Here is a 53,191-nt window from a genome sequence, read left to right as displayed (position 1 = left end):
ACCCTGCCCCAACGAGAAGAAAGCTAAGGCGATGGAAATCATAGCGAAGGAGGCTTTGAAGAGCTTCGACTATGAGAAGCTGATTGATATTGATGGAATAAGGATTGAGAACTCCGACTGGTGGATTCTGTTCAGGCCGAGCGGAACCGAGCCGATAATGCGCATAACCCTCGAGGCCCACACGGAGGATAAGGCAAAGGAGCTGATGGAGAAGGCTGAAAAGCTGGTAAAAGAGGCTGTGAGGAGGGCTTAACCCATTATGGCTCTCCTGAGCCTTTCCGTACTTCCCTCGATGTCGTCCTTGTCGAACTCCATGAACTCAGCCTCCGGGAAGCGCTCCATGAGCTCCTCGAAGAGCAGTCCTGGCCCTGTCTTAACTTCAAATCCGAATTTCTCAACGACTTTCCTACTCTCATCAAGTCTCTTCCCCTTGTCCATGTAGAAGAACGCCGGAATCAGGCCGTAGTCGAAGGAATCGGGGTCGTTCGAGGTCGTGTGGAAGACACCGCAGGTTGGGGAGCCCTTAACGCCGACGAAGACCACCCGCTCCGGCTTTTCTTCAGTTAGAACCCTCCCTATGAAGTCCGCTACGACCTGAACTCTCTCGCGCATGCCGAGTCTCTCAAAGCTCTCCCTTCCCATCGGGGGCCTTGGCCAGCCGATTAGCTCGAACTCGGGGCATGGATAAGCCAGAACATGCCACTCGTCGCCGAGCTCTCCAACCAGCTTCCTTAGCTCTCTTGCCGTCATGTATTCCTTCTCCTTCGGCCCGCGGTAGACGTAGAACGGGCTTAACAGGCAGGGGGCGATGATTAGGAGGTTCACGGTAATCACCCGATAACTTTTATCAGAGGAACCTTCTCGAAATCCGAGTCAAAGGTTAGAATGCGCTCAATCTCGTGTTCCACGCAGGTTGCAACGATGGGGGCATCGTTGGGAAGCAGTTGATACTTCCCCTCAATCTCAGAGCGACTCATAGTACGCCTCCTTAAGGCGCTTGTAGTTGATTTTTTCGACCTTTCTGATGAGCATGGAGTCGATTATCTCGTCAATGTCGGGAGTTATTACTATCCTCACCCTCGTGTGTTCCGGCAGGTTTAGCTTCTTCAGAGGCCTCAGCACATCGTTCTCGTAAACCGCCTCAACAACCTCCATGTTCCCACTAACTTCCTTTACCCCTAACTCCCTTTAAGCCTTGCTCAGCTCCTCAATAATCCGCTCCACCTTCTCCCTCAGCTCCTCAAGGGTTCCCTCGTTGACTATGACATAGTCAGCCAATTCCTTCAGCTCGCTCGTGTGATAAAGCCTCTCCTCGGCGTCGTCCATCGCCCTAAAGTCTTCGAATGTCTTGATTCCCTTGTCCTTGCTGGCCTTCCTCCTCATCAGGCGTTCGAACCTTATCTCGGGTTTGGCTTCGACGTAGATGACCTTTCCACCGAGCCTTTTTATCGCCTCGATTTCCTCCCGCGAGCGGACGCCGTCTATGACGACCTTTTCGCAGTTCCTCTTCTTGTCAACGGCGAGGCGAATCAATATGTCCCCGCCGTATTTGTCCTTCAGGTACTTCCCGAACTCTATGAGTTTCTCGCGCGTCGGCTCGGCCTTCTCGGGCAGTTCCGGAATCCAGGAGTAGTCGGAAACGTTGTGAGTAAGGAGGTCTATAAGAGGGTCACTGCACGAGACCCTGCAGAAGCCCTTCTCCTCGAAAAACCTGGCAACGGTAGTTTTCCCAGCGGCAATCTTTCCAACGACTCCGATTATCATCTCCTCCGCCTCCAGTAGCGCCATACAACCTTGGCCCCATCTGTGGACTCCATGAGGCCGTCGTAGGTGAGTTTCGCGACGAACTCAAGGAGGGCTTCCTCATCGACCATCGTGGGGAATTCGAAGCCAAAAAGATATTTCAGCTCGAAGAAGCCGATGTGGAGAAGCCTGAAAGGATTGAGGAGGTAAACCTCCTCCCTCTCGTTTAGCGAGAATGGAAAATCCGCTAAGACAAGCTTTGCGCCCCTTTCCCCCGCGATTCTCACGAGCTTGTCCTCGTCCGGGAAGAACAGCTCCCTAAGGTTCCCTTCAACGGCCTCATACTCGAGCCTTGGAAAAGTATATCTCAGTCCGACTGCCTCGTAGGGGAGCTTGAGAGCCCTGGCAAAGCCGAGGAGTGGTTTGGCGGAGAAGCTCAGGAAGACGAGCGTTTTCAGGTTTCCTCTAACTTCAGGCCATTCCCTCGGTGGAAACCTCCGCTCTGCCTCGATTATCGGCATTAGGAACCCAAGCTCCGTCCCCTTTACGAGTTTTTCCACCTCATTGAGCTTTCTCCTCTTAATTTCAAGGTCGAGGTTTGAGTAAACCGTAACCTGCTTGACTCCGAGCCTCTCCCGGAGCTTTCCGATGACGAGGCTGTTGCCGATGATAACGCTCTTGTCAGTCCTGTCGTGGGCTATTATGAAGAGCTTGTCCCCCCTTGGGTCGTAGCGAACCTCGTCTATCCTGAAGGGGCTCTCTGGAAGGCCGTGCTCAAGCCTTATCTCCCGAACTAATTTTGATACGTCCTCGACCGTTGGGGGAATCATCGAAATAGAAAAGACGAGGAGGTTAAAAAGCTAAAGGTTCCCGATTATCTCTTCCCCTTCAATCGTTCTCTCGCAGTAGTGGCAGCGGAGCTTGAGCGGCTCCCTGCTCTCGACCTTGAAGCGCGGCCTCACGTACTCGTGGTTGCTGACGCAGTTTGGATTTGGGCAGGTGAGGATTCCCACTATCTCGTCTGGAATCGAGACCTTGAACTTCTCCACTATCTTGTAGTCCCTGACGATGTTAACGGTGGCGTCAGGCGCGATGAGGGCAATCTTGTTGACCTCTTCCTCGCTCAAATACCTTCCCTCAACTTTTACGATGTCCTTCCTTCCGAGCTTCTTGCTGGGGACGTTCGAGGCTATCAGCAGCGTTCCCCCGTTCGGCTTGGTTAATCCAAGGATTTCGATGACCTTGAGCCACTTTCCGGCCGGAATGTGGTCTATGACTGTCCCTTCGGGGATTACCTCAACCTTCAGCTCGGGCATTTCAGAGCACCCCCGTAACAGCCCTTTGCTCCGCAAAGCGCTGGCGGAAAATATTTGGGGTCTTACCAACACTCCAAACTCTCCATGCATCCCCTCCAGAGTTTTGAAGGGGATGCGCCCTCAAACTTGTCTTCATTCAGAGCACCCCCAGCGTTAGACCCAGAAGAGCCATCCTCACCGGCACGCCGGAGAAGACCTGCCTGAAGTAGAGCGCGTGCTCGCTCTTGTCAACCTCTGGGTGAATCTCGTCCACCCTCGGGAGCGGGTGCATGACCTTTAGCGTTTCCTTGGCGTTCTTCAAAAGCTTGCAGTTCACCTGGTAGCTGCCCTTGACCTTCAGGTACTCCTCCTCGTCAGGGAAGCGCTCGCGCTGGATTCTCGTTACGTAGAGCACATCAAGCTCTGGAATCGCGCCCTCGAGGTCGGTCGTCTCGTGGATCTTAACGCCCCTCTCGCGGAGCTCCTCGACGATGTGCTTAGGCATCCGCAGGAGCTCTGGTGAAATCAAATAGAGCTCGACGTCGTAGAAGGCTAAGGCCTCCGCGAGGCTGTGAACTGTTCTCCCGTACTTGAGGTCGCCGAGCAGGCCGATGGTGAGGCCGTCAATCTTCCCAAAGGCGCGCTTTATCGTGTAGAGGTCGAGGAGGGTTTGAGTTGGGTGCTGGTTGCTCCCGTCGCCCGCGTTGATGACAGGAACCTCCGCCACCTCCGCCGCTAGCCGAGCGGCTCCCTCCATCGGGTGCCTAATCACAATCACGTCGCTGTACTGCTCAACGGTTCTTATCGTGTCGGCCAAGCTTTCGCCCTTCCTGACGCTCGTGCTCGATGCCGAAGAGAAGCCTATAACAGAGCCGCCGAGCCTGTGCATCGCGCTCTCAAAGCTAAGCCTCGTCCTAGTCGATGGCTCGAAAAAGAGCGTGGCTAAAATTTTCCCCCGCGCGTATTCGAGCGAGCCCTTCTCCCTGAGTTCTTCCTCAAGCCGTTCGGCGACCTTCAAAACGAACTCGATGTCGCTCTTTGAGAAGTCCCTAATGCTTATAACGTCCCTTCCGTTCCAGTCCATAGGTGCCCTTCTCGTGTAAAATTCGATGGGTTTTTAAGTCTTTTTTGACATAATTTTGTTCAGTAAAAACCGCAATACCTTTAGGCTATAAGTCGATTATGCTCTGGCTGGTGATGGTTATGAGGACTCCCGCCGTTTATCTGGCAGAAGAGGTCATGCCTTATCTGCGGGCGAAGGTTGCTGAAGTCCTCTATCGAGGGGGCTTCAGACAGGCTGAGATTGCGGATTACTTAGGAGTTACCCAGGCAATGGTGAGCAAGTATCTCGCCGGCAGGTACAAAAGGCCCCCTGGGGAGCTGGCGAGAAAGCTCGATGAACTGGCGGAGGAAATCGGAAGGTTCATCCTCTACGGCGGGACGAGAGAAGAAGCTGTGGTCTTGGTTTCAAAGCGTCTCGTGGAACTCTTCAGGAGCGGTTTTCTCTGTAAGTTCTACTCCAAGTACGCGGGGATTAGCGAGGAGGCCTGCAACTCCATATACTCCGACAGGACTGGCACAGAAGTCCTTGAGGAACTTGCCGTCGCCCTGAAGAGGCTGGTGGAAATGGATGGTTTTAAGGAGCTCATCCCTGAGGTCAGGAGCAACTTTGCCTATGCCCTGCCTTCTCCCAAAGGTCCGGAGGAGGTGGCAGCGGTTCCGGGGAGGATAACGATAGCCAAGGGGAAGCCCTACGCACTGCCTCCTGAGTTCGGGGCCAGCAGGTTCACCGCAGGTATTCTCGTTGAGGTTGGCAGGCTTCGTCCGGAAGTACGGAGCGTTCTCAACGTTCGCTACAGTGATAGGATCAGGGAGGCCCTCCGGAGGCTTAACTTCAGGGTCGCACGGGTAAAAACAGAGGGAATGCCGGAGGATGAGGCAATTAAGGAGATAGCCAGACCATTTGCCGATGCTCTCTACGATGTCGTTGTTGATGAAGGCGGTCACGGTGTTGAGCCCCTCGTTTACATCTTCGGCAGGGATCCCTTCGATGTGCTGAAAAAGGTTGAACTTCTGATTAACGAGCTGGGGGTGAGAAGGTGATTTACACCCGGGAGCTCCGGTTTTCTACGAGGGGAGAGATCGACCTCGTGGACATAACGGCCGAGGTTGAAAGGGTCGTCGAGGAGAGCGGAATCGAGAACGGCATTGCTCTCGTTTTCGTGCCCGGGGCTACGGGCGCTATAGTCACGATAGAGCACGAGTCGGGTCTCTTGGAGGACTTCAAGCGCACTCTACGGGAGCTGATACCAAAAGGCGCCGGCTACCTCCACGACAGGATAGATGACAACGCCCACAGCCACCTGCGTGCGACGCTCCTCGGCGCGAGTGAGTGCTTCCCAATCGTTGACGGCAGGCTCGTTCGTGGAACCTGGCAGCAGATTTTCTTCGTCGAACTCGACGTCAGGCCGAGGCAAAGAAGGGTAATAGTGCAGGTTATGGGGGAGTGAGAACTTCGAGTTCTCACCTAATTTATATACCTTGAAAAGTGTGAGTTCTCAAAACTCATAACGCCCGATGCGAAGGCGTTAAATAGGTTTGGAACGCAAAAGGGGAACGGTGGGAGAATGGGAAAGAGGATAGTTGTTGAGCTTCCTGAAATAGTAAAACTGCCCGAGGACGAGATAGAAGAGAGGGTCAAGGTTGAGTTGGCCATAAGGCTATATGAGAGGGGAATACTCTCTTTTGGCCAAGCGAGAAAGCTGGCTGGGCTGAGCAAGTGGGAGTTTCTCGAGATTCTTGCGCGGGAAGGCAAAGGGATTCCTTACGACGAGGAGGAGCTTAAGAACGACCTCAAAGTCCTGGAGGAGCTATCATAAGAGTTGCCATAAACTCATCGCCACTCATATTTCTCGCCAAGCTTGGACTGCTCCACATTCTCGATGAACTCTTTGACGAGGTCTACATTACCAATGCAGTCTACTACGAAACCGTTGTGGAAGGAGTCGCGCATGAGGAGGCTGTGGATATAGCGAAGGCGAACTTTTTGAAAAAGGTCTCACCCACGAATCAGCGACTCGTTAGGTTCCTGCTTGAGCTGGTTGATTACGGAGAGGCCGAGACAATATCGTTTGCCATTGAAAAGGACGTTGATTTGGTCGTTCTCGATGATAAGGAACCGAGGAAGGTCGCGAGGAGCTTTGAACTGAGAGTAACCGGGACACTTGGAATTCTGCTTTTTGCCAAAAGGAAGGGTCTGATTAGTGAAATTGGACCCTATGTAGAAGAACTGAGGAAGCACGGGTTCAGAATCTCCGATGAAATCGTGCGAAAAATATTGAAAAGCGCTGGAGAGCTTAAATCTTGATTGATATCTCTGCCTTGTTGCTCTTCTTGAGCTGGATGGTGAAGATGCGCTTCTCAGGAATAATTCCAAAGAGACGCCCTCAGTTCCAGTATTGAACCTCCAAAAACGCCGTAAAAGGGGGTAATAACCCGCCCGAGTTCATTGACTCCGCCCTCGGCGGTGCTCCCCGGGCGATTTGGGTTAGGCGTTTCAACATAAAAGGCTTCCGGTCAGATCTCAATCGGATTATCTAGGCCTTCAAACCTTTCCTCCGGAGCCTCCTCGTATTTGCCGCTGGCCTTGACAACGAGATAATATATTATCGCCCCGATTATGTTAAGGAAGAGGGCCACAAGGATCCATATCAACTTTTCCGTATCCGGCATGCGCTTCTGTTTTGTCACGATATCGTATATCACCCAAATCACTGCTATCAGGCTGAGTATGCCCAACAACCAAACTATCCCGACAAATGCGAGTACCATTGCCATAGGATCACCTGTACAAGATTACGAAAGAAGAGAATAAAAGGGTTTCCCGTTCCGGGAATCACTTCTTAAGCTTCTCGCAGTTCTTGACCCAGTTCTCGAGGATGTCCTTGAGCTTGGGCTGGCCGATTTCCTCGAGCTCGTAGCGGACGCGAACGGCTGGCTTGTTGAGGTTCATGAACCTGCGCAGGTCAACTGGGGTGCCCATGATGACGACGTCGGCATCGGCCCTGTTGATGGTCTCCTCGAGCTCCTTAATCTGCTTCTTGCCGTAGCCCATAGCAGGGAGGATGACGTCGAGGTGCGGGTACTTCTTGTAGGTCTCGACGATGGAGCCGACGGCGTAGGGCCTCGGGTCGATGATTTCCTTCGCTCCAAACTTCTTCGCTGCAACGTACCCGGCTCCGTACTTCATGCCGCCGTGGGTGAGGGTCGGACCGTCCTCGACGACGAGAACGCGCTTGCCCTTGATGAGCTCGGGGTTGTCCACGAATATAGGTGAAGCGGCCTCGATGACGGTGGCGTTCGGGTTGACCTTCTCGATGCTCTCGCGGACCTTCTGGATGTCGTCTCTGTTAGCGGTGTCGATCTTGTTGATGATTATGACGTCAGCGGCTCTAAAGTTGGTCTCACCGGGGTGGTACTTGAGCTCGTGGCCGGGCCTGTGCGGGTCGGTGACAACTATCCAGAGGTCGGGCTCGTAGAACGGGAAGTCGTTGTTTCCTCCGTCCCAGAGGATTATGTCGGCTTCCTTCTCGGCCTCGCGGAGAATCTTCTCGTAGTCAACGCCCGCGTAAACCACCATACCGCGCTCGATGTAGGGCTCGTACTCTTCCCTCTCCTCGATGGTGCACTCGTACTTGTCGAGGTCCTCGAATGTGGCGAAGCGCTGGACGACCTGCTTCCTCAAATCACCGTAGGGCATCGGGTGCCTTATGGCAACGACCTTGTACCCCATCTCCTGGAGGAGCTGGGCGACCTTTCTTGAGGTCTGGCTCTTTCCACAGCCGGTTCTGACGGCGGTGACCGCAACGACAGGCTTGCTGGACTTGAGCATGGTGCTCTTGGGTCCAAGGAGCCAGAAGTCGGCACCAGCGCTGTGGGCCCTGCTGGCGAGGTGCATGACGTGCTCGTGGGAGACGTCGGAGTAGGCGAAGACGACTATATCAATGTCGTGCTCCTTGATTATCTTCTCCATGTCATCCTCGCTCCATATCGGGATTCCGTTCGGGTAGAGCTCGCCGGCGAGCTCGGGCGGGTAAAGCCTGCCCTCGATGTCCGGAATCTGAGTGGCGGTGAAGGCAACGACCTCGTATTCAGGGTTGTCCCTGAAGAACACGTTGAAGTTGTGGAAGTCCCTTCCGGCCGCTCCGAGAATCAGGACCCTCTTCTTTTTCTTCTCGGCCATTTTTGTTCACCCCTAAAACTTTGTCCGCTGACGTATCGAGCTTTACACTTATAACGGTTTTCGTTTAATAATACAAGCTCTAAGCGGGATTTATTCGATAAAGCTATTATTGAACTGAAAAACATCCAAACACGGCTGAATATTCCCCGTTTGAATTTACCTGTGGGGTTGATAACTGGCCCGATTATTCTCTAACGTCCATTATCTCCGCCCGCTGGTACTCGACGATTCTCTCGGGCCTTATCCTGATGAGTTTGTTAACGGCCCCTCCCCCGCCGATGACGTGCTCGTTCTCCAGAACCCTTGGGTCAATTATTGTCCTGAGCGGCACGCCGACGGGAGAAACGCCACTGACCTCGTAGCCTGTAAGTTCTTTGACCTCTTTTGGCTTTGCAAACCTGCACTTTCCGAATTTCTTTTCCAGCTTCGGAAGGCTGACCGTCAAGTTCAATCGGAAGCCAACGCCCGAGGAGGTAGAGGAAATAGAGCGCCTCGCCAATGAGAAAGTCCAGGAGAACGCTCCAGTTGAGGTTTACGAGCTTCCGCGCGAAGAAGCGGAGAAGCACTTCGGAGAGGACATGTACGACCTGTTTCCCGTTCCGGAGGAGGTTAAAACCCTCAAGGTGGTCGTCATCGAGGGCTGGAACGTCAACGCGTGCAATAAGGAGCACACGAGGACGACGGGCGGAATTGGGGGATAAAAATCGGAAAGGTTCGCTTCAGGAGGAGCAGGGGGCTTTTGGAGACTAGTTTTGGAGTCGTTTAGCTTTTTCTCACCCACAGCGCCCCTGCCATGCCGAAGTATGTCGGACAGGCATAGGCACTCGCCTTTAACTCGAACTCCGCTTTTCTCATCGCCCCGAGCATTATTAACATCTGCCAGTAGCTGTCCACGAGGGCCTTCCTAACGAGGTCCTCGGGGATGCTGAGAAGCTCCTCAAGGCGGTCTTCGTTGATGAGCTTCATTATCAGCCTGTCGTACTCCTCACTCTCCTTCACCTTCCCGTAGGGGCCGTTTTCGCTATGACCGTGCCCGTGATCCGCGCTGATTATCAGCGCAACCCTCTTCTCCTCCAGCTCAAGGACTTCGCTGAGGATTTCGCCGAAGCGGACGAGCGTTTTCCTGCTAACTCCCCTCGACGGCGTCATCAGGACGAGCGGTTTCCTTTCGAGGAACTGGAGCGGGATCAGCTCACCCCAGCTCAGCGGCCAGCGAGAGTACTCACCGCGGAGTGATGCAAAGTTCAGGTCAACGACGGGCATTCCCGCATTTTTCTCGGCCTCGTAAATTTCCTCGGCCAGCTCTCTGTCGGTCTTCCACTCCCCTGGCAGTTCCTTTCCCTCGAAGCCGAGCCACGAGACGAGGTTTTCAGCAAGGACGACGCCGAGGTGGTCGCTCATTCTGACGTTGTGCGGGCTTATCAGGACGTAGGAGTCTGCATCTTTGAACTCCTCACCGATTCTCCTCAGGACTTCCGCGAGCCTCTCGGTTTCCTCGTCTGGGGGCTCAAGAACCGGGTTCCCGTGGGGCATCATGCCTATTCCGACGAGCATGGTACCACAGAAAAGGGTGAGAAAAGCGAAATAAAAATTCTCTCATTCCTTGTCGGATGCCGTGAGGGGCTGGGGCATTGAATCGTCGGCCGGCCCCCATTTCAGGTAGATCTCGTAGTAGTTTCTTCCGTTTCCGTCCTTGTAAGCGTAGTAGAGCCGTGTGTGATGTCCCCAGTTGTTTATGGTTACGTGGTAGTGAGGTCTGTAACCAGTGGCACTTTCACGGTATGTGTCCACGTTTCCTGTAAAGCACACCTGAACGCCGGCTCCACCGCAGACCTGCGTTGAGATAGTGGTCGTGAAGTAAACCCCTCCGTTGTCAGAGGATCCATCGAACAGTATGTCAAAAGAGTTTATGTTTTCGCTTCTGTCCCGGTACCTAACGGGCATTCCTGCGGGTATTTCCCCGCTGTAGTGACCTATGGAAGTTACGTGGAAGTTCTCTATTCTTATTGGGACTAAAGTCCAGATGTCCCTGCACCAGAGCCACGTGCAGATCTCAGTTTCGGTTACTCTATAAGCAACGTTTGAAGTCACAAGGCGAACTTCTCCGTCTGAGGCGGAGATTGCGCAAGATATTTCTTTATCTTTCACTAGAGTTGACCCTGAATCCTGCCACATTGTTGGGTCAGGTTTGTCTACCCAATCTTGGGAAAAGCTCTCGTATGCTATCGCGTCGTCCCTGCCGACAACCCAGCTGACGGTGGTTCCGGGTAGGCTCCTTATGATGGCCGTTTTTATGCCATTGATAGTGATTTCCCCATGGTCTTCAGTTCGTATGCTCTCAACGTGGATGCCGCCTCTTCTGGCCTTCCCCTTGTGGAGTGGTACCTTTAAGTTTAGGGTTGTCATGGGTTTGTTCGGCTCGAAGGTTATGGTCTTCACGCCCCAGTAGTTCTCGTTTGCGACTATTATGAGCAGGGTAACCGGCATGAATCTGACTTTTTCAACACTTTCTACTCTGCCGTTCTCGACTTTGGTTTCCAGATACGTGCCCATGGGCTTCCTTTCTATCTTGACGGTAGGTGTGTAGAGGTCTCCGGAATAGAGCTGGCGCGGTTTCTGGGAGGTCATGTCAATTACAACTATCTTGGCTCCGCTCAGCTTTTCGGGGGTCTGGATGTTAATCTTCGCGAGTCCGACTGGCTTTCCCTGAAGCCAGTCAAGATATGCAGAGTAAAGGGTACCCGCGTTGTCGGGTTGGACTCCGTACACGGCCGGGATCACTAGGATCACTGCTGCCAGTAGTAGTGCTGTTGCCGCTATCTTTGTTCTACTCTTCTTCATGTGGAGTCACCTCGTGATTCATGATAGTCTAGTGCTTTTAACATATATAAGTATTTTGTGGCTTGATGTATACACTTGCCTGAGTAAAACTGGGATTCAAAGAGACTAAAAACACTCGGTCAGACGTTCAAGCGAACACTCCTTTATGTCTCTCTTAGGTACGTCGCCAAGAACCTTCAGCCCAGAACCCGTGAGAACCGAGACGACCTTAGCCCCCTCTGGAAGGTTCAGCTTTTCCAGAGCCGCTATCCCCGTTGCGCTCGCTGGCTGGACGAAGAGGCCTTCGCGGGCGAGCCTTTCCTGAGCTTTTCTGATTTCATCGTCCGAAACTGAAACGCAACCCCAGCCAAACTCCCTCAGGAGTTTCAGAAGCGCGTTGCCGCTCGGCGGGTAGGGGTTCGCTATTGCCTTCGCTATCGTTCTCGGGTTCTCGAAGCGCTCCACCTTTTCCCTCCCCTCGCGGAAGGCCATGCATATCGGAGAACAGCCCTCGGCCTGGACGGCTATCAGCTTTGGGAGGCCTTCAATGAGACCGCTCTTGTAAAGCTCGATGAAGCCCTTTGCCACTCCCCTGAAAAGACCGCCCGAGCTGGTCGGAATCAGAATGTAGTCCGGGCTTATCTCCTCGGCTATCTCAAATGCGATACTCTTGTAGCCCTCTATTCTGAGGGGGTTGTCCGAGTTCATGAAATAGACCCCGAGCCTTTCTCCCAGCTTGAGGCTCTCGAAGTAGAGCCTCCCGTAGTCGCCGTGAACCCTTATCACTTCTCCGCCGTAGACCGAGACGGCCTTTAATTTCTCGTCGCCCGCGCTCTCGGAGACGAGAATTTTAGCTTTAAGTCCGAAGCGGGTGGCGTAGGCAGAGACGCTCGCCGCCATGTTTCCAGTCGAGACCGTCCCAACGGTTTTGTAGCCGGCTTTGAGGGCATAGCTCATCGCCAGAAAAGTTCCCCTGTCCTTGAAGCTCCACGTCGGGTTCACAGTCTCGTTCTTGAGGTAGAGCTTTATTCCAAACTCGTCGCCGAGCCTTGACTTAACCAGCGGAGTGTCGCCCTCGCCAAGGGAAAAGTCAAGCGCGGGCTCGAGCGGCCAGAAGTCCCAGAACCGCTCCCAGACGCTCTTCCCTATGTAGGGTTCTCCCTCGAAGAGCTCGAACTCGACGGGCTCACCGCATCCACATCTTTGAAGCGGTTTGTCATATGTCTTTCCACAGATTGAGCACTTCAACTTCCCCTTCACTTTCATCGGTTTTCCCCTCCGAGAGGGTCTTTTTGGCCAGGAGTGTAACCCTCTGTTCGCTGGTTTTAACTGTAAATGTGGCGTAGTCGTCGTTTTTTGCAATTCTCTCAAGGAAGTTCCCAAAGGTTGTCGCGTGCTCGGGGGTGTCGAAGAGAACCTCCCACACCAGGAACCGCTCGGTTCCGTTGGTGCCGTTGACGTCCCCCATGATCAGCCAGTCTCCGTACCAGCCCTTGGCCATCTCCATTCCTTTCTCCCTGGTGGCGTTGTGTCCCCAGTAGATCAGGAACACGTAGTAGGCCCCCATCCTGTCGGAGTACCTTATTGTTGCGTTCTTTGGTACCAGCCTTTCTACATCGGCCCTGACGTCGATGGGCGTCCAGTTCTGGAGGTAGAAGCTGGGAAACATCACGACTTTGGTCGTATTCGGCAGATGGCTGTACATCTCGTTAACGAGCCTCCATCCCCCTGTGCGATAGAGGTATGCGACGAACCTGTCACCAAAGACGTAAGGGAAGATGCCCAGTGCCGTTACAGGATCCCTGGTGTAGAGGTCCGTTATCTTGTGGATCGGGATCCCCGTTTCGTTGCAGTAGATGTCCGCGACGAGGTCGGCATCGCCCTCTATCGCCGCCTGTATCGCCTTTGTGGTGTCGAGGGTCGGCCCGCCGTAGGGGGCATTGAACCACTGCTTCTGGAGAACGTGAACGGACTCATGAGCAATGACTCTCCTGGCCGTGTCCGGATCGGAGAGAAAGTTCTCCGCTATGATGTAGATCGTGTTACCGATCGTGACGGCTATCCATCCCACGCTCTGCTCGACCTTCTCGTGGACGTAGGGGTAGTTGGGGGGCAGGAGGAGGCTCATCTTATAGACGTCTTCCTCAAGCCTCATTCGCTTTATGTCTGGCCTTCCAGGCCTGAATCTTTCTCTGGCCTCTTCCCGTGTGAGAACCACTATCTCCGGATGTTCTTTGAAAGTCAATCCCCTGATCTCTTCGACCTTCTTCAGGATGGAGTTCACCTGGGAGAGGACATCGTTGCTCGTGTTCGTGCTGGCCGCGGCTAGGCTCACGAGGATTATCAAGACGAGCACCAGTGAGGTGAGGGTTTTCTTGAGGTCTTTCTTCTCCATTCTAACCTCCAGACCTTATTTCCAGGGGAAACCTTAAACGCTTTTCTTGGGAAACGTTTAAGTTCTCAGTCTCCAACTCACCTACCGGTGAGACGTGATGAGAATCATATGGTACGGTCACTCCTGCTTTTGGATCGAGACGAGGGGAGTTAAGATACTGATAGACCCGTACCCGGACGTGGACGATGATCTGATAGGGGATGTGGACTACATTCTGATAACGCACGAGCACACGGACCACTACGGGAAGGTCGAGCTTCTCTCCCGCCTCCGGGGTGCAACTGTGATCGGCCCCAAGCCCGTTTACCTGATGGCAATCGCCGACGGGGTCACGAGGGTTCGGGAGATCTCTGAGGGTGAAACCATAGAGCTTGGTGAGGGTGTAAAGGTCACTGCCTTCTTTATGGAGCATCCCTCGAGCCAGTACCCGCTCGGCTATCTCATCGAGGGGGATAAACGGCTCTTCCACACAGGTGACACTTACTCCTTCCCCTCACTCCAGAGGCTTCGCGGTAAGGTGGACGTCCTTCTCGTGCCCATAAGCGGTCGTTCAACGGCGAACGAGCGTGAAGCGGCTCAGATAGTTGAGGACATACGGCCGAGGATAGTCATTCCAATGCACTACGGTACCTATGGAAACGGCGATCCCGAGAAGCTCATAAACGAGCTCAGAAAGAACAGGATATTCGCCTTCGTCAAGGTGCTCAAACCCGGAGAAGAGTTCAACCTATGAGGGAAGAGCATGTTGAGTACAGGGGTAAAATCGCTCGACGAACTGCTCGGTGGCGGTTTTGGGGAGGGCGTCCTAACCCAGATTTACGGCCCCTATGCCACCGGAAAGACGACCCTCGCCGTTCAGACGGGTCTCCTGAGCGGGAAGAAGGTTGCGTACGTCGATACGGAGGGTGGCTTTTCCCCAGAGAGATTGTCCCAGATGGCTTCTGCAAGGGGCCTTGATCCTGAGGAGGCCCTTTCTCGTTTTCTCCTCTTCACCCCTGGCGACATCAGGGAGCAGAGGCGCGTCATTGGCTCGCTTAAGAGGCTTATTACCCCGGAGTTCAGCCTCGTGGTCGTCGATTCGATAACCGCCCACTACCGGGCTGAGGAGGACTGGCGCTCCCTTACCTCTGAGCTCGGCAAACAGCTTCAGGTTCTCCTTTGGATAGCAAGGAAGCACCGAATTCCCGTTCTCGTGATCAACCAGGTGCACTTCGATGCACGGGCTGAACGGACAAGGCCCGTAGCGGAGCAGACCCTTGGCTACCGCTGCAAAGACATCCTCCGCCTCGACAAGCTCCCAACACCTGGAAAGAGGGTGGCCATTCTCGAAAGGCATCGTTTTAGACCGGAGGGCGGCATGGTCTACTTCAAGATTACTGAGAAGGGCATTGAGGACGTTAGCGATTAAAATTTAAGGAGAAGAAACTCAAAACTTCGGCTCTATTTTCTCAAGCTCCTTCACAAGCTCGATCGTCGCTTGATAATTCCTACTACCCTGTAAACGTGCTCAAGCTCTTCGAGACTCAGCTTTCTTCCCTTCCTGCCATTGGGGGGCACTCAGGAATTTTTCCAAAAACTTTTTAGCTTTACAAACCTACTAATTATGGTGAGACTATGGGACTGACAAAGGTAACTAGAAATTACCAGATTACTATACCAAGCGAGGTTAGGAAAAAGCTCGGGATTAATGTTGGAGACGTGCTCATAGTTGAGGTGGAGAATGGAAAAATAGTCCTCAAAAAGAGCGATCTTGAGCTCCCAATGCTCCCGGGAGGAAAGGGGCTGACCGTTAAAGAAATCGAGAAGAAAATTCTCAAAGGACTTGGTGAGGAAGAATGACTGTCATAGACACCAACGTCTTCGTCTATGCCGTCCTGAGGGATTCTGAGTTTAACGAAGAGGCAAGGAAACTGCTCGCATCCTTGGAACGGTGGGTTGTGCCGAGCATAGTTCTGTATGAGCTCTACTGGTTTTTCAGGGGGGAAGGCTATAGAGTGGAGGAAATAAACGCCGTGATATCCTCAATCCTGGAGAGCCCAAGGACGAAGGTAGTGGGCGACAGCGGGAAGTACACAAAACGCGCGCTCGAACTGGCCAAAAATCCTAAACGCTTTAACGACATGGTAATACTCGCAACCGCCCAAGAGTTCGGTAGGCTCGTCACGTATGACAAAAAGTTAAGAAGGGATGCAGAGAGGCTCGGGATAGACTTGCTTCCCTAAATCCTCTCGTAGACTTCCTGCGTGATCCTCAGTACGGCCTTGTATAGCTTCTCGCTGATAATCCCGTCCTCGTAGTGCTCCCTGAGCTTGTCTTTATCTATTATCTCCTTCTCCCCGTCCGGCCACTTCACGATGTCGATCTCGAGGTCTATGTAGCGGGCCCTGTCTGGGTAGATCTCCACCGGTGTGTTGATGTTGTAGTACTCCCCCTTCAGGTTGCCGTTCCTGTCGTAGTAGCGGTGAACGAACCACCACTTGCCGGCCTCGATCTCAGTTATGGCGTAGTCGCCGAACTCTATGGGCAGGTCGAGGCCGTCGTAGAACTTGCCGGGTTTGAGGTTTCTCCTCAGGGTTATCCTGAGCGGGTTGAACGTTACCTCAACTATCTCTCCCGGTCCGAGTTTGTACCTCTGGCCGTCCGGCTTGTTGTGTTCGAGGAAGAAGAGCCACCCCTTCTTTGGCCCCTTTGAGTCGAGCAAAGCCTCCCAGAAGCCCTGATTGACCTTAATTCTCTGGCCGGGCACCTTCGCGAGGATCCCTTCGGCTATCTCAACGGCAAAGCTGAACTCCACGTCGTAGGCCTTGAGCATGTGGTGTCCCTCGACCGTTGGAACAACCCTGTTTCTTATTTCGTCAAGCTTTTTCTTCGCCCCTCCTCCGAACTCGACCTCGTATATGTTCCTTCCTTCAACGATCTGCTCCGGGGCGGATTTTTTCTCGGCTTCCTTGAGCCTGTCAGCGATCTTGGAGAGGCGTATTATCTCGTCCCTGAGGGTGTTCCAGTCCTTGTAAGCGGCGGCAGTCCTCCAGAGGATTCCCCACTCACCCATGTCTATGCTCAGGCCGAGTATTCTGAGCCTTTCTCTTTCAGAGCTGTCCCGTATCTTCCGGGAGATCTTGACGTGCCTCTGAACGCCGACGGGTTTCGGTATTAGCACAGCGTAATCACCGGGGATCGTCAGCATCGTGCTCAGGTGAGGAAGGAGGTTGTGCTTCTTGACCTGGACAAGGACCTCGTCGCCCTCGTGAAGGTTTTTTCCCTCCTCCACCGGAATCGTGCCTATCGCGTTCCCTATATCGACGTAGACGTAGCGTTCGTCCCTCTTTATAACAAGCCCTTTGTAAATGCCGTAGAGCTGATACGGAAGCTTCCGGAAGAGGACGTCTATAAACTCCTCCTCAAAAACTTCCTTAACTTTCTCAACCTCGGTACCGACGAGAATCACCCCGTGATGATCCCTCTTGTCGTAGATGTCCACGTCGAACTCGTCGTAGGTCTTCTCGATCCCGAGCCTTTCGGCTATCTTCTGGCTGGGCTGGCTGATCCTAAACCCCCTGTCGAGGAAGAGTTTCGTCAGGGCCGTGCTGTATATTCCCCTAACCCGAACTGAAACTCCTGTGTCTGTAGACACTTTCACCCCCCCGTTCCTTCCTTTCCACTACTCCAATGAGCGTGAGCCCCTCAAGGATCTCGCCGGCGTTCCTGACGCCGCTGAGCTTTTCAACGTTTCTCGCCTCAACCCACAGCAGTCCCATCCTGTGCCATCTGATTAGAGCCTCCTCGACCCGGTACACGTCCCCGGGATGGAGGTAGAGTCTCCTCATGAACACCAGGGACGTCTCGAGGGCTTTCTCTATTTCGTCAATTTTTTTCAGTCTCTCAACTATACCAGTGGGGACCTTTTTCTGATTTTCGCTTCCCCCGACCCGCTCGAGAAACTCTATGCTCTCGATCTCCTTTCCAATTGCCTGAAGTGCCTTCCTCATGGTGTAGTCGTATATGCGGTGGAAGTGTACGAGCCTGTCGAGTGAGGCCTTAAGTCTGGTTCTTTCGGAATAGTGGTCTGGCTTTGAGAGAATGCCGAGGAGTTCCTCAAGGCGGAACTTCATCTGGTGTTCGCTTTTCTGGACTTCCTTCAGGATGCCCTCAACATCTCCACTTACCGGTGCAATTTCACGGTACAGCTCGCTGATGAGATCCATCTTTTCCACTGACAGTGAGTAGAGAGATTTAACGGTGCGATAGAGCCCTTCAAGGCCTTCCTCTTCATAAAGGAGGGGGAACTTGGATTCGAACTCCCTGTGAAGGCCCTCTATCCTTGCCAGAATTTCCCGAACCCTTTCGGTCTTCATGTTTTCACCCCGGGCTCTCATTTTGTTCCTGCAACTACTTTACCTTTTCTCCTGTTAAGCACTTCAATTTAACCAAAAGGTTTTTTTAAGCTGAAGAGTTCATCATCTTGGTGGTTGAATGCCCCTCTACGACCGCTTCGGAAGGCCTGTAACGAACCTCAGGATTTCGCTCACGCAGGAGTGTAACTTCCGATGCTTTTTCTGCCACCGCGAGGGCCAGCGGTTTTTAGCCAAAAACGAGATGACGCCCGAGGAGATAGAGAGAATCGTTAGAATAGCCTCTCGTCTTGGAATAAGAAAGGTCAAGCTTACTGGCGGTGAGCCGACGGTCAGGGAGGACATCCTTGAAATCGTCCGCAGAATAAAGCCCTACGTGATCGACCTGAGCATGACGACCAACGGGAGTCGCTTAAAGGAGCTGGCAAAGCCCCTTGCGAAGGCCGGTCTCAATAGGGTCAACGTCTCGCTCCACAGCCTTAAACCGGAGGTTTACAAAAAAATTACCGGCGTTGACGCGCTCAACGACGTCCTTGAGGGCATCGAGGAGGCGGTAAAGTATCTTTCGCCAGTCAAGCTCAACATGACGGTCATGAAGGGCCTCAACGAGGGAGAGATATGGGACATGATAGACTTCTCCGCCAAAACGGGAACGATACTCCAGCTGATAGAGCTCGAAGCGCCGAGGGAGATGACTGAGACGGCCTTCTTCAGGAAGTACTTCTATCCGCTCAAGCCCGTCGAGCGGGAGCTCGAAAGGAAAGCCGTTGAAATCCGTGAGAGAACGATGCACAGGCGGAGGAAGTACTTTATCCCGACCGACTACGGCGTGGCCGAGGTCGAGGTCGTGAGGGCAATGCACAACACGGTCTTCTGCGCCAACTGCACGAGGCTGAGGGTCACCTCCGACGGGAAGTTCAAGACCTGCCTGCTGAGGAACGATGATTTGATAGACTTCCTGAGCGCGATGAGAAACGGTGCAAGCGACGCGGAGCTCGTCGATATCCTCAAAAGGGCCATTTTCATGCGCGAGCCCTACTGGAAGTGAGTTTTTAAAACCATCCTCTCAACTTTCTCCGGTGAGAATTTGCCTGCGCTTAAGGTTCCAAGGCGAGAAGCTGAACCAGTTAAAAGAAAGCTGAAGAAGCTCGGCCTCTACGACGGGAAGAGACGACCGAAGAGGGAGGATGACTTCGTTCTCCTACCAGTCATCGAGGACGAGAGGAGTTACACCCTCGGCTACGAGGTCTTGCCCGTTGAGCTTCCATTTCGGCCAGAGAGACAGATATACAAAAATCTGGAGAGCGTTTTGGCGGAGAGACTGAGCGAGGATGAGCTGAAGTACCTCAGGCGCTACGACGTTATAGGCGACATCGCCGTTATTCAAATCCCGCCCGAGCTGGAGCACCGCGTTGAGGACATCGTTTTCGCGTTGAGGAAGGTTCACCCGTTCCTCAAGGTGATAGCGAGGAAGGGCTTTCACGAGGGGGCCTTCCGAATCAGGGACTACTCAATAATCTGGGGTGAAAAGAGGCTCGAAACTGTCCACAGGGAGAACGGCGTCGAGATTAAGGTTGACCTAAGCAAAGCCTTCTTCAACCCGCGAATGAAGGGAGAACGCTATCGGCTGGCCCAGCTGGTGAAAGACGGCGAGAGAATTTTAATTCCCTTCGCCGGAGTTCTGCCCTACGCGCTCGTGATAGCAAGGTATAGAAAGGTCAAGATAACTGCCGTCGAGCTGAACAGGGAAGCCTACGAACTCGGCCTTGAAAACATAGAGCGCAACAGGAGGAGGCTGAAGGGCGAGATAGAGTTCATTCACGGCGACGCCTTCAAGGTTCTGCCCGAGCTCCCGAGCTACGACCGAGTTATAAGCCCAACGCCGAGGGGCGTTGACGCGCTAAGCTTGACTCTCTCAAAGGCCGAGCGCTGGCTTCACTACTACGACTTCGTTCACGAGAACGAGATTGAAGCATTCAGGCAGAGAATACTTGAGGAATGCCAAAAGCTTGGAAGGGAGTGCTCCGTGAGGGTGAAGAAGGTGAGCGACTTCAAGCCGCATGTGTTTAAGGTCTGTGCCGACATTGAACTCAGGTGAATGCTTTTAACCTCTGCCCGGTTATTTAAAGTGATGGAGAACGAAAAACTTAAACGCATCATGAGTCGCCTGCAGAGCCACTCTAACGAGCTGAGGCAGTTAGGTGTTAAACGGCTCTGGCTCTTCGGTTCTTACGTGAGGGGTGATGCGAGAGAGGACAGCGACCTCGACGTCCTCGTGGAGTTTGAAGAGGGCAAGAAGACCTTCGACAACTACATGGAGCTGAAGTTCCTTCTCGAAGACCTGCTCGGAGTGGAAGTTGACCTGATAACGGTCGAGGCGCTGAAGCCGAGGGTCCGGAAGTACGTATGGCGCGAGGCGGTGAGCGTTGAGGGACTATAGAATCTACATTGAGGACATTTTAGAAGCCATAGAGAAAATCGAGGAGTACACTGATGGGATGACGCTTGAGGAGTTCAGGATAAACAAGATGGTCGTAGATGCCGTCGTGAGAAACCTCGAGATAATCGGAGAAGCGTGCAGGGCAATCCCTCCTGAAATCCGGGAGAAACACCCAGAGGTAGAGTGGCGCAAGATAATTGGACTGAGAAACATACTAATCCACCAGTACTTCGGAATTGACGTCGAGCTAATCTGGGACCTTATCCAAAACAAGCTCCCGGAACTTAAAGAGAAAATGGAAAGACTATATGAAAGTTTACAAATTCCATAACCATATCAAAAACCTCCACAGCGGGACGCACTTCACAGTTTTCTCCCCAAACCTCTCCTCGCAGGAACGCCAGCCAGTAACTATTACGCCCTCCTTCAGGCCGAAGACGTCCATAGCCTCCAAGAGGCCTTCAACTTCCCGCTCCCAGCTCTCGTCGATGTCCCAGGTCACTTGAACGGCACGCGTTACCCTGAGGCCCTCCTTAACGATGAAATCAACCTCTCCCTTTCCGCGGTAATAGTAGACCTCACGGAAGCGCTGGCGGAGATGCCTCGCGACGGCGTTTTCGGCGAGCCTTCCAATGTTTCCTGTAAAGTGTATCCCCACGATGTTCGCTATTCCAGTGTCAATCGCGTACATCTTCTTCGGGTAGTGCATTGCGTCCTTAACTTTCGGCGAGAGGATTGGAACGCGGAAGCTCAGATAAGCTTCATCCATCGCGTCAAGAACACCATCAACGAAGTTCGGAGAGACTTTCCTACTCAGTATTCCAGCCAGCTCGTTCCTCAGCCTTGAAACGCTCACCAGTGAGGAAAACCTGCTCAGTGCCAGCTCGGCGACTATTTTAACAGCCCTCGCATCACGGAAGCCGTGCCTATAGACAATGTCCCTCAGGACTATGCCCTCAAAAAGCTCCCTCAGGAGTTCGAGCTTGAGGGCATCATCCTCCGTGAGAACAACCTGAGGAAAGCCGCCGAACTCGAGGTACTCTCTCATGAGGGCCTCGACCTTTCTCCGTTTACCCAGTAAGCGTTTGAAGTCAGCGGAAAATCCCCTGAATATCAAGAACTCCCTAAAACTAAGCGGGTAAACCTCCACCGGAAGAACCCTGCCTGTCAGGAGCGTTGAGAGCTCGGAGCGAAGGAGTGAGGAGGTAGAGCCCGTAACTATGACCCTCGCCTCGCTGAGGTCGAGAACCTTTCTGACCCACTTCTCCCAGCCCGGAACGTTCTGAACCTCGTCGAGAACCACGATGGGGCCATCGCCGTCGTAAACGTACGTCCTGTAGGCAGAAAACACCTCCTCGAGGAACTCGGGCGAGAGGTAGGGGGAAAAGCGCGGGTCTTCGAGGTTCACGTAGAGCGTCCCCTCTGGAGGAAGGCCATCATCTATGGCTTTCTTCAGGAAAAGCCCCGCGAGAGTAGTTTTCCCAGAACGTCGGGTCCCCACAAGCGCAACAACACCTGCGGAGAGTTTCCTCTCAATTTCTGAGAGGTATTCGTCCCTCGGTATGGCGTTCCATTTTCTACCGCCCCAGAGGTTGTAGGGCGCTAAAACCTCAACTATCTCCTCCCTTGTGAGCACTTCTTCCCACCAAAGGAGTATAGAATACTTGAGATTTTATATCTTTCGGAATATAAAAATTGCAAAGATTTGTATTGCAAAGAATACAAAAGGCGAAACTCACTTCTTCAAGAAATCAAACAGCGTCGCCTGCTTGCCCTTCTTCTTTTCGGGCTTCTTCTCCTTCTTCCCCACGGGCTCTATCTCCCTCTCGGCCTCCTCAAGCTCTTCCTCGCTGAGTTCCTCCCCTTCCTCAGGTTCTCCTTGAGGGACTTCCTCAGTCTCCCCGGTTTCTTCGGCCCCTTCCGACTCCATCTCCTCTTCTTCCTTCTCCTTCGCTTTCCTGAGGCCCTCGCGAACGCTCGTCTCCAACCTGCCCCGCTCCTTAAGCTTCTTCTCGATGTTCATGGCTTTGCCCCAGATTGTTTTTGCCTTTTCGGAGTCTCCAGCGAGGAATTCAACCTCCTTCTCGCTGAGGTCGAGGAAGACCGTGAAATGAGCGGCCAAATCTGGGTTGCTCTCGAAGATGACGCGGAGGTAATGGAGGGTCTCCAGGGCCTCGAGCCTGGCCATGTGCATCTCCTTCATGACCTTCTTGACTATCGAGTCCCTGAGCGTTCTCTCAGTCTTGCTCTCGGTGAGGAGCTTTATCGTCTTCGGCGGGTAAATCCTCACGAAGCCCTTCTTCTTGACTCCTGCAACCGCCACTCCAGCTGTCATCATGTCGGTGGCGTACTTCCAGAGCGAGTAGTTGCCCGTCCTCTTCGCCCTGCCGAGGTATATGTCGGCCCTGCTGAGGGCCTCGTAAGCCCTCGCTATGTCCTCGGGCTTGTAGTAGACATAGGGCACGTTCTCGTCAATCCAGAGGAGGAGCTCGTCGGGGAACATGTCCACGCCGAGGACAGCTATTTTCGCCCTCTTGGCGTTGTCGGTCGCGAAGACCTGGGCCAGAGCCTGGAAGACGCTCTTCTCGACGTCGCGGTAGGCCAAAACTTCCTTTGCGTCCTCGACACCACCCGTAACCACCGTCTGGAGGTCGTTTATCGCCGCCCTTAAATCGCCGTTCGCGCGCTTGGCTATCTCATAGAGTATTTCCTTCGGAACGGTCTTTCCTTCACGCTTGAGAATCCTCACGAGGGCCTTTATGATGTCCCTCTGCGTTAGCCGCTTGTACTCGACTATCTGGGCCCTGTTGCGAATCTCCTTGGGAACCTCCCAGTAGTGGTTGGCGCTCATTATGATGGGATTCCTGGCTCGGTCTATGAGCTTCGCTATCTCTCGCGCACCGCTCGGCTCTATGTTGTCCGCCTCGTCGAGAAAGATTAGCTTCCTGCGCTTTCCGAGGATGTCCATCGTATAAGCGGCCTGAACGTAGCGCTCTATCTTTTCGTAGGTTCTCTCGTCGCTCGCGTTCAGCTCGATGACCTCGAAGCCGTACTCGTTCGCCAAAGCATAGACTGTGGTCGTCTTGCCGACGCCTGGAGGTCCGGCGAGAATTAGGGCCTTCTTCTTCGGGGGGTTGCCGTGAAGCCAGGCCTCGACCCAGGCCCTCACCTGCTCTATTGCCTTCTCCTGGTTCACTATCTCGCTCAGCTTCCTCGGGCGGTATTTCTCAACCCAGGGAACCTCGGTCATGGCAATCACTTGCCCTTCTTGTCACCCATAATCGTGAACTGGGCGAGTAAAGCTTCAAGCTGTATCATCTCGTTGGCGCCTTCAACTAGGCGGAAGTTGTACTCGCCTATCTTGTCCGCCAGAGCGACCTTCTTGTCCTCCGGAATCGGCAGGTTGAAGACTTCCTTGTGCATCTGAATCAGCACGTCCTCACCGCTGAGGCCCTGCTTGAGGAGTATGTCCCTCAACTTGTCCCTCGCCTTCAGGAAGTTGCCCTCCAACGCTAAGGTCATCATCTCGCGAACGTCTTCGGGACGAGCTCTGCTGGCAACGAGGAAGACGTTCTCGTCGGTTATCTTCTTGTCCAGAGCGGCCGCCGCCTGGAGGACGTTGATGGCCCTCCTCAGGTCGCCTTCGGCAACGTAGAGAATCGCCTGAAGGCCCTCCTCGGTGAGCTCAAGCCCCTCCTGCTCGGCGATGTACCTTATACGCTTCGCTATGTCCTCGTCGTTGAGGGGTCTGAAGCGGAAGATTGCACACCTCGACTGTATCGGCTCGATTATCTTACTGCTGTAGTTGCAGCTCAGGATAAAGCGGACGTTGTTGGAGAACATCTCCATCGTTCTCCTCAAGGCCTGCTGGGCGTCCTGGGTTAAAGCGTCGGCCTCGTCGAGGAAGATTATCTTGAAGCTCGCCCCGCCTATCGGCTTCGTCCTTGCGAACTCCTTGACCTTCTCGCGGATGACATTTATCCCGCGCTCATCCGACGCGTTCAGCTCTAAGAAGTTATGACGCCAGTTTTCGCCAAATAACTCCCTCGCAAGGGCCAGAGCCGCACTGGTCTTTCCCGTGCCCGGCGGTCCAGCGAAGAGCAGGTGGGGCATCGAACCGGTTTTAGCGTAGTGTTTTAGCCTCTTGACTATGTGCTCCTGACCAACGATGTCATCGAGCCTCTGAGGGCGGTACTTTTCAACCCAGGGCTTCTCGAGAACCTTAACTTCTCTAATCTCCTCGGCCATGTATTCCACCTAAACCTTTATGAGAGCCAAGAGTTTAAGGGCTTTGCCATGGACCCGCTTGAGCACGCCTCGATTCCGAGCCTCGTTTACCTCGCACTCTCAAACGAGCCGACGCTGACGGGACTAACAGCACTCGTCCTCGGCGCGGTCTTCCCCGACCTCGATGCTTTGGCTGAGGAGCACCGCTCATACCTCCACTCCCTCCTGCCCTTTCTCCCGGCCCTTCTCCTCGGCCTACACCTCGAAGGTCCCTTCCTCCTCTTCGCCCTCGGCTGGGGAAGCCATCTCTTCCTCGACTTCTTCACCGGCGTCGTGCCCGTTGCTTACCCGCTGTCGAGGAGGGGCTGGGGGTTGTCAATCATCGTCACAGGGCCGAGAAATTTTAGGATTGAGCTCAGACTAATCGAAAGATATCCTAACAGAAAGCACGACTACAGGCTTGAAATCGGCGGAAGCTTCGCGCTCACCCTTTTGGCAATCTTCACGGCAATAATTAGACTGAACTAACAGGTTCAGTGCAAAACTTTTATACCTCGATGACCATGTGTAAACGGTGGTTCTCATGGGGAAGCTTGACTGGATTAGGGAAGAGCTCCAGGAGCTCAAGGATAAGGGCCTCTACGTGACCATTAGAAAGCTCGAAAGTGCCCAGGGCCCGTGGGTCATCGTTGATGGCAAGAAGGTTCTCAACATGTGCTCCAACAACTACCTCGGCCTTGCCGCGCATCCTGAGATTAGATACGCGGCCATAAGGGCCATCCTCGACTACGGCGTTGGCGCTGGAGCCGTGAGAACGATAGCGGGAACGATGGAGCTCCACGTCGAGCTCGAGGAGAAGCTCGCCAAGTTCAAGAAGAGGGAAGCCGCTATCCTCTTCCAGAGCGGTTACAACGCGAACCTCGGGGCAATAAGCGCCCTCCTCAAGAAAGGGGAAGACGGAGTCTTTATCAGTGAGGAGCTCAACCACGCGAGCATAATAGACGGAATGCGCCTCAGCGGTGCGCCGAAGGTCATCTACAAGCACATCGACATGGAGGACCTCAAGAAGAGGCTGGAGGAGAACAAGGACAAGAAGAAGAAAATCATCGTCAGCGACGGTGTCTTCTCAATGGACGGTGACCTCGCCCCGCTTCCTGAAATGGCCGAGCTGGCCGAGCAGTACGATGCCATACTCTACATAGACGACGCACACGGTGAGGGTGTCCTCGGTGACAGCGGAAGGGGTATAGTTGACCACTTCAAGCTCCACGACAGGGTTGACTTCGAGATGGGAACGCTGAGCAAGGCCTTCGGTGTCATCGGCGGTTACGTTGCCGGTCCCGAGGAGGCCATTGAGTACCTCCGCCAGAGGGCGAGGCCGTTCCTGTTCTCAAGCGCTCCCAACCCACCTGACGTCGCGGCGGCCATAGCGGCCGTTGAGATTCTCCAGAGGAGCGACGAGCTGGTCAAGAAGCTCTGGGACAACACCCACTTCCTCCAGAACGGGCTGAGAGACCTCGGCTACGACCTCGGAAACACCAAGCACCCGATTACGCCTGTTATGCTCTACGACGAGAAGCTCGCCCAGGAGTTCAGCAGGAGGCTTTACGACGAGTACAACATCTTCGCGCAGGCCATCGTCTATCCGACCGTCCCGCTTGGAACGGCCAGGATAAGGCTCGAGCCGTCAGCGGCCCACAGCAAGGAGGACCTCCAGTACGTCATAGATGCCTTCGAGGATTTGGGGAAGAAGACAGGGTTCTTGAAGTGAGTATTTGTTTCAATCTTTTTTGGGTTTCTTTTCAAATTTTTGAGTTTGGAGATCGTTGAAAATTGGATAATCGATGATTAGATCCTTTTGATCTTTTATAGAAGGTTTTTTCATCTTTTTTCTCAAAAAGTTTAAATATTCTAATTAAGTATTAACCATATTGGAGTGATAACAGTGAGTGAAAGTGTAGCTTACTTTAATGTAATTACAGCCATAGTAGTGCTCATTGTTATGTTTACGCTCTTAATAATGAGTGTAAAATACAGACGTGAGTTTAGGGAACATTATCCAAGACTGGCAAGTGCTTACGATTGGATGATTTTGGCATGGCTTGGATTCTCTCTGGCAAAGTTTACTGTTCTCCCGGTTGAACTTATGGAAGGAGACCTGCTAAATCTCTCTAATTCTACAGTGCACCAGCTTGAAGCCTTGTGTAACATCATCTGTGGTGTTGCACTGGCTCTCTTGACCTATGGGTGGTTTCATCTACTCAAGGAGATGCTGGTGCACTATGAGCTCGTTCCCGTTGTGGAGCTTAGCGGAGATGGAGGAACCGAGAAAATGGTACCCGGACTCTACATAGTAGGTGTTAAAAACGGCTTGTCACTTCTTAAGAAACTCATTGGGGGGAGGGCAGTTGTTATAATATCAAGAACCCCTCCAGTTTTCTTCAAAAATACCCTCGGGATTGAGAAAAGTCCTGTTCTCTGGTTGACTCCAATTGGAGGAAAAGATACGGTTCATCCCCGAAGACTTGAGTATCTTACCCATCTTTTAGTTCAGTTTATGCGAAGGAATGATGCGGAAAAGGTGATATACCTTGATGGGGTGGAATACCTAATAACCGAAAATGGGTTTATCCCTGTCTTTAAGTTTCTGGCGAACATCAAGGATCATGCCGTAATAAGCAACACTGTTATTCTAGTTCCGATAGACCCCAAGTCTATAGGGGAGAAGGAATTTAGGCTCTTGACCAGGGAGTTTGAAGTTTTATCTAATCAGTCCTGACATCTAGTTCTTGCTTAATTTCTTGAATTAGATACAGGAAGTACTTTTTGTAGCCTTTATATCCTGCTTTTTTATTTTCTAAATCAATTATATGACCGGCAATTTCATTTATTCTTAAAACTGGTTCATGAATTTCATCAATGAATTCTTTTTTCTTTTTTGTGATAAATCCAAGTTTTATTAAAAATCCTACATAGTGATAGCAATTAAATACCTCTTGGATTGCATCATACAAATCAGGGTATTCTTTCTCCAGTTTTTTTAATTCTTCGACTGTTTTTGTTTTAAGAATTATTTCTTTGTTTTGATAGATCATACGACGATATTTTCTAGTTTCTCTTATGTAATCGTACGCTTCTTTCATAACTGCTAGTTCCCGTTGATAACTATTTTCTCGAACTTGAAGAGCAGCATATATAACTGAAGCGGCTAGGAGTACTGTTGAAATAGCTTGTAACATGTTGTTATCTACTACTATCATCTCAATCACCGTTTTTAAGTTTTTATTTTTCTTACAATCTTTATTTTCTTTATTCCTAATGAGATTTCCAATATAGGATGTAGTAGATGTATTAAAAAGTTAATCCATAGGTATGCATAGGTATAATTGCTAGTGCCAAAATACATGATCATCAATTATTTAAGATCAGCGATCAATATAATGATCAAATACATCACAACTCTTAAAGGGGCATTTAAATCGCTCCAGCCCAGTATCCAAAAATAATGAGGAAAAACGCTGTTAGTATTATCGAAATAATCCCAGATGATCCATGTGAACAAGTATCCGCTAACACTAACTATCATTAGCTCTTTCTTTCTCTCTGGAGCCTCGCTTAGACCGTAAATCCCAGCGTTGACCATCAACCTATTGTCAAGCACAGGGATGAGGACGATTCTGAAAATTAGTGAGATCACGGCGGATATTATGAACCCAACCAGAAGGAAGCTGGATTTATAAAACACGCTAACTATTAGGGGGGAGTACTCGATTAGGGCGATTGCCAAGGAGAGCCCTAAGAAAGTCAAGAGCACTCTTGCGGTAAGAGGTGATTTAAGATGGAGTACATGATACATTGCTCTTAAAATCAGCCAGGGGACACCGGAGGAAATCCATCCGGCAAGGAAGAATATGGTAACTAGGAGGGTTTCATTCATAGGACATCCTCCTAAAACCTCACCCACTCGACCTTGTAGTAGGTAACATCGGCGTCCTCATCAACTATCGCCATAATCATGTTCTTCCTGACGCCATGGGCAACCCTAACCCTCGCCGTTATGTCGTTCGGGCTCAGGCGGGAGTTCTCTGGGAGAACCCACACGAGCCACTGGGAGTGCTCGTCCATTCCGCGCCTGTAAACGCGGAAGTGCGAGCCGAACTTTAAACCTGACTTGACGGTGTAGCCCCTGTCGCGCAAATCCTTGTAGACGAGGTACTTAGCGTCGAACAGCTCGTCCCTCTCTCTTCCGAGGTTCATGAGCTCCTCGACGGTTAGTTTTCTCTTTCCCTCCCTGACCTCTATCTTGCCCCTCTCGACGAGGTATGTGGCTTCGAGCAACGAGAGGAAGAGCTTGCCCTCCACCAGCTTTCCGAAGTGGCGCTTGTTGTAAAGGCCGTTTATCGCGTTCTGGTCGGTTGAAAAGACCCTGTCCCCGCTCAGGTAAAAGACTATCATCAGCTTCCCCTCCATTCCTCAGCAGGCAGGAGCATGTAGTAGGCATCTTCGCCGTCCGAGTAGTAGCCGATAATCCGCTTCACCTTCCGGAAGCCAAAGCGCTCGTAGAGCTTTATGGCCTTTTCGTTGCTCACGCGGACTTCGAGGCCTATGTACCTTGCCCCCCTTGCGATGAGCCTGTTTATCGCCTCGGTTAGCAAAGCGGAGCCTATGCCGTTCCCCCGGTAGCGTTCGTCGACGGCTATGCTCATTATGTGGCCCTCAAGGTCGGGCCTGAGATAGGCCATGACGTAGCCGATTACCTTGCCGTTGTATTCTGCAACGAGAAACGTCTCCGGATTGTTCTCGAGGAAGACTAGGAAGAGACCTCTAGGGTAGGCCTCGCGGAAGGACTCCCTCTCGATCCGCATTATCTCACTTATATCAAAAAGCCTTGCGGGTCTTATCGTGACGAGTGCCAGGGGAATCTTTCCGCTCAGTTGCTTTACTGAAACGCTCATGTTTATTACTAAGCACGAAAGTTTTTAAGGATTGAGGAGCTCTCTACGTTGAGCACCCGTTCGTGATGAGCACTCTCGAACCTGACCCAGGGATGATGACCGGATTCCTGGCTGATACATCAACTTTAAAAGGCTGGACAAAAACTCCAGCATATGCGGAAATGGTTCCCCGCCTTACTCCTCCTGTCAATTGCCGTACTGTTCCTCGGCGTTTACGTTGGCTCCGTCAAGCTGAGTCCTTCCGATGTCACCAGCTCGATAATTTATGGGCTGAAAACGAGCTTCCTGGGTGAGCACCCGGGGAAAAAGCCGAGGTACTTCATTATCGTCTGGGAGTTCCGCCTGCCTAGGGTTTTGCTGGCTTATCTCGTTGGCCTCTCCCTGGCGAGTGCAGGTGTGGCAAGCCAGGCCCTCTTCAAGAACCCAATGGCCGATCCCTACATCATCGGAATAAGCGGGGGCGCAAGCATCGGCGCGGCTTTGGGCCTCATATACTTCCCCGATCACGTTTCATTGCTTTCTTTTGCCTTCGCCATCCTCTCCGTTTATATCGTTTACACAGTTGCCAAGGTGGACGGCAGGATACCCGTTGATACGCTCCTACTCTCGGGGGTTGCCTTTGGCTTTATGGCTGGGGCCATAACATCGTATCTCGTATTAACCCTCGGGCCAAGGGCTCACCTGACCTACATGTGGCTCATGGGGAGCTTTAACGGTGCGGACTGGGAGAAAGTCAGAAACGTGTTTCTCGCTTCCCTCTTTGGCCTCAGCTTTCTTCTCTGGAAATGGAAGGAGCTGAATCTTCTTCTCCTTGGAGAGGAGGGTCTTGCCCTCGGGCTGGACGTTGATACCTTCCGCAAGTTTGTTGTGATAGTAATAGCCGTTATGAGTGCCGTTTCCGTGGCATCGGCAGGGATCATAGGTTTCGTGGGCCTTATCGGTCCCCACATTGCCAGAATCCTCGTTGGGCCCAATCACAAAAGGTTGACACTGAACGCGGCCCTCCTCGGTGGAATTTTGATGGTATTGGCTGACTTGCTCGCCAGAACGATCGCCAGACCAACGGAGATTCCCGTGGGCATTGTCACGGCGATGATGGGCGGGCCGTTCTTCCTTTATCTCCTCCGAAAGCACAAGAGGGGGGAGGCCCTTACATGATCCTCCGGGTGAACGTTTCCTTCTCGTACGGGAAGAGGAAGGTCCTCAAGGGAGTCTCCTTTGAAGCCCGCAGGGGTAGTTTGCTCGCCATAATAGGACCCAACGGGGCCGGTAAGAGCACGCTACTCAAGTGCATCGCTGGAATCCTAAGGCCTGATGGTAAGGTTGAACTCGATGGTGTTGATCTGCTCCACATGAACCCGAGGGAGCGGGCTAGGTTTGTCTCCTACGTGCCTCAGGCATCGGTTCCGGAGTTCAACTTCACCATCGAGGAGTTCGTGGAAATGGGCACGTACTTTACGGAAGGCAGTGTTAGAAATGCCCTCAGGAAGGTGGGTCTCTGGGACAGGAGAAAGGACTCCGTGCTTTCACTTTCAGGGGGAGAATACCAGCTTGTACTACTGGCCAGGGCACTGGCTCAGGGGGGAAGGGTCATACTCTTAGACGAGCCGACGAGCCATCTTGACGTAAACCACGCCCTCAGGATAATGGAGCTCTTAAGGGAACTCAGGGAGGAGAAAGTTGTGATCGCGGTTCTTCACGATCTCAACCTAGCTCTCAGGTATGCCAACGAGCTTCTGATTCTTAAGGGCGGTGAGAAAGTCTGGGAGGGTAGCGTCGGAGCCCTTTCGCCCAAAATTCTTGAGGAAGTCTACGGGGTTAAAGTTGAATTTGTTCGGGGCCGTTTTGGAACAGCTGTGTTGTCCTCTCTGTGAGCTACCAAACCTTTAAATTCATGGCGAGAAGTTAGTTCTGGGGGTGATTATAGTGGAGGAAAAGAAAACCGGGACAACCACCGTTGGTATAAAGGTCAAGGAAGGTGTTGTACTTGCGGCCGATACACAGGCCTCACTCGGCAACATGGTTGAAACCCTCAACATCAGGAAAATACTCCCAATCACGGACAGGATAGCGATAACGACGGCTGGGAGCGTTGGTGATGTCCAGGCTCTGGCGAGAATGCTCGAGGCTCAGGCGAGGTATTATCAGTTCACTTGGGGGAGACCTATGACAACGAGGGCTATGGCGAACCTGCTGAGCAACATACTCAACGAGAACAAGTGGTTCCCTTACATGGTGCAGATCATCATAGGTGGCTACGTGGATAAACCGGAACTGGCGAGCGTTGACGCGCTTGGTGGGCTTGTGTTTGAGAAGTACACTGCCACAGGCTCGGGCAGTCCATTCGCCATTGCGATAATAGAGGACGGCTACCGTGAGGACATGAGCATAGAGGAGGCCAAAGAGCTGGCTGTGAGGGCCGTCAAAACTGCCGGTAAAAGGGATGTGTACACCGGTGAGAGAAAAGTCCAGGTGGTTGTTATCACCAAGGACGGCATGAAGGAGGAGTTCGTTGAGTTCAAGGAGTGATGACCTTGAGGGGGCTTATAATACGGCAGCCCTACGCTGGATGGATAGTTGAGGGTAAAAAGGTCTGGGAGATAAGGAAGTCCCGGACCCGCATAAGGGGTGAGGTACTCATAATAAGCAACGGAAAGGCGATAGGGAAGGCAGAGCTAGTTGATGTCCTCGGCCCCTTCACTCCGGAGGAGCTCGCAGAACATGGGGACAAACATCACGCGAGCCTGGAGTTTCTAAAGGAGTACTCCAACGGAAAGCCTCTCTACGCTTGGGTCTTCAAAAACGCAACGAAGTTCGAAAGACCCTTAGAAGTGAAGCTCAAAAGGGGCGTTCAGGTCTGGGCCAACGTTGAGTTGGGGGAGGAGGATGAGGTATAGGTATCTCTTACCCCCAATAGGCCTTCCCTTCTTTTTCCTGCTTTTTCTCATGTTCGTTGTTTTCTTTACGATATTCTCGGGCATAGTTACAGCTGCTTTTCAGAAACTCGGCATACCTCCGGCCGTTGCCTACACCCTTTTCCTTGCGTCGCTATTTGGGAGTTTCGTTAACATTCCAGTGGCGGAGGAAAGAACATACGTCCCCGTCGTGAAAGTGAGGGAGGTTAGGTTCTTTGGAATTCCTTATCCTGTCCCATACTTTGATCTTGAAGAGCAGAAGATGATAATCGCTATTAACGTCGGGGGTGCGCTGGTTCCCCTTAGTATCGTCCTCTACGAGGTTTTGAGATTGGCCTCCATTGGAAGGGTGGATGTGCTCATCAACATGGGGATAGCTGTGGGTATAGCGTCGCTCTTCAGTTACGCCGTTTCCAAGCCTGTCCGGGGTGTGGGCGTAGCCATACCGAGCTTTGTGCCCCCGATCATAGCCGTTATCCTGGCCCTTCTCTTTGGAGGTGACCACAAGCCCATAATAGCCTACGCCAGCGGTACCTTGGGGGTTCTCATTGGAGCCGATCTGATGAACTGGGGCAAGCTCAAATATCTCGGGGCTCCCATGGTCAGCATCGGTGGAGCAGGAACCTTCGACGGAATCTTCCTCGCGGGGATAATTGCCGTTCTTCTGGTATAACGGTGGGTTTATAAGGCTCCGCTTCGACAGAAAACCGTCAAAGGAGGTGGCGCTCATGTTCGTTATCGGGAGCGGTGGGAAACACCTCGAAGACGAGCTCAGGGAACTCGGCGGAGAGGTCATTGAGATCGAGCTCAGGAAATTCCCCGACGGGGAGAAGTACGTCCGAGTCCTCGGTTTCGGGAGAGAGGCTACCGTCATCAGCTCGACATTCGCTCCCCAAGATGAGAAAATCCTTGAGCTACTCCTCATTGGGGATGCGCTCAGGGAGAAAGGCTTTGAAAAGCTCCGCGCGGTGGTTCCGTACTTTGCTTACAGCAGGCAGGATCGAGTTACGAAGGAAGGCGAGCCTATAAGCGTTAGGGCAGTGATGAGGGCCCTCGGCCTCTACTACGATGAACTTTACATCTTTGATCTCCATAATCCGGAAACGATAAAGTACTTTCCGGGCAAGGGGATAAACGTCTCCCCCGCACGGATCATAGCTGACTACTTCCGCGAGAAGCTCGGTGAAGGAATAGTTTTGGCTCCGGACAGGGGTGCTCTTGGGAGGGCTCGGGCCGTTGCAATGGAGCTTGGCCTCGAGTACAGCCACTTTGAGAAAAGGCGCATCTCCCCAACCGAGGTTGAGATTAGACCAGTAGATATAGACGTCAGGGGCAAGAACGTACTCATAGTCGATGACATAATAAGTACCGGGGGAACCATGGTAAAGGCTGCCCGCATACTCAGGAAGCTTGGCGCGGAGAAGATCTTCGTCGGTGTTACCCATGGGGTCTTTGCTGAGGGGGCTGTCGAAAGGGTGAGTAAAGCAGTCGATGAGCTCGCGGTTACTAATACAATACCTACTCCCGTTTCGAAGATAAGCATTGTTCCCGAGATACTTCGTCTCTGAGGCAGGTTGCAAAAATTTTGACATTTTTATGTTCAAATTTGTCCATTTTTGTTCTCCTTTTTGACGGATTCTTTTTCAAAAATATCCGCGCTCGAGGCTTTTGCAAAAATTTTGTATCGGTGGAGTTCCACCCTATTGGGTGGAGCCCCCGAAGAGGGGGCGAAACACCCGGGCGCCAAGACGGCGGCGTCGGGGGGAACGGGTGCAAAGCACCCAAAGATGAACCCCGCCCTCCAGCCCGGGTCACAAAAAGGTGCGCTCCCGAGGAAACGCCGAAAGGCGGACCCCTCGGGGGTAAGGCAGGCCCGACATCCCGACCAAACCCCGGACGGGAATTTTGGTACTTCCCCGCAGAGGGAAGTCCCACCGGCCGTACTCCTTGCTCAATTCCGGTTGATCCTGCCGGAGGCCACTGCTATGGGGGTCCGACTAAGCCATGCGAGTCATGGGGCGCGCTCTGCGCGCACCGGCGGACGGCTCAGTAACACGTCGGTAACCTACCCTCGGGAGGGGGATAACCCCGGGAAACTGGGGCTAATCCCCCATAGGCCTGAGGTACTGGAAGGTCCTCAGGCCGAAAGGGGCATCTGCCCGCCCGAGGATGGGCCGGCGGCCGATTAGGTAGTTGGTGGGGTAACGGCCCACCAAGCCGAAGATCGGTACGGGCCATGAGAGTGGGAGCCCGGAGATGGACACTGAGACACGGGTCCAGGCCCTACGGGGCGCAGCAGGCGCGAAACCTCCGCAATGCGGGCAACCGCGACGGGGGGACCCCCAGTGCCGTGGCACAGCCACGGCTTTTCCGGAGTGTAAAAAGCTCCGGGAATAAGGGCTGGGCAAGGCCGGTGGCAGCCGCCGCGGTAATACCGGCGGCCCAAGTGGTGGCCGCTATTATTGGGCCTAAAGCGTCCGTAGCCGGGCCCGTAAGTCCCTGGCGAAATCCCACGGCTCAACCGTGGGGCTTGCTGGGGATACTGCGGGCCTTGGGACCGGGAGAGGCCGGGGGTACCCCTGGGGTAGGGGTGAAATCCTGTAATCCCAGGGGGACCGCCAGTGGCGAAGGCGCCCGGCTGGAACGGGTCCGACGGTGAGGGACGAAGGCCAGGGGAGCGAACCGGATTAGATACCCGGGTAGTCCTGGCTGTAAAGGATGCGGGCTAGGTGTCGGGCGAGCTTCGAGCTCGCCCGGTGCCGAAGGGAAGCCGTTAAGCCCGCCGCCTGGGGAGTACGGCCGCAAGGCTGAAACTTAAAGGAATTGGCGGGGGAGCACTACAAGGGGTGGAGCGTGCGGTTTAATTGGATTCAACGCCGGGAACCTCACCGGGGGCGACGGCAGGATGAAGGCCAGGCTGAAGGTCTTGCCGGACGCGCCGAGAGGAGGTGCATGGCCGCCGTCAGCTCGTACCGTGAGGCGTCCACTTAAGTGTGGTAACGAGCGAGACCCGCGCCCCCAGTTGCCAGTCCTCCCCGCTGGGGAGGAGGCACTCTGGGGGGACCGCCGGCGATAAGCCGGAGGAAGGAGCGGGCGACGGTAGGTCAGTATGCCCCGAAACCCCCGGGCTACACGCGCGCTACAATGGGCGGGACAATGGGATCCGACCCCGAAAGGGGAAGGGAATCCCCTAAACCCGCCCTCAGTTCGGATCGCGGGCTGCAACTCGCCCGCGTGAAGCTGGAATCCCTAGTACCCGCGTGTCATCATCGCGCGGCGAATACGTCCCTGCTCCTTGCACACACCGCCCGTCACTCCACCCGAGCGGGGTCCGGGTGAGGCCTGGTCTCCCTTCGGGGAGGCCGGGTCGAGCCTGGGCTCCGTGAGGGGGGAGAAGTCGTAACAAGGTAGCCGTAGGGGAACCTACGGCTCGATCACCTCCTATCGCCGGAAACCCGTCCGGGGGGTTTAAGGGATGTCGGGCCTGCCTTCAGTGGGCCGGTAGCTCAGCCTGGGAGAGCGCCGGCTTTGCAAGCCGGAGGCCCCGGGTTCGAATCCCGGCCGGTCCACCACGAAGAGGTGCACATCCCGAGCCCAGCTCGGGGTGGAAGGGCCTGAGACTCCGAACAGGGGTCACGATGAGGGCCGTGCATAGGCGAGCTGGTCCAGAAAACGCCCCGCCCGGTGGCAACTAAGCCGCCTGGTGGATGGCTCGGCTCGGGGCGCCGACGAAGGGCGTGGCAAGCTGCGATAAGCCCCGGCGAGGCGCAGGCAGCCGTCGAACCGGGGATGCCCGAATGGGACCTCCCGCGGCTTTTGCCGCACTCCCAGTCGGGAGGGGGAACGCGGGGAATTGAAACATCTTAGTACCCGCAGGAAAAGAAAGCAAAAGCGATGCCGTGAGTAGGGGCGACCGAAAGCGGCACAGGGCAAACTGAACCCCGGGCCGAAAGGTTCGGGGGATGTGGTGTTGTAGGGCCCCCGAAGGAGCCCTGGGGGCGAAGCCGAAGTCCGCTGGAACGCGGCGCCGTAGAGGGTGAAAGCCCCGTAGGCGTAAGCCCCCGAGCTCCTGGGGTGTCCCTGAGTACCGTCGGTCGGATATCCGGCGGGAAGCTGGGAGGCATCGGCTCCCAACCCTAAATACGTCCCGAGACCGATAGCGAACTAGTACCGTGAGGGAAAGCTGAAAAGCACCCCTGGCGGGGGGTGAAAAGAGCCTGAAACCAGGCGGCGATAGGAGGGTGCGGCCCGAAAGGGTTGACCCTCCCCGAAGGAAACCCTGGCGACAGGGGAGTACGAGGGGAGGTGACCGGGGTTGCACCGTCCGTCTTGGATCACGGGGCAGGGAGTTCACCCGAGCGGCGAGGTTAAGGGGGTCAGCCCCGAAGCCGCAGGGAAACCGACAGGTCCGCAGCCCGTAAGGGCGAGGGACGGGGTGTGAAAGCGCCCGGAGTCGCTCGGGTGAGACCCGAAGCCGGTCGATCTAGCCCGGGGCAGGGTGAAGTCCCTCAACAGAGGGATGGAGGCCCGATAGGGGTGCTGACGTGCAATTCGCTCCCGTGACCCCGGGCTAGGGGTGAAAGGCCAATCGAGGCCGGCGATAGCTGGTTCCCGCCGAATTATCCCCCAGGATAGCCCGGCCGGAGGTAGGCGGTGGGGTAGAGCACTGATTGGGGGTTTAGGGGGAGAAATCCCCCGGCCCCCTGTCAAACTCCGAACCCACCGCCGCCGTAGATGGCCGGAGTAGGGGGGCGGTGTAAGCCGTCACCCGAGAGGGGAACAACCCAGACCGGGGTTAAGGCCCCAAAGTGCCGGCTAAGTGTTACTCCAAAGGGTGTCCCTGGCCTTAGACAGCGGGGAGGTAGGCTTAGAAGCAGCCATCCTTTAAAGAGTGCGTAACAGCTCACCCGTCGAGGTCAGGGGCCCCGAAAATGGACGGGGCTTAAGCCGGCCGCCGAGACCCCGGCGCACGGACCGATTGGTCCGTGATCGGGTAGGCGGGCGTGCCGATGGGGTGGAAGCCGGGCCGTAAGGTCCGGTGGACCCGTCGGTATTGCGGATCCTGCCGGGAGTAGCAGCATAGCCGGGTGAGAATCCCGGCCGCCGTAGGGGCCAGGGTTCCACGGCAATGTTCGTCAGCCGTGGGTTAGTCGGTCCTAACCCGACCCGTAACTCGGCGTCGGGGAAAGGGAAACGGGTTTATATTCCCGTACCGCGGTGGTAGGCGCGGCAACGCAAGCCCGAGGGGTGACGCCTCGGGGTAGGCGGACCGGCCCACAAGGCCGGCTAAGCGTATAAGTCCGGGGAGTGCCGTAATGGCGAGAACCGGATGAAAGCGCGAATGGCCTCCCGTAAGGGGGGTTCCGCCGATCCCTGGGGCCCGTGAAAAGCCCCTCGGGAACGATCCACCGCGACCGTACCGAGAACCGACACAGGTGCCCCTGGGTGAGAAGCCTAAGGCGTGTCGGGGGAAACCCAGCCGAGGGAACTCGGCAAATTGGCCCCGTAACTTCGGGAGAAGGGGTGCCTGCGGGTGCGTAACCCGCAGGTCGCAGTGACTAGGGGGGCCCGACTGTTTAGTAAAAACACAGGTCCCAGCTAGCCCGAAAGGGTTTGTACTGGGGCCGACGCCTGCCCAGTGCCGGTATGTGAAGCCCGGGTACAACCGGGTGAAGCACCGGTAAACGGCGGGGGTAACTATAACCCTCTTAAGGTAGCGAAATTCCTTGTCGGTTAAATGCCGACCTGCATGAATGGCGTAACGAGGTCCCCACTGTCCCCGGCTGGGGCCCGGCGAAACCTCTGCCAGGCGCATATGCCTGGGACCCCCGGTGGGAAGCGAAGACCCCATGGAGCTTTACTGCAGCCTGCCGTTGCCGTACGGCGGGGGGTGCGCAGCGTAGGCGGGAGGCGTCGAAGCCCGCCCTCCGGGGCGGGTGGAGCCGTCCATGAGACACCGCCCACCCTCTGCCGTACGGCTAACCCCCGGAAGGGGGGACAGCGGTAGGTGGGCAGTTTGGCTGGGGCGGCACACCCTCGAAAAGGTATCGAGGGTGCCCTAAGGTCGGCTCAGGCGGGTCAGGAATCCGCCGTAGAGTGCAAGGGCAAAAGCCGGCCTGACTGGACCCGTAACAGAGGCGGGTCCAGCCGCGAAAGCGTGGCCTAGCGAACCCCTGTGCCTCCCCGGTGGGGGCCAGGGATGACAGAAAAGCTACCCTGGGGATAACAGAGTCGTCTCGGGCGAGAGCCCATATCGACCCCGAGGCTTGCTACCTCGCTGTCGGCTCTTCCCATCCTGGCCCTGCAGCAGGGGCCAAGGGTGGGGGTGTTCACCCATTAAAGGGGAACGTGAGCTGGGTTTAGACCGTCGTGAGACAGGTCGGATGCTATCTACCGGGGGTGCTGGCCGCCTGAGGGGAAGGCTCCCCCAGTACGAGAGGAACAGGGAGCCGCGGCCTCTGGTCTACCGGTTGTCCTACAGGGCATAGCCGGGCAGCTACGCCGCGTCCGATAAGGCCTGAAAGCATCTAAGGCCGAAGCGGTCCCCGAAAATAGGCGGCCATTCCTGGGCGTTTGGGCCTGGGCGACCGGTCCGTTGCCCAGGACGAGGGCTCGGGAAGAAGACCCGTTTGATGGGGCGGGGGTGTAAGCGGGAAGGGAAACCGACCCGTTCAGCCTGCCGCTCCCAACAGCCCGAGTGCCCCGGGCGGGGCGTCTGAGAGACCAGCTCGCCTATGCACGGCCCTCATCATGACTTAACTTAACTCTTCTGCAAGTTTCAACCCGCAAAAATTAAAATTCTCCGTGATACATTTTCCTGGTGAGTTTCATGAGACTGCTCGTTCTCGATTTGGACGGCACCCTCTGGGACCATGAGGACTCTTCTGCCTTAGTTCCGCCTTACGAGTTCAGCGGTGATTGTTTAACAGACTCCCTTGGCCAAGAGCTCTGCCTCTTCCTTGGCGTCCGCGAGTTCCTCGAATGGGCAAGCGAAAGGTTTGTTCTAAGCATTGCGAGCTGGAACATCGAGGAGAGGGTAAGGCCGATTCTCGAGGGCTTTGGTCTATGGGACTACTTTGTCTTCCCGAAAATTGAGGGCCATCCTGACAAGGGTGACATGATTCGGAGAACCATTGAAGAGCTTCGTTCAATCGGCTATGATATCGACGACATCATCTACATTGACGACAGGGCCATTCACATCGATGGTGTCAAAATGGCCGTTCCTGGCGTTGACTTCATCCACATGTGGGTAGATGTAAAGAGTTTTGAGGAGCTTAGACAACTACTCCAAAAGCTGGGGTGATAGCATGGAGTTGCTCATCGTGAAGGATAGGCGCATAGACTACGACGGCTCCGCGATAGGGAGCCACTGGGCCTACAGGAACTTCGGAATCCTTGGAAACTCGCTCGTCGTCTTCCGCGGAAAGTGCGACGTCAAGGTCGAGGAAATGATTGACATAGAGGACCTCCGCGCGAGCAAGGAAATCAGGAGCGACGACATGGTGCACTACATAATCGAGGTCTTCGACTTGGTCAACACGCTCTTCGCCTCAACTCTGCAAAAGCTCTTCATAGCGAGGCTCTGCGAGGTTCTCGGCGAGTACGGAGTGAAGACCGTTAGAAAGGGAGACGACATCTACGTGAACGGGAGAAAGCTCAGCATCTCGATAGCAACGGTTTCCCCAGTGAGCGTCAAAATCCACATCGGGATAAACGTCGAGGCCAAGGGCATTCCCGAGGGAGTGGAGGCAATCGGACTGAAAGAGCTCAGAATCACCGAGGTTGAGGAGTTCATGGAAAGAACCGGAAGGGCCCTCGTTGAGGAGTTCAAAAAGGTGAAAAAGGACAGCCTGAAGGTCAGGTGGGCTCAGTAGAGGAGGAACAGCAGGCTTCCCACCAGCGGAACGGCCAAGTTGTCGTCCACCCAGGGCTGGTACTCCGCTAGCATTAGTGTTGTCGCCCACGCCAGTTTTCCAACAACACCCCCCTCAAGGAGGTAAAGCCCTATCGCTATGGCCGTTATCAGGTAGGCCAAGCTCCCTGTCCAGTGCTTCTTGAGCTTCACGTTGAACCCGTTTTTCTTGAAGTAGTAGTGCCTTACAACTCCAGTAACGCCGTCGCTGATCGCCATAGCCAACAGCAGGGCCGTTGCGTACTCTCTGGGAAACAACAGAACGACTGCCGAGGCCGAGAATGAAAAGAACACCTCGCCGTAGTTGTGCTTTATCTGGTACCAAGACAGCTCATGTCTCTTGAGGTGGGGCCAAAGCTGAACGACGCCGAAGATAAAGGCGGAAACGCCAAAAACTTCAACTGGGATTTTTCCGTAGTAGAACATCAAAATCGCCGGAACGATGCTGAAGTGAATTATCTTCCTGTTTATCCACGCCCATTCAGGTCCGAGCTTTCTGGTTACTGCTATGGCTATGATTATGAAGCCAGCGGCGAGACAGGTATACGGGAACCATTCCAGCATGGATTTCACCGAGGGTGAATAAAGAATGAACAAGTAAAAATCTTTCGGTGAAAGCTAAAAGGATCTTCGACGTTAGACGTTTCCACCGAACACTCCCCTCACACTCTGGAGTGCGCTGATAAAATCTCCCGCATGAACCACGATGTACCAGTCGTCCGTTCTCGTCAGTTCTCCCCTCGACTTTCCAACCAGCTCGCCGTAGAGGCCCCGAATTCTGACCCTCGGTTCAGTCGTCGAGAGCTTGAGGGTGACCTCAACGGGCGTTCCGTTCTCCCAGACGATTCCGACCTTAAGGCCGGCCTTAGTTTCCTTCCTCTTCCTCAAGCCGAGCTTGAGGTAGCGGAGTCTCTCCTCGGGGACGCCGTTTTCTTCCGCCTTCTCCATGAGGTACTCCTCCGTCAGGGTTAAGCCGTGAAGTCCCAGCGAGTAGCCGAAAAGGGGAATCCCGAGGTCCTTCCTCGTTCTCCCCTTGTAGGCGTAGACCTCAATCCTTCCCCTCGAACCCTTTGAGGCCGTGTAGAATCCTTTGTTCTCTCCTTTAAACTCCTCCAGCTCTGAAAGGAGCGCATCGTAGGCTGAGAAGGGCAGTGAGAAGCTCGCCCACGTTCCCCAAATCCTTGGTGGGACTGATAGGAACCCGAGCTCCTCGAGGTGGTACTCCAGGGGCTTCGGTCTTATCATCAGGAAGTCCTTCTCTGTAACCTCGAACTCGATGAGGACCCTCTCCTCGGGAATCACCGCGAACTTATCTTTCATTTCAACATCTTTGGCCTTCAACAGTCTACCGCGCCTCAGCTTTCGCCCTTCCATCGAGCTTGAAACCACAGGAACGGGAGTTTTCCTCCCTGTTTCCTTGTCGTAAGGCACCTTAAAGCCCGCCTTCAACAGCTCCTCCTGAATTTCCAGCGACGCCGGGAAGAATACGTTCATTCTCCTCAGTTCAAACTCCATAGCGTTCACCTTTTACATTGTTCGGTAGTTTTTACTTTTTGCACTTATAAATGTTTCTCTCGAAAAGTTGTTCAACTGGAGGCTAACCTTAAAAGCCCTTTCGAGGAGCTAAGCGCGGTGGTGAGAATGGTTCACTGGGCTGACTACATGGCCGAAAAGATAATCCGCGAAAGGGGCGACAAGGAGGAGTACGTGGTCGAGAGCGGAATAACCCCGAGCGGTTACGTTCACATAGGCAACTTCAGGGAGTTCTTCACGGCCTACATAGTGGGCCACGCCCTGAGGGACAGGGGAAAGAAGGTCAGGCACATCCACATGTGGGACGACTACGACCGCTTTAGAAAGGTGCCCAAGAACGTCCCGCAGGAGTGGAGGGAGCACCTCACGAAGCCCGTCCGCGAGGTTCCCGACCCCTGGGGCTGTCACGACAGCTACGCGGAGCACTTTATAGAGAAGTTCGAGGAGGAAGTGAAAAGGCTCGGAATCGAGGCCGACTTCCTCTACGCGAGCGAGCTGTACAAGTCCGGCGAGTATGCCAACGAGATAAGGCTCGCCCTCGAAAAGCGCGACGATATTAAGGCCGTTCTCGACAAGTACCGTGAGAGGGCCAAGCAACCGCCCCTCGAGGACGACTGGCAGCCGGTCATGATCTACTGTCCGAAGTGCAGAAAAGAGGCGAAGTTCGTCTCGTGGGACGGCGGGTGGAAGGTTAAATACCGCTGTGAGCACTGCGGGAGCGAAGGCGAGACCGACATAAGGGAGGGCAACGTTAAGCTCCGCTGGCGTGTCGACTGGCCGATGCGCTGGGCGCACTTCAGGGTAGACTTCGAGCCTGCCGGCAAAGACCATCTCGCCGCGGGCAGCTCCTACGATACAGGAAAGGAGATTTCGGAGAAGGTCTTCGGCTGGAAGGCCCCGATGACCCTCATGTACGAGTTCGTCGGAATCAAGGGACAGAAGGGCAAGATGAGTGGCTCAAAGGGCAACGTTATCCTCCTCAGCGACCTCTACGAGGTTCTCGAGCCGGGAATAATCCGCTTCATCTATGCCAAGGCGAGGCCCAACAAGGAACTCAAGATAGACCTCGGTCTCGGCCTGCTCAACCTCTACGACGAGTTCGACAAGGTCGAGAGGATTTACTTCGGCCTTGAGCATGCAAAGAACCCCGAGGAGGAAGAGGAACTCAAGAGAACCTACGAGCTGTCGATGCCGAAGGTTCCGGAGAGGCTTATCGCTCAGGCGCCCTTCAGGTTTTTGGTCACGCTCGTCCAGATGCCTCACCTCGACGAGGAGGGAATAATCAGGGTTCTCAAGGAGCAGGGCCACGTTCCCGAGAACCTGAGCGAAGAGGACATTGAGAGAATAAGGCTCCGCATCAGGCTCGCCAAGAACTGGGTCGAGAAGTATGCCCCTGAGAACGTCAAGTTCAGCCTGCTTGAGGAGGTGCCAGAGCTCGAACTCAGGCCAGAAATCAGGGAGGCGATGAGAGAGCTGGCGGACTGGATTGAGGCCAATGCCTTCACCGTTGATGAGCTCAACAACGCAATCTTCGACGTCGCCAAGAAGCGCGGAATCCCGAGCAAGGAGTGGTTCAAAGCGCTCTACAACCTCTTCATAGGAAAGGACCGCGGGCCGAGGCTGGCCCCGTTCTTAGCTTCCCTTGATAAGGAGTTCGTGGTCAAAAGGCTCCGCCTGGAGGCCTGATTCATTTTTTCGGTAGGTAGACCTGGAGGTAAGTGTGTTCGTTTATCTTTTCTTCCCCGACCTTCTGGAAGTAGAGCTTCGCGAGTAGTTCCACTGCCGTCTTTCCCCAGACGTTGAAGCGAACCCTGAATGACTTCTCCTCGCTCTGGAACTCTATCAGGACTGTTTTCTCGTCCTTGTCCGGCAAAACCTTGCTAATCCAGTATTCAGCGCCGATTACCTGCCCGTTCATGAGAACCGGGAGGAGCGCCCTCAGGTCGGTGAACTGGAGGATTAGCTTTCCGCCGGGCTTCAGGACCCTTGCCATCTCGCGGAACGCTTTTCCGAGGTCGAGGGGTTCGAAGTGAACGAGATTGTCGATGAAGAGAACGTAGTCAAAGGTGTTATCTTCAAAGGGCAACTCTCTGGCGTCGGCTTTGATGAACTCCACCTTCGAGCCCTTCTCTTTGGCAAAACCCCTCGCGAGGGAGAGCATGTACTCGCTGTTGTCAACGCCAACGACGGTAAAGCCCAAATCCTCAAGCAGGAACGAGAAGCCTCCAGCGCCACAGCCGAGGTCGAGGACTTTCCCCTTTTCCTTCATGAACTTCATCAGGAGCGGTTCAAGGTTCTCAATTCTCTTCCTGTACTCGTCGGAATAGATGTCGCTGTAGGCTTTGAATGCGGAGTAGTACTCTTCAAACGTCATGTTTTTGAGTCCTCACGAGTCCTTAAATAGGTATCCCGCTGGTGTCCTCCAAGGGATGGGCATAGTGCAAGCTTGGCGCTGAAAACTTTGGAGATTTTTGGGTTTCTAGAGGTCCTGCCGAATTTTTTTGAGCTTAGCTTTTTATTCTCCCCCTCCAACTCCCCAAGGTGGTGCTCATGGAGTTCAACCTCATCATTACCGGAGTCGGCGGTCAGGGAGGTCTTACCCTTTCGAGGATAGTCGGAAACGCGGCCATGGTCGAGGGCTACAACGTTCGCATCGGCGAGACCCTCGGAATGAGCCAGCGCTACGGGAGCGTGCTCAGCTACCTCCGCTTCGGTGAGGGGGTCTATTCGCCCCTCATCGAAGAGGGCAAGGCCAACCTCATGCTCGCCCTTGAGCCTGCCGAGGCTTTAAGGAACGCGCGCTTTCTCGGAAAGAACAGCGTTGCCATAGTGAACGCCTATCCCATCCACACAGCGACGACCCTCGTCGGGAAGGAGCGCTACCCGGAGCTCGATGAAATCGAAAAGGCGATAGGGAGAATCTGCCCCGTCCACATGATGAACTTCCAGCGCGAGGCAGACAAGATAAACCCCAGAACTTTGGGCGTCCTGATGCTCGGCTACGCCTACGGGAAGGGCCTGATACCCCTTAAGCGCGAGAGCCTTCTTGAGGGAATAAGGCTGACCCTCCGCGAGAAGCTCTGGGAGATGAACTTCAGGGCCTTTGAGCGTGGGGAGGAACTTGCTAAGGCCTGATTTTCTGGTTTCCAGCCCACTTTCCTCATTCTTTGTTGTGCTTTATGAAGGCGATGTATAATCCGGGCCGTTGCGATGCATTTCATGTCGTTTATGGGGTTATTGAATTAAATACCTCTCGAAGTTTTTTCTTTTCCTCCTCGCTCATCCTGTTTCTCATCCACCTCTCTTTAAGGTTCAGGTTCTCGTCCTCCAGATCGAGAACGGCCTTTCTGACTCCGCCCCTCGGATTTTTACTGTCGCCCTTTCGGCGTGGGATGACGTGGAGGTGCAGGTGCGGAACTGTTTGGCCCGCCTCCCTTCCGAGGTTCATACCAACGTTAAAGGCATCAGGATTTAGTGCCTTGCGGAGGGCCTTCATGGCCAGCTCCATTCCCTTCAGGAGGGCAGTTTTCTCCTCCTCTCTTAAATCCTCCCATTTCTCAACGTGCCTCCTCGGAACGACGAGAAGATGGCCTTTGCTTGCCGGATAGGAGTCTATGAGGATCCTGATGAGTTCGCCCTCGTAGAGAACGTTCTCTTTCTTCGGCTCACAGAACGGGCACCTCATGGCACATCCCCCCAAAGGCTTAAAACCGGTGTATTTAACCCTTGTCTTCGGTGGTGAACGTGAGTGATACCGATGAGAGGATAGCTGGACTCCAGAAGACGTACCGAAAGCTGATGATGATAGGACTCGCAACGCTTCTCGCTGCCTTTGCCCTGCTCATCCTGAGGCCCTTTGGCTCGGCGTCGCTCGTTCTGGGAGCGATTCTGTTTCCTGTGGCAATGATTCCCCTTGAACTGGCCAGGAGGACAGCCCAGAGAATGGCCCTCATTGCGCTCGGTGGCGTCGATAGAAAAGCTTAATTATTGGGCCGAAAAATGAGTGTTGGAGGTGATGGAGGTGGCATTTGTACCGCCGCAGGCAGGTTACGACAGGGCTATAACAGTTTTCAGCCCGGATGGGAGGCTCTTTCAGGTCAACTACGCGAGGGAGGCAGTGAAGCGCGGAGCGACCGCAGTCGGGGTTAAGTGGAAGGGTGGCGTTGTCCTAGCCGTGGAGAAGAGGATAACAAGTCGGCTGATAGAACCCAGCAGTTACGAGAAGATCTTCCAGATAGATGACCACATAGCCGCGGCCCCAAGCGGTATAATAGCTGATGCGAGGGTTCTCGTGGATAGGGCAAGGCTGGAGGCTCAAATATACCGCCTGACATACGGCGAACCCGTCCCGCTCACCGTTCTGGTGAAGAAGATATGCGACCTCAAGCAGGCCCACACCCAGTACGGCGGTGTGAGGCCCTTCGGTGCAGCTCTGCTGATGGCGGGCGTTAACGAGAAGCCCGAGCTCTATGAAACAGACCCGAGCGGCGCCTACTTTGAGTGGAAGGCTGTCGCTATAGGAAGCGGCAGGAACACAGCGATGGCGATATTTGAAGAGCACTACAGCGACGATATCGATATGGAAGGAGCGATAAAGCTCGCCATACTGGCCCTTGCAAAGACCCTTGAGGAACCCAGCCCTGAGAGCATCGAGGTCGCCTACATAACCCTTGACGAGAAGCGCTGGAAAAAGCTTGATAAGGAAGAGGTTGCAAAGTACCTCAATGAGATCCTCGAGGAGATCAAGGAAGAGGAAGTCGAGGAGCGGGAAGAGGATTACTCCGAGCTTGACCAGAACTACTGAGGTGACGGGCGATGCCCATCAGTGTAGATAAAGCCGTTATCGCCCGTCTTAAAACTCACGGCGAGACCTTTGAAATACTCGTTGACCCTTACCTAGCCAGGGATTTCAAAGAGGGCAAGGATGTTCCCATAGAGGAGATCCTTGCAACGCCTTACGTTTTCAAAGATGCACACAAGGGTGACAAGGCGAGCGAGCACGAGATGGAGAAGATATTCGGGACGAGCGATCCCTACGAGGTCGCCAAGATAATCCTCAGAAAGGGAGAAGTTCAGCTGACGGCGGAGCAGAGGAGACAGATGCTCGAGGACAAGAAGAAGTACATAGCGACGATAATCCACAGACATGCCGTCGATCCGAGGACTGGATATCCCCACCCTGTCGATAGGATCCTCAGGGCGATGGAGGAGGCAGGGGTCCACGTGGATCTCTTCAAGGACGCCGAGGCACAGGTTCCACAGGTGATCAAGGCCATAAGGCCGCTTCTCCCAATAAAGCTTGAAGTCAAGGTCATAGCGGTGAAGATACCGAGCGACTATGTCGGTAGGGCCTACGGGGAGGTCAGAAAGTTCGGCAGCATAAAGAGGGAGGAGTGGGCCAGCGACGGCTCGTGGATGTTCCTGATCGAGATTCCCGGAGGAATAGAGGAGGAGTTTTATGAGAAACTCAACGCCCTTACCAAGGGCACCGCGATTACCAAACTTGTAGAGAGGAAGGGCCTATGAGGAGGATTTTTGTAAAACCAAGGGAGTTAGTGGTTCCCGGGACACTTTTGGCCCAGGGGCCCTTTAAGAACGGAAGAGGAACCTTCAGAGAAGGGAACAGGATATACTCGACTGTGGTAGGACTGGTCGAGATCAGGGGGGACCTTATACGGGTTATACCCCTTGAGGGACCATACATACCGGAGGTTGGGGACAACGTTCTTGGAAAGATCGTGGACGTCCGGTTCTCCAACTGGACTGTGGACATAGGCGCGCCGTATCAGGCGAACCTCCGCGTTCAGGATGCTGTGGAGGAGCGCATAGACCTTCTCAAAACAGACCTGAGGAAGATCTACGACATCGGCGATATAATCTACGCCAAGATAAAGGCCTACAACGAGGTCAACCAGATCGACCTGACTACCAAGGGAATGCCCTTCAAGGGCGGTCCCCTCAGGGGAGGCCAGCTCGTCACGATAACCCCCTCCAAGGTTCCGAGGGTCATCGGTAAGGGAGGTTCGATGATCAACATGATCAAGAGGCTGACCGGAACGAGGATCATAGTGGGTCAGAACGGATGGGTCTGGGTGAGCGGCAAGAACGATGAGCTTGAGAAGCTGGCGGTGGAAGCGATCCTCAAGGTTGATCGTGAAAGCCACACCCAGGGGCTCACAGACAGGGTTAAGGAGTTCCTCCTCTCCCGGCTCAGGGAGCTCAAGGAGAGGGGAGTGATCGAGGAGATACCCCAGCTTGAGGAGAATAACGAGGGTGAAGGAAAATGATGGGTAGGCCAGAGGGTTTAAAGCTCATCGATGAGAACGGCAGGAGAATAGACGGAAGGAGGAAGTATGAGCTGAGGAAAATCCACATGGAAGTCGGTGTTCTGAAGAACGCAGACGGATCCGCGTATATCGAATGGGGTAAGAACAAGATACTCGCGGCCGTTTACGGTCCGAGGGAGATACACCCAAAACACCTTCAGAGGCCTGACACGGCAGTCCTGCGCGTCCGCTACAACATGGCCCCGTTCAGCGTGGAGGAGAGGAAAAAGCCCGGTCCCGACAGGAGGAGCGTTGAAATAAGCAAGGTCATAAGGGGCGCGCTTGAGCCTGCTTTGATCCTTGAAATGTTCCCGAGGACAGTCGTTGACGTCTTCATCGAGGTTCTCCAGGCCGACGCTGGAACGAGGGTTGCCGGAATAACCGCAGCATCGCTCGCTTTGGCCGATGCGGGAGTTCCGATGAGGGATCTCGTGGCAGCTTGTGCCGCTGGAAAGATCGATGGTGAGATAGTCCTCGACCTCAACAAGGACGAAGACAACTACGGTGAAGCCGACGTTCCCGTTGCCATAATGCCCCTCAAGAACGACATAACCCTCCTCCAGATGGATGGCTATCTCACCAAGGAGGAGTTCATAGAGGCAGTGAAACTCGCGATAAAGGGAGCGAAGGCAGTCTACCAGAAGCAGAGGGAAGCGCTCAAAGAGAAGTACCTCAAGATCGCCCAGGAGGTGGCTGGAGATGAGTGACGTTGAGATCATGGCCGGGATAATGAGGGACAGGATACTCAACCTCCTCAAGGAAGGGAAGAGAATCGACGGCCGCTCCTTCGAGGAGTACAGAGACATCGAGATAAAGACCGGCTTCATTGAGAAGGCCGAGGGCTCCGCATGGGTCAGGCTCGGTGGCACGAGGGTTCTCGTCGGCATAAAGGTCGACGTTGGGGAGCCCTTCCCCGATCTCCCCGACAGGGGCGTCATGACGACCAACGTGGAGCTCGTTCCCCTTGCCTCGCCAACGTTTGAGCCAGGCCCGCCTGACGAGAGGGCAATAGAGCTGGCCCGCGTTATTGACAGGGGGATAAGGGAGAGCCAAGCCGTTGAGCTTGAGAAGCTCGTCATCGTGCCCGGAAAACTCGTCAGGGTCGTCTTCATAGACGTCCACGTACTAGATCACGATGGAAACCTCTTCGACGCAACTGGCTTGGCCGCGATGGCCGCCCTGATGACAACTAAAATACCCAAGGTTGAGTACAACGAGGAGACCGGGGAGATAATCAAGCTCGACGAATACGAGCCCCTGCCCGTGAAGCACGTCCCGATCCCCGTAACCTTTGCGAAGATCGGTTCGAGCATCATCGTCGATCCAAACCTCGACGAAGAGACGGTAATGGACAGCAGGCTAACCATAACCACCGACGAGACAGGTCACATCTCGGCCGTTCAGAAGGGTGAGGGGGGAAGCTTCAAGCTTGAGGAGGTCATGTACGCCATTGACACGGCACTGAAAAAGGCCGATGAACTCAGAAAGATCCTACTCGAGGCCGTTGGTTCAGCTTCCTGATTTCCAACTTTTTCCTTTGGGAAAGAGATATAAACATTGAGGTGCATAAAAGTTCAGCCTTCGTTATGATCAAACCCCGGGGTGAATGGTATGGGCCTGTTCGATAGCATTCTCAAAAAGGAGGAGAAAAAACCCAAGAAGAAACCCGAGGCCGTCAAGGAGGCCGTAACGAAGAAGGAGGAGAAGCCCCTTCCGAGGGATGTCGAAGTTGTTCCACTGGAGGAGGACGTTCTCGCCAGGGAAATCGTGAAACCTCACTTTAAATACGTGAAGAAGATAGTAGTCACGAGCTACTCCGATCTTGAGAGGATTTCCGAGGAGCTTCAGGAGGGCAACCTCGTCCTCGTCGATCTGACTCCCCTCGAGATAAAACCTGAGATACTGGAGAAAGTCGTCGAGCAGATCAAGGGCATGACGGCTGCACTCGGCGGACAGGTTGTCAAGGTTTGTAAAGGTGAGATAAGGCTTCTCCTTACCCCTGAGGACGTTAAGATCGCCAAATGATCCCCGTCCCGGATTTCTTCGATTTTTCTGCTACCTCACCTTTATAAACCGGTTTTGCTACTCTTCTCGGTGATGCTCATGGGCGAGAAGAAAGGCGAGAAGGTTGAGGTTAAGCCGGAGCTCGGCGAGGTTCAGGTCATAAGCCTCGGTGACTGCCCCATCTGCGGCGGCAAGAACACTCTTAAGGCCATCCAGCACATCCACGAGATTCCTTACTTCGGCAAGGTCATGGAGAGCACGATAATCTGCGAGCGCTGTGGTTACAGAAACGCGGACGTCATGATACTCGAGGACAGGCCGCCGAAGCTCTACACGGTGAGGGTCGAGGATGAGAGAGACCTGTTCACGCGCGTTGTGAGAAGCAAGAGCGGGACGATAGAGCTCGAGGAAATAGGTGTTAAAGTTGAGCCCGGGCCGGCATCTGAGGGTTTCATCACCAACGTTGAAGGTGTCCTTGAGCGCGTCCGCGAAACGCTCCTGATGGCGAGGGAGTTCAGGAAGCAGGAGGGTGACGAAGAAGCAGTAAAGAAGGCCGACGAAATACTCCAGTACATCGAGGACGTCAAGGAAGGAAAGAAACCGCTGACGGTAAAGATAGCAGACCCCCTCGGCAACAGCGCGCTCATAGGCGAGAAGGTCAGGAGCAGGCTTTTGACAGAGGAGGAAATCCGGAAGCTGAGCCTCGGGCCGTACCAGATAGTTAACCCGGAGGAGCTTGAGAGCTCTGAAAACGGATCAGAAGAAGCCCTTTCAGAGAAAGCAAGTGGGGACAAAGAGGCTTAGGGATAAAAGTAATCCCTTGCCAGCAGATCTTCAATTAGAGCTTTGACCCAGGGTTTCCTCGTCTTTCTTGACAGGTGTATTACCCCTTCGACGTGGACTCCATAGCGCTCCTTCATCTCCTCCCTGCTCATCGGTTCCTTGAAGAGGAACGGCCTCTCGATGGTGAAGACGTAGCCGTAGTCCTTGATGTAGTTGGCCAGCCAGTTCTTCCCGTTCTCACCGTGGACAAGGGTTAAACCGCTCGCCTCCTTCGCCATCTCCCAGAGGGTCTCGAGGTCAGCCTTTATCACCTCTCCGACCTCGAAGCCTCCAGCTATGGTTCCCCTCTGGGTCAGCGTCTGCTCCTCGTGAAGGTTGAGCCTCCTCAGCGTGTCCCTCAGCTCGTAGGGGTTTCCCCGCGCTATGTAGAGGAACACCAAGTCTCCTTCGTCGAAGGCCTTCCTCTTCCTGACCTCAACCGTTTTGAGGCCCCTGAATATCAGCTCGGCGTAAACCTGGTGGAGCGCTATGACGTGCTCCATGCTTTCACCTGGCGAACCCTCGAAGAAGAGTTAAAAAGAGTTTTGGATGAAATCGTGTTGATGAGCAAGCTCCAAAAAATCACCTTAAGAAACGAACGCCTCTGGAAGTTTGGTCTGTCCTACCTTGCCCTCTCACTCCTTCTCCTCGCGGTTGGATTAATTGAGAGATGGCAAGTCCTACCGCTGATGAACGTTTTTGTAGCCCTCGGTTTTCTTGCCCTGGCAAACCGCTTTCATGCCCTCAAGATAGAGTGCAATGGAAAAACGCTCCTCCTCGTTCCGGATTGCGCGACGTCCACCATAACCCTCAAGGACACGGAGGGAAAGGTTCTCGCAAGGGACTTCTTCCCCCTCTTTGAGGAGAAAACTCTCGAAACTCCCTGTGGAACGCTGGAAATCCGTGTGATTAAGCATCGCTTTGGCAAAGTGGAACTCAGAATAAAGGCCGAAGGAAAAGAAATCACCCTGCCCTGAGTTTCAGCGACGCCTTAACCAAATCACTTACAACCCCGCTCGCCGTCTCCTTCAGCCCGGCGCCGGCCCCTTTAACGAGGAGCTCTCCCAAAAGGTCAGTCTCGATTAGGGCAACGTTCTCGTTGCTCGAAACCGTGAGTGGGCCGGAAACCTCCTCGGGAGTGACTCTAACGTTCTTCTCCTCGATTGTCGCGACGAGCCTAATCCTCTTCCCCTTTGCGAGGGCCCTCTTAACCTCGTCAACCGTAACCTCAGCGATGCCCTTAACGGCAATCTCATCGAAGGTAATCGGCTTAAAGGCAACGCAGTGGAGTATCGTCGCCTTGTAGCCGGCGTCAATTCCGAGGACGTCTCCGCTCGGGTCTCTCTCGGCTATGCCAAGCTCTTGAGCCTGCCTTACGGCCTTCTCGAAGTCAATCCCCTGCTCCATCCTGCTGAGGATGAAGGTCGTCGTTGCGTTCAGGACGGCTTTTATTTTCCTTACAGTATCGCCGAGCAGGTTCTCGCGGAGGAGCCCGATGATTGGCGTTCCCGCCATTACGGTCGCCTCGAAGAGGTATGGCAGGCCCCTCCGCTCGGCCTCGTCAGTAAGTTCCGCGTAGTGGAAAGCTAACGGAGGCTTGTTGCTCGTAACGACGGCCTTCCCGTCCCTCAGCGCCTCAAGATGCCACTCGTGGGCGTTTTTATCGTTGGTCACGTCAATCACGATGTCGGCTTCAATTTCCTTCACGGCCTCAACCGGGGAGAAGTTGTAGACCTCGTAGTCGTTCGTCCAGGCCGAGAGCTTCCCGAAGTTCTCCTTGACGAGGAGGGCCTCGCTCAAATCTATTCCCTCTGGAAGCCAGACGGTTCCGCTCGTGTCGGAGATGCTGACGACCCGGAATGATAAGCCGTATCTCTCTCTGAAAAAGCGCTCCTTCTCAAGCAGAACCCGCGCAACGGCCCTTCCGACGTTCCCAAAGCCGAAGAGCCCAACCTTTACCTCCATCCTATCACCAGAATAGAAAGGGGAAAGGGGCTTAAATCACTTGTTGAGGATTACCTTGATTATGTCCATGTCTCTGACTATGCCGACGAGCTCGCCCTCGCCCCTGATAACGGGTAGCTGTTCGATATGGTACTGAACCATTTTCTGGGCAACGTCGTAGACGCTCATGTGAGGCGTCGCGACAATGAGGTTGGGGTTCATGATTTCCTTGACGGGCTTCTTTGGAAGCTGGAGCTCCGCCT

Annotated in this window: 65 protein-coding genes, 1 tRNA gene, 2 rRNA genes and 1 pseudogene (2 of these 69 only partly in view); 39 read left to right on the top strand and 30 right to left on the bottom strand. The window is 54.2% G+C overall.

Annotated elements, in window-relative coordinates; translation table 11 throughout:
• A protein-coding gene (gene glmM, locus TGAM_RS10635; RefSeq protein ID WP_015859700.1) for a phosphoglucosamine mutase crosses the window boundary here: on the top strand, positions 1-253 show its end. It extends 1,097 nt beyond the left edge of the window; the window shows 253 of its 1,350 coding nt (coding positions 1,098-1,350); the start codon falls outside the window, past its left edge; the stop codon is at positions 251-253.
• On the opposite strand, the gene TGAM_RS10630 is transcribed toward glmM, so the two are convergent.
• From TGAM_RS10630 to pyrB, 7 genes are all read right to left on the bottom strand, one after another.
• A complete protein-coding gene (locus TGAM_RS10630) occupies positions 250-825 on the bottom strand; it encodes a DUF523 domain-containing protein (protein WP_015859699.1) in 576 nt (191 codons plus the stop codon). The two genes, glmM and TGAM_RS10630, sit on opposite strands and share 4 nt — an antisense overlap.
• A 5-nt stretch (positions 826-830) precedes the next feature.
• On the bottom strand, positions 831-977 hold the full coding sequence (locus TGAM_RS11080; RefSeq protein ID WP_015859698.1) for a PIN domain-containing protein: 147 nt from the start codon (positions 975-977) through the stop codon (positions 831-833).
• Positions 964-1,155 (bottom strand): antitoxin family protein, encoded by a 192-nt coding sequence (locus tag TGAM_RS10625; protein WP_015859697.1) that lies wholly within the window; start codon positions 1,153-1,155, stop codon positions 964-966. Before TGAM_RS10625 ends, TGAM_RS11080 begins: the two co-directional genes overlap by 14 nt.
• Positions 1,156-1,188: 33 nt before the next feature.
• Positions 1,189-1,764 carry an AAA family ATPase gene (locus TGAM_RS10620; RefSeq protein WP_015859696.1) on the bottom strand — a complete coding sequence of 192 codons (576 nt, stop codon included), beginning with the start codon at positions 1,762-1,764 and terminating at the stop codon, positions 1,189-1,191.
• Positions 1,761-2,573 (bottom strand): hypothetical protein, encoded by an 813-nt coding sequence (locus tag TGAM_RS10615; RefSeq protein WP_015859695.1) that lies wholly within the window; start codon positions 2,571-2,573, stop codon positions 1,761-1,763. Before TGAM_RS10615 ends, TGAM_RS10620 begins: the two co-directional genes overlap by 4 nt.
• A gap of 30 nt (positions 2,574-2,603) precedes the next feature.
• On the bottom strand, positions 2,604-3,059 hold the full coding sequence (pyrI, locus tag TGAM_RS10610) for an aspartate carbamoyltransferase regulatory subunit (RefSeq protein ID WP_015859694.1): 456 nt from the start codon (positions 3,057-3,059) through the stop codon (positions 2,604-2,606).
• 136 nt (positions 3,060-3,195) lie between these two features.
• Entirely contained in the window at positions 3,196-4,122 is a 927-nt protein-coding gene (pyrB, locus tag TGAM_RS10605) for an aspartate carbamoyltransferase (protein WP_015859693.1), read from the bottom strand.
• Positions 4,123-4,241: 119 nt separating this feature from the next.
• Between pyrB and TGAM_RS10600 the strand changes: the two genes are divergently transcribed.
• The 4 genes from TGAM_RS10600 to TGAM_RS10585 all read left to right on the top strand — a co-directional run bounded on the left by TGAM_RS10600 (position 4,242) and on the right by TGAM_RS10585 (position 6,405).
• Positions 4,242-5,141 (top strand): thiamine-phosphate synthase family protein, encoded by a 900-nt coding sequence (locus tag TGAM_RS10600; RefSeq protein ID WP_015859692.1) that lies wholly within the window; start codon positions 4,242-4,244, stop codon positions 5,139-5,141.
• Positions 5,138-5,548 (top strand): secondary thiamine-phosphate synthase enzyme YjbQ, encoded by a 411-nt coding sequence (locus TGAM_RS10595; protein ID WP_015859691.1) that lies wholly within the window; start codon positions 5,138-5,140, stop codon positions 5,546-5,548. Before TGAM_RS10600 ends, TGAM_RS10595 begins: the two co-directional genes overlap by 4 nt.
• Positions 5,549-5,665: 117 nt before the next feature.
• A complete protein-coding gene (locus tag TGAM_RS10590; RefSeq protein WP_015859690.1) occupies positions 5,666-5,917 on the top strand; it encodes a UPF0175 family protein in 252 nt (83 codons plus the stop codon).
• A gap of 143 nt (positions 5,918-6,060) precedes the next feature.
• The gene (locus TGAM_RS10585) at positions 6,061-6,405 is read left to right on the top strand and encodes a DUF3368 domain-containing protein (protein ID WP_148206306.1); all 345 of its coding nucleotides are present in this window, start codon (positions 6,061-6,063) and stop codon (positions 6,403-6,405) included.
• Between the two features lie 209 nt (positions 6,406-6,614).
• Here TGAM_RS10585 and TGAM_RS10580 read toward each other — a convergent pair whose 3' ends face one another.
• From TGAM_RS10580 to TGAM_RS10570, 3 genes are all read right to left on the bottom strand, one after another.
• Entirely contained in the window at positions 6,615-6,875 is a 261-nt protein-coding gene (locus TGAM_RS10580; RefSeq protein WP_015859688.1) for a PLD nuclease N-terminal domain-containing protein, read from the bottom strand.
• Positions 6,876-6,933: 58 nt separating this feature from the next.
• Positions 6,934-8,280 carry a cyclic 2,3-diphosphoglycerate synthase gene (locus TGAM_RS10575; protein ID WP_015859687.1) on the bottom strand — a complete coding sequence of 449 codons (1,347 nt, stop codon included), beginning with the start codon at positions 8,278-8,280 and terminating at the stop codon, positions 6,934-6,936.
• A gap of 184 nt (positions 8,281-8,464) precedes the next feature.
• On the bottom strand, positions 8,465-8,725 hold the full coding sequence (locus tag TGAM_RS10570) for an aminoacyl-tRNA deacylase (protein WP_238516212.1): 261 nt from the start codon (positions 8,723-8,725) through the stop codon (positions 8,465-8,467).
• Here TGAM_RS10570 and TGAM_RS10565 point away from each other — a divergent pair.
• Positions 8,709-9,046: pseudogene (locus tag TGAM_RS10565) on the top strand (alanyl-tRNA editing protein); the annotation flags it as partial. The gene TGAM_RS10570 and the pseudogene TGAM_RS10565 overlap by 17 nt on opposite strands.
• Here the strand turns inward: TGAM_RS10565 and TGAM_RS10560 are convergent.
• The 4 genes from TGAM_RS10560 to TGAM_RS10545 all read right to left on the bottom strand — a co-directional run bounded on the left by TGAM_RS10560 (position 9,043) and on the right by TGAM_RS10545 (position 13,495).
• Positions 9,043-9,834 carry a DODA-type extradiol aromatic ring-opening family dioxygenase gene (locus tag TGAM_RS10560; protein WP_015859684.1) on the bottom strand — a complete coding sequence of 264 codons (792 nt, stop codon included), beginning with the start codon at positions 9,832-9,834 and terminating at the stop codon, positions 9,043-9,045. The pseudogene TGAM_RS10565 and the gene TGAM_RS10560 sit on opposite strands and share 4 nt — an antisense overlap.
• A 42-nt stretch (positions 9,835-9,876) precedes the next feature.
• Positions 9,877-11,121: a hypothetical protein gene (locus TGAM_RS10555; RefSeq protein WP_015859683.1), complete on the bottom strand. Its 1,245-nt coding sequence runs from the start codon at positions 11,119-11,121 to the stop codon at positions 9,877-9,879.
• Positions 11,122-11,226: 105 nt separating this feature from the next.
• Positions 11,227-12,366, bottom strand: a complete 1,140-nt coding sequence (gene thrC / locus TGAM_RS10550) for a threonine synthase (RefSeq protein WP_015859682.1) — start codon at positions 12,364-12,366, stop codon at positions 11,227-11,229.
• Positions 12,317-13,495, bottom strand: coding sequence for an eCIS core domain-containing protein (locus TGAM_RS10545; protein ID WP_015859681.1), 1,179 nt, complete (start codon positions 13,493-13,495; stop codon positions 12,317-12,319). Before TGAM_RS10545 ends, thrC begins: the two co-directional genes overlap by 50 nt.
• 97 nt (positions 13,496-13,592) lie before the next feature.
• Here TGAM_RS10545 and TGAM_RS10540 point away from each other — a divergent pair, with 97 nt between their 5' ends.
• From TGAM_RS10540 to TGAM_RS10525, 4 genes are all read left to right on the top strand, one after another.
• The gene (locus TGAM_RS10540) at positions 13,593-14,228 is read left to right on the top strand and encodes an MBL fold metallo-hydrolase (protein WP_015859680.1); all 636 of its coding nucleotides are present in this window, start codon (positions 13,593-13,595) and stop codon (positions 14,226-14,228) included.
• Positions 14,229-14,237: 9 nt separating this feature from the next.
• Entirely contained in the window at positions 14,238-14,903 is a 666-nt protein-coding gene (gene radB / locus TGAM_RS10535; protein WP_015859679.1) for a DNA repair and recombination protein RadB, read from the top strand.
• A 206-nt stretch (positions 14,904-15,109) separates the two neighbouring features.
• Entirely contained in the window at positions 15,110-15,334 is a 225-nt protein-coding gene (locus TGAM_RS10530; RefSeq protein WP_015859677.1) for an AbrB/MazE/SpoVT family DNA-binding domain-containing protein, read from the top strand.
• Positions 15,331-15,717: a PIN domain-containing protein gene (locus TGAM_RS10525; protein WP_015859676.1), complete on the top strand. Its 387-nt coding sequence runs from the start codon at positions 15,331-15,333 to the stop codon at positions 15,715-15,717. The genes TGAM_RS10530 and TGAM_RS10525 overlap by 4 nt, the downstream gene beginning before the upstream one ends.
• On the opposite strand, the gene TGAM_RS10520 is transcribed toward TGAM_RS10525, so the two are convergent.
• Together TGAM_RS10520 and TGAM_RS10515 are read right to left on the bottom strand one after the other, a co-directional pair.
• Positions 15,714-17,129, bottom strand: a complete 1,416-nt coding sequence (locus TGAM_RS10520) for a DUF402 domain-containing protein (RefSeq protein ID WP_015859675.1) — start codon at positions 17,127-17,129, stop codon at positions 15,714-15,716. The two genes, TGAM_RS10525 and TGAM_RS10520, sit on opposite strands and share 4 nt — an antisense overlap.
• Positions 17,095-17,850, bottom strand: a complete 756-nt coding sequence (locus tag TGAM_RS10515; RefSeq protein ID WP_015859674.1) for a hypothetical protein — start codon at positions 17,848-17,850, stop codon at positions 17,095-17,097. Before TGAM_RS10515 ends, TGAM_RS10520 begins: the two co-directional genes overlap by 35 nt.
• Positions 17,851-17,968: 118 nt before the next feature.
• Here TGAM_RS10515 and moaA point away from each other — a divergent pair, with 118 nt between their 5' ends.
• From moaA to TGAM_RS10495, 4 genes are read left to right on the top strand one after another with little or no spacing between them, the layout of a single operon-like run.
• Complete coding sequence (gene moaA / locus TGAM_RS10510; protein ID WP_015859673.1) at positions 17,969-18,895, top strand: GTP 3',8-cyclase MoaA; 927 nt, start codon at positions 17,969-17,971, stop codon at positions 18,893-18,895.
• Positions 18,896-18,934: 39 nt separating this feature from the next.
• A complete protein-coding gene (taw22, locus tag TGAM_RS10505) occupies positions 18,935-19,945 on the top strand; it encodes a tRNA (guanine(37)-N1)/4-demethylwyosine(37)-methyltransferase Taw22 (protein WP_015859672.1) in 1,011 nt (336 codons plus the stop codon).
• 33 nt (positions 19,946-19,978) lie between these two features.
• Positions 19,979-20,287 carry a nucleotidyltransferase family protein gene (locus TGAM_RS10500; RefSeq protein ID WP_048811364.1) on the top strand — a complete coding sequence of 103 codons (309 nt, stop codon included), beginning with the start codon at positions 19,979-19,981 and terminating at the stop codon, positions 20,285-20,287.
• A complete protein-coding gene (locus tag TGAM_RS10495) occupies positions 20,274-20,618 on the top strand; it encodes a HepT-like ribonuclease domain-containing protein (RefSeq protein WP_015859670.1) in 345 nt (114 codons plus the stop codon). Before TGAM_RS10500 ends, TGAM_RS10495 begins: the two co-directional genes overlap by 14 nt.
• Here TGAM_RS10495 and TGAM_RS10490 read toward each other — a convergent pair.
• The 3 genes from TGAM_RS10490 to TGAM_RS10480 all read right to left on the bottom strand — a co-directional run bounded on the left by TGAM_RS10490 (position 20,604) and on the right by TGAM_RS10480 (position 24,535).
• Positions 20,604-21,923 carry an ATP-binding protein gene (locus TGAM_RS10490; protein WP_015859669.1) on the bottom strand — a complete coding sequence of 440 codons (1,320 nt, stop codon included), beginning with the start codon at positions 21,921-21,923 and terminating at the stop codon, positions 20,604-20,606. The two genes, TGAM_RS10495 and TGAM_RS10490, sit on opposite strands and share 15 nt — an antisense overlap.
• A gap of 99 nt (positions 21,924-22,022) precedes the next feature.
• On the bottom strand, positions 22,023-23,537 hold the full coding sequence (locus TGAM_RS10485) for a replication factor C large subunit (protein ID WP_048811363.1): 1,515 nt from the start codon (positions 23,535-23,537) through the stop codon (positions 22,023-22,025).
• Between the two features lie 5 nt (positions 23,538-23,542).
• Positions 23,543-24,535, bottom strand: a complete 993-nt coding sequence (locus TGAM_RS10480; RefSeq protein ID WP_048811362.1) for a replication factor C small subunit — start codon at positions 24,533-24,535, stop codon at positions 23,543-23,545.
• A gap of 48 nt (positions 24,536-24,583) precedes the next feature.
• On the opposite strand from TGAM_RS10480, the gene TGAM_RS10475 reads away from it, so the two are divergent.
• From TGAM_RS10475 to TGAM_RS10465, 3 genes are all read left to right on the top strand, one after another.
• The gene (locus tag TGAM_RS10475; protein ID WP_048811361.1) at positions 24,584-25,042 is read left to right on the top strand and encodes a metal-dependent hydrolase; all 459 of its coding nucleotides are present in this window, start codon (positions 24,584-24,586) and stop codon (positions 25,040-25,042) included.
• Positions 25,043-25,097: 55 nt separating this feature from the next.
• Positions 25,098-26,285, top strand: coding sequence for a glycine C-acetyltransferase (locus TGAM_RS10470; RefSeq protein ID WP_015859665.1), 1,188 nt, complete (start codon positions 25,098-25,100; stop codon positions 26,283-26,285).
• 165 nt (positions 26,286-26,450) lie between these two features.
• Positions 26,451-27,293 (top strand): DUF835 domain-containing protein, encoded by an 843-nt coding sequence (locus tag TGAM_RS10465; protein WP_015859664.1) that lies wholly within the window; start codon positions 26,451-26,453, stop codon positions 27,291-27,293.
• Here TGAM_RS10465 and TGAM_RS10460 read toward each other — a convergent pair.
• The 4 genes from TGAM_RS10460 to rimI form a co-directional block, all read right to left on the bottom strand.
• Complete coding sequence (locus TGAM_RS10460; RefSeq protein WP_015859663.1) at positions 27,280-27,783, bottom strand: hypothetical protein; 504 nt, start codon at positions 27,781-27,783, stop codon at positions 27,280-27,282. The genes TGAM_RS10465 and TGAM_RS10460 overlap by 14 nt on opposite strands.
• A gap of 146 nt (positions 27,784-27,929) precedes the next feature.
• Positions 27,930-28,451, bottom strand: a complete 522-nt coding sequence (locus TGAM_RS10455) for a hypothetical protein (RefSeq protein ID WP_048811358.1) — start codon at positions 28,449-28,451, stop codon at positions 27,930-27,932.
• A gap of 11 nt (positions 28,452-28,462) precedes the next feature.
• Positions 28,463-28,969 (bottom strand): tRNA-intron lyase, encoded by a 507-nt coding sequence (endA, locus tag TGAM_RS10450; protein ID WP_015859661.1) that lies wholly within the window; start codon positions 28,967-28,969, stop codon positions 28,463-28,465.
• Positions 28,969-29,469 (bottom strand): ribosomal protein S18-alanine N-acetyltransferase, encoded by a 501-nt coding sequence (gene rimI, locus TGAM_RS10445; RefSeq protein ID WP_015859660.1) that lies wholly within the window; start codon positions 29,467-29,469, stop codon positions 28,969-28,971. The genes endA and rimI overlap by 1 nt, the downstream gene beginning before the upstream one ends.
• A gap of 153 nt (positions 29,470-29,622) precedes the next feature.
• Between rimI and TGAM_RS10440 the strand changes: the two genes are divergently transcribed.
• The 11 genes from TGAM_RS10440 (at position 29,623) to TGAM_RS10390 (ending at position 40,261) form a co-directional block, all read left to right on the top strand.
• The gene (locus TGAM_RS10440) at positions 29,623-30,627 is read left to right on the top strand and encodes a FecCD family ABC transporter permease (protein ID WP_015859659.1); all 1,005 of its coding nucleotides are present in this window, start codon (positions 29,623-29,625) and stop codon (positions 30,625-30,627) included.
• Positions 30,624-31,343, top strand: coding sequence for an ABC transporter ATP-binding protein (locus TGAM_RS10435; RefSeq protein WP_015859658.1), 720 nt, complete (start codon positions 30,624-30,626; stop codon positions 31,341-31,343). The genes TGAM_RS10440 and TGAM_RS10435 overlap by 4 nt, the downstream gene beginning before the upstream one ends.
• 52 nt (positions 31,344-31,395) lie before the next feature.
• The gene (gene psmB, locus TGAM_RS10430) at positions 31,396-31,998 is read left to right on the top strand and encodes an archaeal proteasome endopeptidase complex subunit beta (RefSeq protein WP_015859657.1); all 603 of its coding nucleotides are present in this window, start codon (positions 31,396-31,398) and stop codon (positions 31,996-31,998) included.
• A 5-nt stretch (positions 31,999-32,003) separates the two neighbouring features.
• A complete protein-coding gene (locus tag TGAM_RS10425) occupies positions 32,004-32,366 on the top strand; it encodes an ASCH domain-containing protein (RefSeq protein ID WP_015859656.1) in 363 nt (120 codons plus the stop codon).
• Positions 32,356-33,057 (top strand): DUF1614 domain-containing protein, encoded by a 702-nt coding sequence (locus tag TGAM_RS10420; protein ID WP_015859655.1) that lies wholly within the window; start codon positions 32,356-32,358, stop codon positions 33,055-33,057. Before TGAM_RS10425 ends, TGAM_RS10420 begins: the two co-directional genes overlap by 11 nt.
• A 55-nt stretch (positions 33,058-33,112) precedes the next feature.
• The gene (locus tag TGAM_RS10415; RefSeq protein ID WP_015859654.1) at positions 33,113-33,952 is read left to right on the top strand and encodes a ribose-phosphate diphosphokinase; all 840 of its coding nucleotides are present in this window, start codon (positions 33,113-33,115) and stop codon (positions 33,950-33,952) included.
• A gap of 386 nt (positions 33,953-34,338) precedes the next feature.
• Positions 34,339-35,827 (top strand): 16S ribosomal RNA (locus tag TGAM_RS10410).
• 52 nt (positions 35,828-35,879) lie between these two features.
• Positions 35,880-35,956: transfer RNA gene (locus TGAM_RS10405), tRNA-Ala, on the top strand.
• Positions 35,957-36,063: 107 nt separating this feature from the next.
• Positions 36,064-39,093, top strand: a 23S ribosomal RNA gene (locus tag TGAM_RS10400).
• The 16S and 23S rRNA genes sit together here with 1 tRNA gene alongside, the layout of an rRNA operon.
• A 120-nt stretch (positions 39,094-39,213) precedes the next feature.
• A complete protein-coding gene (locus TGAM_RS10395) occupies positions 39,214-39,690 on the top strand; it encodes a magnesium-dependent phosphatase-1 (protein ID WP_015859653.1) in 477 nt (158 codons plus the stop codon).
• A gap of 4 nt (positions 39,691-39,694) precedes the next feature.
• Entirely contained in the window at positions 39,695-40,261 is a 567-nt protein-coding gene (locus TGAM_RS10390; RefSeq protein ID WP_015859652.1) for a DUF366 family protein, read from the top strand.
• On the opposite strand, the gene TGAM_RS10385 is transcribed toward TGAM_RS10390, so the two are convergent.
• Positions 40,255-40,863, bottom strand: a complete 609-nt coding sequence (locus tag TGAM_RS10385; RefSeq protein WP_048811357.1) for a diacylglycerol/polyprenol kinase family protein — start codon at positions 40,861-40,863, stop codon at positions 40,255-40,257. The genes TGAM_RS10390 and TGAM_RS10385 overlap by 7 nt on opposite strands.
• A 72-nt stretch (positions 40,864-40,935) precedes the next feature.
• Positions 40,936-41,814 (bottom strand): hypothetical protein, encoded by an 879-nt coding sequence (locus tag TGAM_RS10380; RefSeq protein WP_048811356.1) that lies wholly within the window; start codon positions 41,812-41,814, stop codon positions 40,936-40,938.
• Between the two features lie 126 nt (positions 41,815-41,940).
• On the opposite strand from TGAM_RS10380, the gene lysS reads away from it, so the two are divergent.
• Entirely contained in the window at positions 41,941-43,518 is a 1,578-nt protein-coding gene (gene lysS, locus TGAM_RS10375; protein ID WP_015859649.1) for a lysine--tRNA ligase, read from the top strand.
• 1 nt (position 43,519) lies between these two features.
• Here lysS and TGAM_RS10370 read toward each other — a convergent pair whose 3' ends face one another.
• Positions 43,520-44,206 (bottom strand): class I SAM-dependent methyltransferase, encoded by a 687-nt coding sequence (locus TGAM_RS10370; RefSeq protein WP_015859648.1) that lies wholly within the window; start codon positions 44,204-44,206, stop codon positions 43,520-43,522.
• A 176-nt stretch (positions 44,207-44,382) separates the two neighbouring features.
• Between TGAM_RS10370 and TGAM_RS10365 the strand changes: the two genes are divergently transcribed.
• Positions 44,383-44,967 (top strand): indolepyruvate oxidoreductase subunit beta, encoded by a 585-nt coding sequence (locus tag TGAM_RS10365; protein WP_015859647.1) that lies wholly within the window; start codon positions 44,383-44,385, stop codon positions 44,965-44,967.
• A 91-nt stretch (positions 44,968-45,058) separates the two neighbouring features.
• Here the strand turns inward: TGAM_RS10365 and TGAM_RS10360 are convergent, their stop codons facing one another.
• Positions 45,059-45,517 carry an HIT family protein gene (locus TGAM_RS10360; RefSeq protein WP_048811355.1) on the bottom strand — a complete coding sequence of 153 codons (459 nt, stop codon included), beginning with the start codon at positions 45,515-45,517 and terminating at the stop codon, positions 45,059-45,061.
• Between the two features lie 50 nt (positions 45,518-45,567).
• Between TGAM_RS10360 and TGAM_RS10355 the strand changes: the two genes are divergently transcribed.
• The 8 genes from TGAM_RS10355 (at position 45,568) to TGAM_RS10320 (ending at position 50,966) form a co-directional block, all read left to right on the top strand.
• Complete coding sequence (locus TGAM_RS10355) at positions 45,568-45,816, top strand: hypothetical protein (RefSeq protein WP_238516211.1); 249 nt, start codon at positions 45,568-45,570, stop codon at positions 45,814-45,816.
• A 37-nt stretch (positions 45,817-45,853) separates the two neighbouring features.
• Complete coding sequence (gene psmA, locus TGAM_RS10350; RefSeq protein ID WP_015859644.1) at positions 45,854-46,636, top strand: archaeal proteasome endopeptidase complex subunit alpha; 783 nt, start codon at positions 45,854-45,856, stop codon at positions 46,634-46,636.
• Between the two features lie 11 nt (positions 46,637-46,647).
• Positions 46,648-47,358, top strand: a complete 711-nt coding sequence (locus TGAM_RS10345) for a ribosome assembly factor SBDS (RefSeq protein ID WP_015859643.1) — start codon at positions 46,648-46,650, stop codon at positions 47,356-47,358.
• A complete protein-coding gene (gene rrp4, locus TGAM_RS10340) occupies positions 47,355-48,119 on the top strand; it encodes an exosome complex RNA-binding protein Rrp4 (protein WP_015859642.1) in 765 nt (254 codons plus the stop codon). Before TGAM_RS10345 ends, rrp4 begins: the two co-directional genes overlap by 4 nt.
• Positions 48,116-48,865: an exosome complex exonuclease Rrp41 gene (rrp41, locus tag TGAM_RS10335; RefSeq protein WP_015859641.1), complete on the top strand. Its 750-nt coding sequence runs from the start codon at positions 48,116-48,118 to the stop codon at positions 48,863-48,865. Before rrp4 ends, rrp41 begins: the two co-directional genes overlap by 4 nt.
• On the top strand, positions 48,858-49,679 hold the full coding sequence (gene rrp42, locus TGAM_RS10330) for an exosome complex protein Rrp42 (protein WP_015859640.1): 822 nt from the start codon (positions 48,858-48,860) through the stop codon (positions 49,677-49,679). The genes rrp41 and rrp42 overlap by 8 nt, the downstream gene beginning before the upstream one ends.
• A gap of 90 nt (positions 49,680-49,769) precedes the next feature.
• Positions 49,770-50,183 (top strand): cell division protein SepF, encoded by a 414-nt coding sequence (locus TGAM_RS10325; RefSeq protein WP_015859639.1) that lies wholly within the window; start codon positions 49,770-49,772, stop codon positions 50,181-50,183.
• A gap of 78 nt (positions 50,184-50,261) precedes the next feature.
• A complete protein-coding gene (locus TGAM_RS10320; RefSeq protein WP_048811353.1) occupies positions 50,262-50,966 on the top strand; it encodes a ZPR1 zinc finger domain-containing protein in 705 nt (234 codons plus the stop codon).
• On the opposite strand, the gene TGAM_RS10315 is transcribed toward TGAM_RS10320, so the two are convergent.
• Complete coding sequence (locus tag TGAM_RS10315; RefSeq protein WP_015859637.1) at positions 50,963-51,487, bottom strand: ASCH domain-containing protein; 525 nt, start codon at positions 51,485-51,487, stop codon at positions 50,963-50,965. The two genes, TGAM_RS10320 and TGAM_RS10315, sit on opposite strands and share 4 nt — an antisense overlap.
• 60 nt (positions 51,488-51,547) lie before the next feature.
• Between TGAM_RS10315 and TGAM_RS10310 the strand changes: the two genes are divergently transcribed.
• Positions 51,548-51,961 (top strand): hypothetical protein, encoded by a 414-nt coding sequence (locus tag TGAM_RS10310; RefSeq protein ID WP_048811352.1) that lies wholly within the window; start codon positions 51,548-51,550, stop codon positions 51,959-51,961.
• On the opposite strand, the gene TGAM_RS10305 is transcribed toward TGAM_RS10310, so the two are convergent.
• Both TGAM_RS10305 and TGAM_RS10300 read right to left on the bottom strand, forming a co-directional pair.
• Positions 51,948-52,949, bottom strand: a complete 1,002-nt coding sequence (locus TGAM_RS10305) for a homoserine dehydrogenase (RefSeq protein ID WP_015859636.1) — start codon at positions 52,947-52,949, stop codon at positions 51,948-51,950. The two genes, TGAM_RS10310 and TGAM_RS10305, sit on opposite strands and share 14 nt — an antisense overlap.
• Before the next feature lie 36 nt (positions 52,950-52,985).
• Positions 52,986-53,191, bottom strand: partial view of a CBS domain-containing protein gene (locus TGAM_RS10300; RefSeq protein WP_015859635.1) — the 3' portion only. Its footprint extends 640 nt past the window's final position; the window shows 206 of its 846 coding nt (coding positions 641-846); the start codon falls outside the window, past its right edge — the gene reads right to left on this strand; the stop codon is at positions 52,986-52,988.

The organism is Thermococcus gammatolerans EJ3 (assembly GCF_000022365.1).
In the GTDB taxonomy this organism is placed as follows: Archaea; Methanobacteriota_B; Thermococci; order Thermococcales; family Thermococcaceae; genus Thermococcus; species Thermococcus gammatolerans.
This window is presented reverse-complemented; position numbering and strand designations above follow the sequence as displayed.

Bases quoted from the DNA above. Each gene is read 5' to 3' on its own strand.
- TGAM_RS10370 (WP_015859648.1), bottom strand. From the start codon at position 44,206: ATGACGTTTGAAGAGTACTACTCCGCATTCAAAGCCTACAGCGACATC.
- TGAM_RS10475 (WP_048811361.1), top strand. From the start codon at position 24,584: ATGGACCCGCTTGAGCACGCCTCGATTCCGAGCCTCGTTTACCTCGCA.
- TGAM_RS10435 (WP_015859658.1), top strand. From the start codon at position 30,624: ATGATCCTCCGGGTGAACGTTTCCTTCTCGTACGGGAAGAGGAAGGTC.
- TGAM_RS10480 (WP_048811362.1), bottom strand. From the start codon at position 24,535: ATGGCCGAGGAGATTAGAGAAGTTAAGGTTCTCGAGAAGCCCTGGGTT.
- TGAM_RS10420 (WP_015859655.1), top strand. From the start codon at position 32,356: ATGAGGTATAGGTATCTCTTACCCCCAATAGGCCTTCCCTTCTTTTTC.
- TGAM_RS10620 (WP_015859696.1), bottom strand. From the start codon at position 1,764: ATGATAATCGGAGTCGTTGGAAAGATTGCCGCTGGGAAAACTACCGTT.
- rrp4 (WP_015859642.1), top strand. From the start codon at position 47,355: ATGAGGAGGATTTTTGTAAAACCAAGGGAGTTAGTGGTTCCCGGGACA.
- TGAM_RS10390 (WP_015859652.1), top strand. From the start codon at position 39,695: ATGGAGTTGCTCATCGTGAAGGATAGGCGCATAGACTACGACGGCTCC.
- TGAM_RS10500 (WP_048811364.1), top strand. From the start codon at position 19,979: ATGGAGAACGAAAAACTTAAACGCATCATGAGTCGCCTGCAGAGCCAC.
- rrp42 (WP_015859640.1), top strand. From the start codon at position 48,858: ATGAGTGACGTTGAGATCATGGCCGGGATAATGAGGGACAGGATACTC.
- TGAM_RS10575 (WP_015859687.1), bottom strand. From the start codon at position 8,280: ATGGCCGAGAAGAAAAAGAAGAGGGTCCTGATTCTCGGAGCGGCCGGA.
- TGAM_RS10360 (WP_048811355.1), bottom strand. From the start codon at position 45,517: ATGAGGTGCCCGTTCTGTGAGCCGAAGAAAGAGAACGTTCTCTACGAG.
- lysS (WP_015859649.1), top strand. From the start codon at position 41,941: ATGGTTCACTGGGCTGACTACATGGCCGAAAAGATAATCCGCGAAAGG.
- TGAM_RS10600 (WP_015859692.1), top strand. From the start codon at position 4,242: ATGAGGACTCCCGCCGTTTATCTGGCAGAAGAGGTCATGCCTTATCTG.
- TGAM_RS10515 (WP_015859674.1), bottom strand. From the start codon at position 17,850: ATGAAGACCGAAAGGGTTCGGGAAATTCTGGCAAGGATAGAGGGCCTT.
- TGAM_RS10580 (WP_015859688.1), bottom strand. From the start codon at position 6,875: ATGGCAATGGTACTCGCATTTGTCGGGATAGTTTGGTTGTTGGGCATA.
- TGAM_RS10395 (WP_015859653.1), top strand. From the start codon at position 39,214: ATGAGACTGCTCGTTCTCGATTTGGACGGCACCCTCTGGGACCATGAG.
- TGAM_RS10545 (WP_015859681.1), bottom strand. From the start codon at position 13,495: ATGGAGAAGAAAGACCTCAAGAAAACCCTCACCTCACTGGTGCTCGTC.
- radB (WP_015859679.1), top strand. From the start codon at position 14,238: ATGTTGAGTACAGGGGTAAAATCGCTCGACGAACTGCTCGGTGGCGGT.
- TGAM_RS10590 (WP_015859690.1), top strand. From the start codon at position 5,666: ATGGGAAAGAGGATAGTTGTTGAGCTTCCTGAAATAGTAAAACTGCCC.
- pyrB (WP_015859693.1), bottom strand. From the start codon at position 4,122: ATGGACTGGAACGGAAGGGACGTTATAAGCATTAGGGACTTCTCAAAG.
- TGAM_RS10315 (WP_015859637.1), bottom strand. From the start codon at position 51,487: ATGGAGCACGTCATAGCGCTCCACCAGGTTTACGCCGAGCTGATATTC.
- TGAM_RS10485 (WP_048811363.1), bottom strand. From the start codon at position 23,537: ATGACCGAGGTTCCCTGGGTTGAGAAATACCGCCCGAGGAAGCTGAGC.
- TGAM_RS10320 (WP_048811353.1), top strand. From the start codon at position 50,262: ATGGGCGAGAAGAAAGGCGAGAAGGTTGAGGTTAAGCCGGAGCTCGGC.
- TGAM_RS10455 (WP_048811358.1), bottom strand. From the start codon at position 28,451: ATGAATGAAACCCTCCTAGTTACCATATTCTTCCTTGCCGGATGGATT.
- TGAM_RS11080 (WP_015859698.1), bottom strand. From the start codon at position 977: ATGAGTCGCTCTGAGATTGAGGGGAAGTATCAACTGCTTCCCAACGAT.
- TGAM_RS10310 (WP_048811352.1), top strand. From the start codon at position 51,548: ATGAGCAAGCTCCAAAAAATCACCTTAAGAAACGAACGCCTCTGGAAG.
- TGAM_RS10470 (WP_015859665.1), top strand. From the start codon at position 25,098: ATGGGGAAGCTTGACTGGATTAGGGAAGAGCTCCAGGAGCTCAAGGAT.
- thrC (WP_015859682.1), bottom strand. From the start codon at position 12,366: ATGAAAGTGAAGGGGAAGTTGAAGTGCTCAATCTGTGGAAAGACATAT.
- TGAM_RS10560 (WP_015859684.1), bottom strand. From the start codon at position 9,834: ATGCTCGTCGGAATAGGCATGATGCCCCACGGGAACCCGGTTCTTGAG.
- rrp41 (WP_015859641.1), top strand. From the start codon at position 48,116: ATGATGGGTAGGCCAGAGGGTTTAAAGCTCATCGATGAGAACGGCAGG.
- pyrI (WP_015859694.1), bottom strand. From the start codon at position 3,059: ATGCCCGAGCTGAAGGTTGAGGTAATCCCCGAAGGGACAGTCATAGAC.
- moaA (WP_015859673.1), top strand. From the start codon at position 17,969: ATGCCCCTCTACGACCGCTTCGGAAGGCCTGTAACGAACCTCAGGATT.
- TGAM_RS10385 (WP_048811357.1), bottom strand. From the start codon at position 40,863: ATGCTGGAATGGTTCCCGTATACCTGTCTCGCCGCTGGCTTCATAATC.
- TGAM_RS10555 (WP_015859683.1), bottom strand. From the start codon at position 11,121: ATGAAGAAGAGTAGAACAAAGATAGCGGCAACAGCACTACTACTGGCA.
- TGAM_RS10625 (WP_015859697.1), bottom strand. From the start codon at position 1,155: ATGGAGGTTGTTGAGGCGGTTTACGAGAACGATGTGCTGAGGCCTCTG.
- endA (WP_015859661.1), bottom strand. From the start codon at position 28,969: ATGATAGTCTTTTACCTGAGCGGGGACAGGGTCTTTTCAACCGACCAG.
- TGAM_RS10345 (WP_015859643.1), top strand. From the start codon at position 46,648: ATGCCCATCAGTGTAGATAAAGCCGTTATCGCCCGTCTTAAAACTCAC.
- TGAM_RS10440 (WP_015859659.1), top strand. From the start codon at position 29,623: ATGCGGAAATGGTTCCCCGCCTTACTCCTCCTGTCAATTGCCGTACTG.
- TGAM_RS10615 (WP_015859695.1), bottom strand. From the start codon at position 2,573: ATGATTCCCCCAACGGTCGAGGACGTATCAAAATTAGTTCGGGAGATA.
- TGAM_RS10530 (WP_015859677.1), top strand. From the start codon at position 15,110: ATGGGACTGACAAAGGTAACTAGAAATTACCAGATTACTATACCAAGC.
- TGAM_RS10325 (WP_015859639.1), top strand. From the start codon at position 49,770: ATGGGCCTGTTCGATAGCATTCTCAAAAAGGAGGAGAAAAAACCCAAG.
- TGAM_RS10305 (WP_015859636.1), bottom strand. From the start codon at position 52,949: ATGGAGGTAAAGGTTGGGCTCTTCGGCTTTGGGAACGTCGGAAGGGCC.
- TGAM_RS10540 (WP_015859680.1), top strand. From the start codon at position 13,593: ATGAGAATCATATGGTACGGTCACTCCTGCTTTTGGATCGAGACGAGG.
- TGAM_RS10365 (WP_015859647.1), top strand. From the start codon at position 44,383: ATGGAGTTCAACCTCATCATTACCGGAGTCGGCGGTCAGGGAGGTCTT.
- TGAM_RS10415 (WP_015859654.1), top strand. From the start codon at position 33,113: ATGTTCGTTATCGGGAGCGGTGGGAAACACCTCGAAGACGAGCTCAGG.
- TGAM_RS10380 (WP_048811356.1), bottom strand. From the start codon at position 41,814: ATGGAGTTTGAACTGAGGAGAATGAACGTATTCTTCCCGGCGTCGCTG.
- TGAM_RS10525 (WP_015859676.1), top strand. From the start codon at position 15,331: ATGACTGTCATAGACACCAACGTCTTCGTCTATGCCGTCCTGAGGGAT.
- rimI (WP_015859660.1), bottom strand. From the start codon at position 29,469: ATGAGCGTTTCAGTAAAGCAACTGAGCGGAAAGATTCCCCTGGCACTC.